Origin of the sequence: Mesorhizobium sp. B2-4-1, from assembly GCF_006442185.1 — a bacterium.
Classification (GTDB): domain Bacteria; phylum Pseudomonadota; class Alphaproteobacteria; order Rhizobiales; family Rhizobiaceae; genus Mesorhizobium.
The window spans coordinates 1-57,671 of the sequence record NZ_VFVN01000007.1; the positions used below are offsets into that span (position 1 = coordinate 1).

The window sequence follows — 57,671 nt, forward strand, 5'->3', positions numbered from 1 at the left end:
ATGGCGACGGCGACCACGTCACACAAAGCGCCGACATCTCCCAGACCATCGTCTTCGAGGATGATGGGCCGAAGGTCGTCGGAACCGCCTCGATCACGGCGAATGTCGACGAAGACGGGCTTGCCGGGCACAACCCAGATGCCGGCAGGCCGGGTGAGACGGGAGCGATCGGCCTTTCCGCGACCGTCACGGGCGCTGCCGGCGCGCTGACCGCGCTCGTCGACTTCGGCGCCGACGGCCCGGGCGCCCAGGCGTTTCATCTTGCCTCGACGGCCGTGCCGGCGGATTCCGGCCTTACGTCGCAGGGCGCGCATGTGCTCATCGTATCCGATGGGAGCACCTTGCATGGTTATGCCGAGGCAGGAAACGGCGCCGGCTTCTCGGCCGGCGACCGCGAGATCTTCCAGCTGACCGTGGGGGCCAACGGCTCCTACGTCTTCACGCTCAAGGATCAGATCGATCATCCGGCGCTGGACGGCCAGGCCGGAGACAATGGTGAAAACCAGCTGACGAGCCCGATCGATCTTTCCTCTTATATCGTCGCGACCGACGGTGACGGCGACTCCATCTCCCTTGGCGCCGGGACCTTCCTGATCCAGGTCCTCGACGACATTCCGGTGCAGACCAGCGCCACCGTCTCCGGCAATGTCGGCGAGGACGCGCTTTTGCTGGCGAACTCGAATGGTCATTCCGTCGGCAATCCCGACGGAGATGGCCTCGGCACGGTCGCGACCGGTTCGCTGAGCTCGCTGGTCTCCGCCGGGGCGGACGAACCCGGTTCCTTCTCGCTGATCCAGAACCCCGCTGGCTTGCCGGCGGCGACATCGAAGGGCGAGGCGATCGTCTACCACGTCGACGGCACGGTGCTGACCGGCTATGTCGAGAGCGGAACACCCGGCCTCGATGCGGGCGACCGCAAAGTCTTCACCCTCGATGTCCAGCCGAACGGCACCTACACCTTCACCTTGCTGGACCAGATCGACCACCTGCCGAACTCCCCCGCCAACGATGACAACCAGAAGCTGGTGCTCGACTTCACACATGCGCTCCAGTTCACCGACGCCGACGGCGACACGATCGCGATCACCGGCGAGACGACGACCACCACAGCCACGACAGGCCTGAGTCTGCATTCCGGCCATTACGGCACCTATACCGTGGGCGGCGTTACGTTCGACGGACTAACGTTCAATGGAGCCTTGGCTCACGATTTCAACAATGGCGCCGGGAGCGATTCCTTCAACGTTTCGGGTCAGGGCGTCGGCATCGGCGACAATCATATCCATGACAATGAGGGCTTCATCTTCTCGCGGCCCGGCACCGACGCGGTGAGCTTCACCATCAACGGCAACGGTTCGGGCACAATTTCCTGGGAAGCCTACAATGGCGCCGGCGTGCCGGTTTCCGGCAGCTCCGGTTTCCAGACAGGAACGACGACCGTGCCGGCCGACGGCTCCGTCGTCACGATCGACCCGGCGGGCACTTTCGACCATCTGGTGATCCGCTTCGATCTCGACAGCGGCGACAAGATTCGCGCCGAAAATTTCCTCTATACGTCGACCACCACCACCAGCGGCGGCGTCTTCACCATCGGCATCGAGGACGACATTCCGGTGGCGCTGAACGGCAGCGCCACTCTTCCAACCATTTACGAAGACACGCTGACCGGCCTGTCGAGCGGAAATTCGGAAGCCGGCAGCCAGCCAACCTCGATTACGTTTGGGGCATCAGCCTTCGTCCCACTGCTTTCGATCGGCGCTGATGACGACGCGACTTTCTCCTTCAACGTCGAAAAGAATGGAACTCAGGCGGGCGTGTCGTCGGGGGGATCGGCGGTTCATTTCGTTGTGGGTGTCGATGCCGTCGATGGCGTCGCGGCGGACGGTCGCACCGTGTTCACGATTGCGGATAACAACAACGGCACCTTTACGCTGACGCTGCTCGATCACCTCGACCATAGCCTCAATTCCGGCGACAGCGGAACGACGGCGATCGACATCGGCTCGCTCTTCAAGGCGACCGACTTCGACGGCGACAGCGTCAACCTGGCCGGCACGTTGAACATTGTGGTCGAAAATGACAGGCCAGTGATCGTTGCGGCGGAGACCACCGTGGCGGAAAGCACCGCAGCGGGTTCCACAAACGCATTCAACGCGGCCTCCGCGACCGGCTCGCTGGGAATCTCGTGGGGAGCCGACGACGCCAATCCCAACAGCGGCATTCACGACCGCTCGGTTGCCTTCAATCCGGCGTTGGCCGGCGTCCAGGCTGGCCTGACGTCCAACGGCGATGCCATCACCTACACTCTGTCCAGCAACGACACCGTGCTGACGGCGACCGCCACGCACAACTCGGTCATCCGCACCATCTTCACCGTGTCGATCAACGATCAGACGAACGGCAACTATTCGTTCAACCTGGAAGACAATATCGACCATCCGGCTGGGGCCGACCACAATGGCAAGGCCCTGTCCTTCGACTTCACCGCGACGGATTCGGATGGCGACAGCACGTCGTCCGCCTTCACCGTGCATGTCACCGACGACATTCCGGTCGTCACCAGCCCTGCGGGTACGGGCAATGTGCCGGAGAGCCTGCTGCCCCTGGTACAGCCGACATCAGGCAATCTCAATATCGACTGGAATGCGGACGACAAGGGATCGAGCCATCTCGAATTCGCGCGCGGTCCCGGCAACACTCTCATGGCGCCCGAAGAGCTGACCTCGGGCGGCGTTTCGCTGGAGTACACAGTCCGTCTTGCCGCCAATGGCGTCGATGAGGAACTCGTCGCCTTCAAGCAAGGCGACACCGTATCCAATCCCGTCTTCATGGTGACCCTGAACGGCATGGGCACCCCGACCTTTGTCTTCACCGTCTGGCAGCCGCTTGACCACGACCACACCGGCGGCAGCGACGCCTCGCTGCCGCTCGGCTTCACCATCAAGGCCGTCGACGGCGACGGCGACTCCGTCACCCAGAGCTTTACGGTCAATGTCGCGGACGACGTGCCGACGGCGTCGATGAACGCACAGGTTCAGCTTGATGACGACGCGCTGGCCGGCAATCCCGATGGCACCGGCGATGTCACTCCCGACACAGCCCACACATCCGGTATGCTTGGTCACACCTATGGCGCCGACGGCGCCGGTACGACGCTGCTCACCGGCGCGACGCTGCCGGTTGCGGGCGGGTTCTCGGTGACCTCGAACTCAGGAACCGACCTGATCATCAGCCAGGTGCAGAACAGCGTCGTCGTCGACGTGCTGAAGGTGCATCTGGCCGACACCACATCCGGCGCCTACACGGTCACGCAGCTTCATGCGATCGAGCACCCTGCCGGCGACGACGAGAACAATCTGCAGTTCGGCGTCAACTACACCGTCACCGACGGCGACCACGACACGGCCACCGGCACGCTGTCGATCGATGTCGATGACGACACGCCGACGGCAAGTGTGAGTGCCTCGCAAAACGTCGCCGAGGGCACAACGGTCACCGGCGTGCTGGACTTCGTCGCCGGCGCCGATGGTGCGACGGTGACGCAGATCAACGGCAAGACCCTGGTGTTCGGCGCCGATGGCTACTCACAGCCAATCGCCTTCGAGCACGGCACGATGGCGGTCATGGCGAATGGCAGCTACACATTCACCGCGCAAGGCGACGACGTCTATCTTACCGGAGGCACCGCAACCGGCACCTTCACCGTAAAGGATGGCGACGGCGACACGTCGACCGCCAACTTCGGCTTTGCGATAAACGACACCACCAACGACACGACGGTCAACCTTAGCGCCTCGACGGTGTCGGAAGGAGCGGTGGCCAACTACGTCTTCACGGCAACACTGTCGAACGCCTCCCAGGGCGTGACCACGATCACAACCGACCAGGGCGACATCACGATCGCGAACGGCCAGACCACCGGTACGCTGACGATTGCCTCGGGCAATGACGAGGACGTCTATCTCGACGCGTCGAGCCGGACCGCGACCATCATCAACACCAGCGGTGGCAATTTCGAGCATCTCGTGGTCGGCGCCGCAACGGCGACGGCGCAGGTCACCGACACCACAAACACGGTGACGGCGACGCTCACGTCCTCAACAATCCCGGTCTCGGAAAATGGCGGCTCGATCCTTTATACGGTGACGCTGACCGGCACTCCTGGTTCGGTCGCACCGACCGCACCACTGACCTTCACGCTGGCCAATGGCGAGACAGTGACAGTCGCCACCGGCGCTACAACAGGATCCGTGACCCACACCTACACGGACGCCCAGATCACCGACCAGGCGAATATTTCCAATTCGATCGCGTCGGTGCAGTCGGGGGGCAGCGAATACGAGCATCTGGTCACGGCGGGCTCGACCACCGTCGACGTCAACTACTTGACGACGCTTACCGGTCTGACGCTGCAAGCTTCGGGCGGGGATACGTTCGTCGATGAAAAGGGCCTGGATATCCGTAGCGGCGAACCTGCGGGATCTGGCGAAAACGACAACAATCCGGCTACCAATGTCGATCCGTCGGAAAGCAACACCGGCGCCTTCGGTTTCACATCGCCCGACGGCCTGGTCACGCTGACGATCGGGACCACAGCGCTGACCTTGGCAGAGTTACAGGCCGCCTCGCCCGGAGCGCCGGTGACCATCTTGGGCGGCCCGGCCTACGGATTGCTCCAGGTGACAAGCTTTGTCGGAGACGCGACCGGCGGCACGGTGACCTACAAGTTCACCTTGCTCGACAATGTCACTCATCCGAATACAACGGCGGATGCGACGCCCGGTGACCGTGGCCTCGAGGATCAGGTGTTTGCGAACTACGGTGTTGTCGTTACAGACACCGACGGCAGCAGCACCACCTCTTCGCTCGACATCGCGATACGCGATGATGGCCCAACGGCCCACAATGACACCGATTCCTTCGGCACGGGCATCATAGGCAGCTCGATCCTCGGCAATGTGACAGACGGCACCGGCACCAACGAAGGTCTGCACGGCACCGGTATCGACACCCTGGGTGCCGACGGCGCCAGGATCAGCGGCGTCACTGGCTCTGGTGGATCGGACACCGATGTGGCTGGCGGCGGCTTCGTCGTCAGCGGCCAATTTGGCACGCTGGCTCTGCAGGAGGACGGCAGCTACGTCTATACCCGTGTCTCCGGCCTGGCCGGCAGCGACGTGTTCACCTACACGCTGAAGGACGGCGACGGCGACACCTCGACCGCGACGCTGACCGTCGGGCTCGACAGCACCGGTCAGCCGACCGCCACCTCGTCAAGCATCGTGGTCGACGAGGACGATCTTGCCGCGGGCGTCCACAACACCAATAGCACGGGCGACGATACGACTTCGAACCCCGCGGACATATCGCTCGGCAGCTATGGACCGGACGGGCATGGCTCGCTCAGCTTCGACGTTGCCAATGGCGACACCGTCATGGACGGCGCTTTCACAGTGAAGCATGACGGCGTCGCGCTCCACTATTACTACGACACGGCCTCACACACCTTGTACGGCACGACCGACACGTCCGGCGCGACGGCCGCAGCCAACCACGCCGTCTTCAAGATCGAGGTCAACCAGACAGCGGCGACCTATAACTTCACGCTGCTGCAGGAGGTCGATCACCCGCAAGGCGGCGGCGAGAACGACATCAATCTTTCGCTTGGGTACACCATCACCGACTCCAACGGCGACCACGCCAACGGCACGGTCGCCATCAAGATCGACGACGATATGCCGGTGGCGAGGCCGGACACCGTGCAAGTAGACGAAGGCAGCAAGCCGACGCTCAATGCGATCCTCGTGCTCGATCTTTCGCTCAGCATGAACAGCGATCCGGATGGCGCGGGCGGTTTTACTACCCGGCTTGCACTCATGCAGGCGGCGGTCCAGAATTTCCTGAGCAGTTCGACAGTGATCTTCAACCAGATCACGATCTATTCATTCGGAGTAGGAGCCGAGCTCGTCGGCCAGTACACGATCGGTGAAAGCAACTACATCCAGAGTGCCATCAACACCGTAAACGGGTTCAATTCGAATAGTCTCTCGGCTGGCACGCAATATGACTCCGCCGCCAACCTGATCGACGGCAGAAGCAATAGTGCCGATCGCTACGCGAATTTGCCGCATCCCACGGCAGACGCCACCAACATCTACTTCCTGAGCGACGGCGACCCGCAATCGGGAGCGAGCCTGGATGCGAACGAGCAGAGCAGCTGGAGTAATTTCCTGGCCAGCAGCCATGTGAACCAGGTCTTCGCGCTTGGCTTCAGCGATATCGCCAATACAAATTTCCTGGCGCAGATCGCCTCGCGCCCAGGCGATATTGCCGAAGCGGTGACGGATCCGACCGAGCTCTCATCGACGCTGGCGGGTGCGCTGCCATCGTCCGCCTCGGGCAGCATTCTTGCCGATCATGGCCTTGGCGTCGACGCGTTTGGCGCCGACGGCGGCCACATCCAGTCGATTGCGATCGACGGTACGACCTATACGTTCAATGGAACGAACGCCATCAGCCTTTCCGGCGCATTACCCGGCGCGCATCTGCTTGCAAACGATGGCAAGTCGATCGAGGTGACCACGAGCGCCGGTGGCAAGCTGACATTCTATTTCGCCGACGAGGGTATCCATCATGCGGGCGACTACGACTACACCGCACCGGTGAACGTCAATGCGGACAAGATCGAGACATTCCACTATGTCCTGGTAGATGGCGACGGCGACACGGCCGGAGCGGATCTGCAGATAACGGTTCTGGATATCCCGAACGCCGCACCCGTCATCACCGCGCCCAATGGTGGCAACGATTACACCCTCAGCGTGCCGGAAAACACGACTGCGGTGACTGACATCAACGCGACCGACGCCAATGGCGACGCGCTGACCTATTCGCTCCTCGGCACCGCAGGCACGGATTTCGCCAAGTTCTCGATCAATGCATCGACCGGCGTGCTCACCTTCCTCTCGGCACCAAACTTCGAGGCGCCGACAGACAACGACAGCAACAATTCCTACGTCGTCAACGTTCAGGTTTCGGATGGCCACGGCGGCACGGACACGCAGCAGATCACGGTAAACGTCACTGACGTTGTGGAGATTACAACTGGCAACGATTTCGTCCGAACCAATTTCGACGGCGTTCAGTTCACTGTGCCTGAATGGGCTTTCCTGCACAATGATACAGGGGCAACCGACATCTCGGCAGTCTCAAACGTCATCGGCCTTACGGTGAACAATTCGTCGAACACGATAAGCATCGATGACGGAAACAATGCCGATGGTGGAACTTTTGATTACACGGCGACGAACGGCACTGGAACAGACACCGCAAGCGTGCAAGTCTTTAACCGCAACGGCGGCGGCGACATAGCGGGGACAGCTGCGAACGAAATCCTTGTCGGCGACGGCAATGGCGATATTTTCGACGGAGCTGGCGGTGTCGACATAATATTGGCTGGTGGCGGCAACGACATGATCGTGGCCGATCAGAGCGACTATGTGATCGACGGCGAAGGCGGAACAGACACCCTGCGGGTCAGTGCAAACTTCACCAGTGCGTCTGACGCGCAGATCGTCAACGTGGAAAATGTGACGTTGACAACTGCGGCGATCCTCGATCTGTCCAACCAGACAGAGAGCTTCAAGATCATCGGCTCTTCGGGCGTTGATACTATCGTCGGCGGTGCAGGTGCAGACACCATCAACGCCGGCGGCAGCAACGACATCCTCACGGGCAATGGCGGGGCGGATCAGTTCCGACTGGCGACGAATACGGGAATGGATACCATTACCGACTTCCAAGCTGGAATCGACAAGATTGGCTTCCTCGAAGGCACAGGACCCGGTGCTGTCAACTTCGGCATCTCAGGAACAGCGACCGGACAACCCCTTACCAACAGTGATGGCAATTTTACCGCCCGATCGAGCATCGGTGCTATCAACACTACCGACGACAATCAGCTGGTGCTGATTACCTCTTCGACTGGCCAGACATCAACTCAAATCGCTGCCGCAACTGCCGCTGCTACAAACACCTATGTGGCTGTTTTCAATTCGACCCTTGGCGTCGGACAGATTTGGCATGACACAGACTGGAGCAACACTGGGAGCCGAGTTCTTGTAGCGACGTTGAATGGTGTTACCGCTACGCAGATGGCAGGCCTGCAGGCCTCTGACTTCGTCGCCTACAACAGCGTCACCGACCCCATCATCCTCGACCTCAACCACGACGGCTTTGCCTTCTCCGACCTCAGCCATGGCGTCCAGTTCGACATCAATGGCGATGGGGCGAAGGATCAGGTCGCCTGGAACACATCTCATGACGGCATGCTGGCGGTGGATCTCAACCATGACGGCAAGATCGACGACGGCACCGAGCTGTTCACGCCGAGCTTCGGCGGCGGCAAGTTCGCCAGCGGGGCGGCGGCACTCGCCTCGCTCGATGGCAATCATGACGGCGTCATCGATCACAATGACGCCGCCTTCGACAGCCTGCTGATCTGGAAGGACGCCAATACCAACGGCGCCAGCGATGCCGGGGAATTGTCGCACCTCGCGGATAACGGTATCGTCTCGATCAGCACGGCGGCCAGCCCCGCCGTGGGCGAAATCGACGGGCAGACCGTGACAGGCAACGGCACGTTCCAGATGGCCGACGGCACCACCGGCAACTATGTCGAGGTCGAACTCGACACCTCGCTCGGTGCCCCCGCACAGCCGACCGTCGCCTCCGACGGCACGAAGACCTTCGCCATCGGCTCTCTCGAGGTGACCGACCTGATCGCCGACTTCCATGACGGGGCCAAGGGCGACCAGATCGATCTTACGGCATTGCTGAAGGGCCTGGCCGGCGTCACCGATCTCGAAGCCGGCGGCTTCGTGGAGATCGCGCAGTCCTCCGCCAATGCGGCGAACGCCGAGGTCAAGGTCGACACCAATGGCGGCGGCGACAACTATCACACGGTGGCGGTGCTGGAGAACTATACGTTCCACAGTGCCGCCGAAGCGGTCAAAATACTCTATGACGACAGCCATGGTACCAAGCAGGACGTAGCCTAAGGGGCGAAAGGAACGGGGTAAGCAACATGAACAGAATCTTGCGGGTGGCTTTCGGGGCCGGGCTGCTGTCGATCTTGTCGACGGGCCTCAATGCCGCCGACATCATCGAAGGACCCACGGGCGATTATTGCGGTGTCGTCGGCACCTCCAACCTGGTGCTGAACGACAACATCGTCGATCTCAGGGATCAGGTGGTGAAGCTGATGGACGAGTCGGTCGCCGTCGCCAACAGCTCGGAGTGGATCAATTCGTCCCGGCCGGTTTTCGTCTGGGCCTCGGAAGCCAAGGTCGCCTGCGGCATGGCTTACGGCTATCTCAAGACGAACTACAAGGACGAGGACACGCTCAACAAATGCGAGTGTTTCCACGATCGCATGGTCGAGTACATGCACTGACCGGATAGGCAACCTGCGCCTGTTGGCCACCATGGCAGCGGACGGATCAACTCCTGAAGGCGATCGCCGTGGCCGGCATTGGCCAAGTCGTCACGCTGGCTTGCGCCGACCGGCTGGAGCAGCCTCCCATGGCACAACGTCGTCCGGCTCGGCGCAGCCGATCCATTGTGACGCAACCGCAGTGTGGCATGCGACAGACATTCAAGGCGTTCGCGAGCTATCAGCCGACCGCGCCGTTGCCGATGGCGACGTTCGGCGTTTCCGCGTTTTCGTCGGACCGCGATACCTTCTCAGGGCAAGCGCGACGGATCGGGGCGCTGAGGGCTCGGCTCTTCGGCGGCTGAAGAAAAACAGGACGGCACGACCAGTTCGCCGTAACATGCGTCGGAGACCAGACCGGGAATAATAAACCGGCGGTGAACAGGGTGGGACAATCATGGAAGCTGGCCGACGGGTCCGTGGGCTGAAGATTTGGGCAACCGCCTTCGCGCTCGCTGCGGTATTGTCGGGCTGCCAGTCGAAGGGGGGCGTTACCGAAGCGCTCGATCCGGCGGCGATTGCCGCGCCTGCCGGGCAGGATGGCGCCGAGGGCGCCGGCCCGGCCCAGGCAACCCAGTCGCTGGGTACCGGTTCGACGAAAATTACCATGCTGCTGCCGTTATCCGCCCCGGGAACGGCGGGGGAAAATGGCCGCAAGATGCTCGATGGCGCCAAGCTCGCGATGACCGATATCGGCAATGGGTTGCTTACGCTGACCGTGGAGGACACCAAGGGCGACAACGCACAGGCCGGCAAATTGGCGCTGCAGGCCCTGACGACCGGCACGAAAGTCGTCATCGGCCCGACCGAACTGCCGGCAGCGCAGCATATCGCCACATTGTCGGGATCGAAGCGGCCGCCCGTATTGGCGCTTGCCGACAATTTCGCGGGCGGCGCCGGTGTTTATGCCGTGCGCCTCAGCGAAGCGGACAGTGCGGCGGCGGGTGCCGCGGGCATCGCCGCGAAAGGCGGAAAAAAATTCGTATTGTTTGTCGCGGGTGGCTCGAACGCCAGCACGGTCGAGAAGCGGGTCGCCAACAGTCTCAGCATCTATGGCGCGACGCTCGCCGTCACTGTTCCATATTCGGCCGGCGACAGCGCCGCCAAGGCGGTCGACGAAATGGCCTCGCTCGTGGACACTCCCGACGCGGTCATCATTGCCAGCGGGGAGGCCAGCCCCTCGCCTATACTTGCCGCCCTCAAATCAAAGGGCATTGCGAGCAAAGCGACCTCCGTCGTCGGAACCAGCCGTTGGCTGGAGCATCCCATGGACCCATCTTTCGAGGGAGCCTATATCGCAACGCTCGATCCGGGCGAAACCGGGCCGATCGCCGACCGCTTCAGGACGACATACAATTATCCGGCCGACGTCAACGTAGCCTACGCTTATGATATGGTTGCGCTGACGGCAGGGATTGCCAGCGCGGTCGGACCTGACGGCTTCAGCAAACAGGTGCTCGAAAATCCGAGCGGATTTCGCGGATCGACCGGCCTGTTCCGCTTTCGCGCCGATGGATCCAGCCAAAGATCGATGCCATTCTACCGGATAGAAAAGGGTGCGCTCAAACTGGTTGCCAAATCGACCTCGGGGTTCTGACCGCCCGCTAACGAACGCTGTGCTGGCCCGCCTGGTCATTACGGTCGGAGGCCTCGAGCTGCTGTTCGGGATTGCCCTGATCATGCATGCCGGAGCCTTGCTTGCGACCGACAGGCCTGCCCTTGGGACTCGTGTCGAGAATGCCGGGCAACCAGCCCGGTCGCAGACGACTGTTCTCGACGGATGGCGAGAAGCGCGCAGGGTTGCCGAGGGCATTGTCGCGCTGCCGTCGATTGACCTGCCCGAGATCGAGCGGATCGAAGCCCGGCCGCCGCTCGGCGACCTCGGCCTCGCCGTGCCCCCTAAAACGCCCATGCCAGATGACTGGCGCGAAACCCTGCTCTTCCGGCCAATGGCAACGTCATCGGCGACTTTCGAATCCATGGGACGCAAAGTGGCCGTCAGTGGTGTGGCCAGCATAGAACCGGAAGCCACCTGCTCGTTTCACGATGTCGCTTGGTCCTGCGGCCAGCGCGCACGCGCCGCCTTCAACTCCTGGCTGCGTGGGCGCGCGCTGAAGTGCTTCATGCCGCCGGAGATCGAACGTTTTGCCATTGCCGCGCCGTGTAGCCTTGGCAAGCAGGATGTCGGCGCCTGGCTTGTGTCCAACGGCTGGGCGATCGCGCTGCCCACCGGCATCTATGGCAAGGCGCAAGCAGTCGCCGAGGACGCGGAGGTGGGAGTTTTCGGCCCGCCGCGATAGGCGAAATCGATTCACGATTCGCACATCGATCAAATTGTATGGTTTGCCGCAACTGAAATTGCGCATGCCGGCGCTATGCTCGCCGATCTGACAGGAGATTGGTAATGGCACAAGCCGAAACGACCGCCACCGAGCCGGTATGGAAGGGTGTCGCGTGGCTCGCCTTCCTGGGGACCGTTGGCAGCCTTGCCCTCTCCGTGGGCCTCAATTACCTGCTGTTGTTCAGCGATGTCTTGACGCCGTTCGCGCGCAGCATGGTCACTGCGGTGCTGCTGCCTCTGATCATCGGTCTGCCGCTTTTCGTATTGATCGGCTTGAAGCAGGCCCAGATCCGCGGCTACCGGCGGGAGCTCAACAGGGCCGAGACCTATGACAGGGTGACAGGCTGCCTGAACGGCCCGGTTTTCACCTCGATGGTCGAGCGGCGCGCGGCCAGGCCGTCAGCGCCAGGGCCGCGCTCGGGCGCCTTCCTGGTGATTCATGCCGAACACCTTCGCTCCATAAATCTTCGCTTCGGCCCAGATTGGGGCGATGAGGCCTTGCGGCTCGTCGCATCGGCCATTCAGTCTTCGGTCCGCAAGGAGGATATGGTAGGTCGCATAGGAACATCGATGTTCGGAGTCTTTCTTCCAGGTACGACCGAAGCGGAGGCCGCGGAAATTGGCGAGCGCATTCGGGCAAGCGTCGCGCGGGTCTATTTCGCGCCCAAGGGGACCGAGGACGTTCTGGCGATCAGCCTGGGAAGCACCGTGTTTGAAACCGAGCTTGGATTCGAGGACATGTTTCGCTCAGCGGAAGCGCAATTATCCGCCCGCGCACCCGCCGAAACGCGCCCTACAGGTCTCCAATAGCCCGGTGTAACGTGACCGAAGCCAATACCTGGCGGCAAATCGACGTTTGGACACATTCCTAAAGCTCAGCGAGCAGGGCCGCTCGACAGGCACAAGCATTTGATCGATCTCGTTGCCGGAAACCTCATCGGCGCGGAAAGAGAACCTCGCCCATTCCAAGCACCGCGTTGTCACCGCCATATTTATGTGGTGCGCTCCCCAGCAGCGGCCGTTTCAAAATGCCTTCTGCGATCAGATGACGATCGATGATGATGGCAAAAACGCTCTCCGGCGCGCCACACTCGACGAAGCTCGGCGACAGATGTCCTGGCGCGCGATCAAGAAGGATCGAACCGCGACGCATCAGGTAGCCGGGCATTTCACCGATGCCACCGGCTACCACCAGCGTGCCCGCGATCATGCGGCTGCCGGCATAGTCGCCCGAGCCTTTCAGCACCGAGATCAGACCGCGCCGCATCCGGTCTGCGGCGAAGGCGCCCGCCCTGCCCCTGACGATCAGCACGCCGCCATTCATGCCGGCCAGTTCGCCGACGAGCGGAGCGCCAAGGTGATCGCCGGCATTACCTGTTATCTCCAGCCTGCCGCCGCGCATGCCAGAGCCGGCGTGCGGCCCCGCATTGCCTTCGATCGTCAGCTTGCCGCCGCGCATGGCGCGCCCGGCCTGCGCGCCAGTATTGCCGATCACGCGAACCGATCCACCTCCCATGCCTTGCGCCACCCGGTCGAGGCGCGCGCTTCCACCTTCGAAGACGATGCTTAGCGGATCGCTGCCGGCGAGGCGAAAAATGTCGGCCACCTTCGATCCGTGCTTCGACATGCCGATTCGGATTTTTTCGATATCCCGTCTTTCGCTCCCAGCAAGCCGCTCCGGCGTCAGCGGCGACAGGTCGAGGCGCTCAGGCGGTTCGGCAACAAGAGTGAAGGTCAGCGCCTTCATGGCAACATATCCTTCAGCGAATAGATGAACTTACCGAGCTTGCCGCCGTAATTGCCGGCGCCGATGCGAACCGCGCCTTTCTTCGGTCCGATCTGGATGACGGCCTTGATGCCGGCCTTCATCGCCGCGGCAACGGCATCATTGGTCTCACCATCAATGACGATTTCCAGGACGGCGTTGATGTCGGGGCCGAGCTCACTCGCAACCACACCGCGCAGTGTCGGCGCGTAGGCTTCGTTGGCCGAGGCGATCATGCCCTTGTATTTGCCACCTATCTTGGAACCCGAACGGGCGATGCCGCCCGGGAACGGCACGATGGCACCGGGCACCATTCCGATCGCGGCGACCGCGGCCTCGGCCGCGACCAATGCGTTGGCGCTGCTGTCGGCCATGACAAAGAAATTGCCGCCGCCGACGGCTTCCTTCGTCAGTCCGGTTGTTGCCTCGCAGAGGAATTCACCATCCATGACGGGAATGCGCCAGAAATGCCTGTCGCCGATCTTCTTGGAGATTTGCCAGCCGTCGCCGAAATAACGCAGTGCCGAACCGAGCTTGAGCTTAGCGCTGCCCTCCAGCCCGGCAAAGCAGGCGGAGCCCGGCGAAGTCAAAACACACTGCCCGACGCGATTGAGCAGTTGCTTCTGCAATTCATCGGTTCCCATCGCGAAGATCATCACGCGGCAGCCGGGCCGGCCATCCGGGGTGGCTGACGGCGGCAGGTCGGCATCGATTGCCGCTTCGCAGCCGCAACCGATTACCGAGGTGGCGAAGCCGGTCATCGTGATCGCCGCCTGCCGTGCCCATTTCCGGTTCGGCGCGGTGATGATGATGGCGGTTGCCCGCATCCCAAAGGCTTCGGCAAAAGTATCGTCGATCGTTACGCCATTTACGCTCACGTTCGGCATGGCACCTCGCCGAATGGCTGTTCACGCGCAATAGCGGAATCCGGGAAATTGAACCAATCCAAGGACAGGCCGTAGCGCTGCTGGTGATAGTCCTCCAGACGCCGCACCATCGCCTTGTCCACAGGTGGATTAAGCCTGAGGGCCTTGCCCCAGCGGTAATGCATGATCTCCCCGTCCTGCACGACGAGATCGCCATCCTTGAAAACATAAGCCGCCTGTCCGAGCATTTTCGCGATACTTTCGTTCCTGCGATAGACAGCGATGTCGGCGATCGCGCCGACGCCGAGATGGCCTCGATCCGTCAACCCGAGCAGCCTGGCCGGCGCTGCACGCGTCATGATGGCGATTTCCTCGAACGTGTATTCGCGGTCGATTGCGGACAGGGTAGAGAGCGCTAACGCGGATCGTGAAAGTCCAGCGGCCATTTCGGTGCGTGCTTCCCGCCTCATCAGCAGCTCGAACAGAGCCGGATAAGCGGTAAAGGGTGCACCGTTGGGGTGATCGGTGGTGAAGAACACACGCCAGGGATCGTCGATCAGGAGAAAAAGCTCGAGCCCGATCGCCCACTGCATCGTGCCATAAAAGTCCTTGCCATAGCTGTAGGGCACGATGCCGCCGCCATTGCCATCCCCGTCATGAATGACGGACTTTTTCGGATGCGCGCTGCCCCGCGCCGAGAACTGCCGCATGACGTCGGAGGAGACCGTGACCGTCTGACCGAACATCACCTGACCGATATCGATGGTGACTTCCGGAGTCGTGTTGACAAGCTCGGCAAGCCGCGCGGCGGCGGAGGAAAATCTGCGCTTTCCTTCCGTGCCATAGCCATAGAACTGGAGGTGGGCGAGGTGCATCGGCAGCCCATCCGCCGCCGCAATCGTCGCGGCCGCCGTGTCCGCAGATCCGGGAATGCCCAGATTGTTGCAATGGACATGCAAAGGATGCGGCAGGCCAAGATTGTCGACGGCGGCCTGCAGCGTCTTGACGATGTTGCGCGAGCTGACGCCGTAGGAAGGCACCACATCGTCCAGCGCGAACGTGCGTGCGTTTTCCTTGAAGGCGGCCGCTGCACCGGCGTTGATCACCTTGACCCCGAGCGCTCGCGTCGAGGCGACCGTCCAGGCGACATAGTCCTCGATCATTTGAGGTGTGGCGGCGTCACGGATCATTGACAGCAGGAAGTCGTCGTTGCCGAGAATGGCGAGCGTCGCCTTGTCGATGATCGGGATGTCGGCCAGCTCGAGATGGGTGTGGAGTGCAGATCCCGGCGACATCGCCGGTTCGACGACCGTCGTGAAGCCCATCTTGGCGTAGAGACAGCCGGTCTGGAAGGTCGACCAGCCGGCATTGGAGAGCGGCGTGGTCGCCGGTCGGGCCTGATGGGCGGCATGCTGTTCGGGCAAGAGAAGCCGCGCGGTATTCACGTTACCGCCGCCAATGTGGGAGTGGATGTCGATGGCGCCCGCCATCACGATGCAGCCGGCGGCTTCGATGGTCCGGTCGGCCACCCCCTCAGCCGGCGCCGCGACGATCTTGCCGTCCTTGATCCACAGGTCGCCCTTGCCGAGACGGCTGTTGACGGGGTCGACGATGTCGCCGTTGGCAATTTTCGTCAGCATGGCAATGCCTCGGCGAAAACCCGACTGGCGACCAGGCGAATGATCGTCGCGGCGGAGGGCAATTTCGAAGCAGCGCGGGTATCAGTCGACTTCAGCGAGCCGGTACGGCTGGAATAGACAACCGCATCGTGATCGACTCCAGCTTCGCCAATGGCGATGGTGACCGCGGCGCCTGTGACCGGCTCTTCCGTTTTAGCCAGCGCAATCAGTGCCATGCGTCCCCTTTTTCTCGGGAGTTGGGCAACCGTGGCGGAGATCCGCAGGTGCAGGTCGGCTTCGCCGGCGGCGATCATGCGCGCCACATCGTAACGCCAGGGATCGAATTCCGGGAAGCCCCGCGCAAAGCCCGTGCGCAATGGAAAACCTGTCATCCAGGTCGAGGCGAGCACGCTTCCCCACCCGTTTTCGCTCGCGGGCAGATGAAGACCAGATGCACGTGATTTGCGATTGAGATCGGCGATCAGCCCCTGCAGCATCTCCAACGCCAACCCATCGGTCGCATGGCCTGAAAACAGGAACACGGGAAAATGCGCAGCCGCCAGAGCCTTGGCGAAATCGTTGAAGTTCGACACCGGTCGCGATGTTTGCCGCCCCTTGTACTGCGCCCTCAGCGCCGCCAGCGTGGCGCCGAGGCTAGCCTGGCCACAGGAAAGGAGCGTTGCCTTGCGCCCGTTTTTCAACGGCGGCGCGGACACCCCGTTCGATCCCACCAGGAAGAACTCGCGCTCAATCCCGGTCGAGAGATCGGGCCTGGTCGAGAGATCGGGAACCGTGCCAGCGAGTTCGGTAACAAGATCATGATGGGTTTGTGCGAGTTCGCCCACGATCACCACGATATCGGCACGCCGGCGCGTCTCCCCAGGGGCGACGGTCATCGCGCCCCTGTCGGTAAAAAGCATGGTCTCTCGGGCAAGTGCCGCGCCGTCGGTGTGATCGTATGCCGCGCCAAGCCGCTCGGCCAGCGCGATCGCCGCCCTCGTGCCGTGTATGTCCGTATCAAAGCTGAAAACCGGGCACCGGCTTGACGATAACAGCGACGCGGCATGCGCAGCCGCGCGCTCGACCAGCGCTTCCCGGTTGCCTATCCAAGCAACCGCCATTCGCTACACTACTTTCTGGTGCCGGCCCGATCCTAGACGAAACTGGATTGGCCGTGAACCCCGCTTGCCAGCAGATTAACGAATGTTTTCATACGCTATCAACAAACTCCGACCGCGCTTAATCATATTTGATGTAAGCGAAGCGTTGATCGGTCGCCGGAGTTCCCTCCAGCGCTCCGCCTTCCTTGGCCGGCTGCCACTGGACAACGTCCTCGATCTTTCTCGCCAACTCGAAGTCCTTGTCGGTGATACCCTTCGCCGCGTGATTCATCAGGCGTACCTCGACCCAGGCATAGGAAGCGGTGATATCGGGATGGTGCCACGCCGCCTCGGCGAGATGGCCAACCGTGTTGATGACCATCAGCGTCGACTTCCAGCTGTGGGTCTTGTATTTGCGCCGGATCCAGCCGTTTTCGTAGCGCCATTTCGGCAGCTCCTTCTCAAGCCGGTCGGCAATCTCGGCATCCGAATAGACCTTCTCCTTGACCGTTTCGCTCATCTCGACCTCCCCTAATTGCTCGGTCCGTCAACACGACAGGCCAAGCAGAAACATGAATGCACTCTCTTTGGCTTGCTCCCTCGACGAAAACAGTTATCATCGTGTCGGGCACCTAAACTTCCATGATGCATCCATGATGCACCCATCGGGGGGCAGATGTCGAATTTTGTTACCGTACGAGTGCCCGCTCGCCTTCACCTTGGCTTCCTCGATCTCAATGGCGATGCCGGACGTCGCTTTGGCAGCGTTGGGCTTCCGTTGAGTGAACCCGAAACCGTTGTCACCCTGTCGCGGTCCGGCGAGACCATAGTCGAAGGTTCCGAGAGCGTTCGCGCCGGTGAGCACTTGTCGACGCTCTGCAGGCATCTCGGCATTCGCGGCCAGCACCATTTGGTGATCGAACAGTCGATCCCGAGTCACGCCGGCCTTGGGTCCGGCACGCAGATCGCCCTTGCCGTCGCCTCTGCATTGCGAACGCTCCACAACCTGCCTCTCGATGTCGCCGGCGACGCGACCCTGCTCGAACGGGGCGGCCGATCTGGAATCGGCATCGCAAGTTTCGAAGACGGCGGCGTGATTGTCGACGCGGGCAAGGACGAGCGTGCCGGACCGCCTCCGGTCGTGGCGCGGCTGCCGTTTCCCGAAGAATGGCGCGTCATCCTCATCCTCGACCATGCCGGGCATGGACTGCATGGCGAGGCCGAGGTCGCGGCATTCCGTTCACTGCCACCCTTCCCGACGGCGGGCAGCGGCGAGATCTGCCGGAGGGTACTGATGGGTATCATGCCGGCCTTGGTCGAGCGCGATCTTGCGGCATTCGGCGCTGCCGTCACCGCGATACAGATGCTGATCGGCAGCCATTTCGCTCCGGCGCAGGGCGGTGTGTTCACCTCAAAGCGGGTCGAGATGGTCGCTCACCGTCTCAATAAAGCGGGCGCCGTCGGGATCGGCCAGAGTTCCTGGGGACCCACAGGGTTTGCCTTCGCGCCGTCGCATGACGCCGCGCTCAAATTCGTCGGCGCGGTTCAGAAGACAGCCGTTGAAGACGGCCTTCAGATCAAGATCGTCAAAGGCAGGAACTCCGGCGCGAAGATCAGTTCGACCGGACTCGGTCTCGTCGGCAGCTGACGCTTCAGATTCCAAGCAGAAAGGCGAGAAATGGCCCGCAAACATATCCTGCATATGCTGACGCCGTTGAAGCACATGAGCCCGTTCGACGTGAACATGGCGCTCGACGCTGGCTTCGACAGCGTGGTCCCCTATGTCGATGTCGATCTTGGTGAGGTGACAGGCCTGGTTCAGGACGCGATCTTTTCGCGCCCGCCGGATGCGGGTGTCGATACCGGCATCTTTATCGCCGGGAAGGATGCTTCGTTGGCGCTCGACATGTTCGATGCCGCGAAGAAGGCGATGGTGCCGCCTTTCCAGGTTTCGGTATTTGCCGACCCGGCCGGCTCGTTCACCACGGCCGCGGCGATGGTGGCCAAGGTCGAGAAGGCGTTGGAGAAGAAATTCGAGCGCGGGCTGAAGGACACGAGGGTGGCTGTTTTCGGCGCCACCGGCGTGGTTGGCTTCTGCACCGCCGTCATCGCGGCAAGGGAGGGCGCCCGCGTCACGCTTGTCGGCCATGACGGCATCGAAAGGGTGAAGCAGATCGCTGCCGAGATCAAAAGCCGATTCAAGATCGGTGTCGATGCGGCTGACGGATCGACCGATGCCCGGAAAGCCGATCTGGTCGAAGCAAGTGAGGTCATACTGGCTTGTGCGAAAGCCGGCGTCCAGGTGGTTTCAAAGGCCCAGTTGAGAGGAAGCGGCTTGCTTATCGCCGCCGACGTCAACGCGGTCCCGCCCGCAGGCATCGAAGGATTGGCCGTCAATGCCAATGGCGACCCGCTAGAAGCGGCAAAGGTCGTCGGGATTGGCCCGCTTGCCATCGGCAACGTCAAATATAAGGTCGAGTCTGGCCTTTTCAAAAGAATGATCGAATCCGAAAAAACGATCGCGCTCGATTTCCAGGAAGCGTTTTCCCTTGCACGCGAGATTGCCAAATAGCGCCAGATCTCTGCTGATCGCGGCGATTTCAGGCCGGGCATTGGCCATGGCTGCGCGGCGTGCGGGCTATCGTCCGTTGGTCGCTGATTTCTTCTGCGATACCGATACGGTTGCGCTGGCAGAACGAACGACCAAGCTGCCGGGCAACCTACAGGACGGCATCGACGGCGAGCGCATCATCGAGACGCTTCGGGACCTGGTCGGCGAAGACCAGCCGGTCGCCGTCGTCCTGGGCTCGGGTTTTGAGCGGATGACGGAGACTGTCGACGCCGTCGCTCGCCATTTTCCGCTTGCCGGCAATCGCGGCGCGGCGATCAGCAGGATCAAGGACCCGCAACTGCTGGCCGCGGATTGTGCCGAACTCGGCATCCCACATCCGGAATTCCGGTGGGATCGACCGCCTGAGCCAGACAGTTGGGTGGCCAAGACCGTGGGCGGCGCCGGGGGTGGGCATATCAGACAGGCGGCCGGAGAAAGCCAGACCACCGGCCGCTATTTCCAGCGTTTCGTCGCCGGACGCAGCGTCTCGGCCCTCTTCGTCGGCGACGGCCAGGCCGCGCGCATCGTCGGCTTCAGCCAACAATGGACTTCTCCCGTCTCCACGGCGCCCTACCGCTATGGCGGGGCCGTGCGGCTGAGACGCTTCGACCGCAGGCAGGCGGCGGTCATCGGCGGCTGGCTTTCAGCCCTGACGCGCCGTGCCGGCCTGGTTGGATTGTGCAGCGCCGATCTCATTCGCGGATCGGATGGCTACAAGCTCATCGAGATCAATCCGCGGCCAGGCGCCACGCTGGACATTTTTGACGAGGCCGACGCGCCGCTGATCGAAGCACATCTGCGAGCTGCAACCGGCGGAACTTACCGTTTGCCACGCTTCGTCGATTCGATGGCTTCAATGGTGACCTACGCCGCGACGCCAATCGCGCGGTTTCCGTCGATTGCGTGGCCCGAATGGACCGCTGACCATCAGTCGCCCGGCACTCCTCTGATTGCCGGCGACCCCGTCTGCACCGTCTTCGCGCGCGGTCCGAACGCCGATTTGACCAGGCGGCTCATCAAGGGGCAAGCCCGCCGGTTGCAACTCCAATGGGAAGGAGACCGGACATGAAAGACGGTTCGGCATTCCTGAACGACAATGCACAGCGCATCGCTGACGGCATGATCAGCGACGCCGAACGGCTGCGGATCGCCGCTTCCAAGGGAACCTTGGGCGAGCTCCTTATCGATGTCGGCGCCAAGGCGCCCGGCAGCATCGAGGCCGGGCTGCGCATGGCGGAGGCGGCGATGGGCGGTCTCGGCAGCGTTTCGGTGTTCATGGACCGCACGGAGCGGAAATGGCCGTTCACCGTCGAGGTGCGCTCGTCGCAGCCCGTACTGGCCTGCCTAGGCAGTCAATATGCGGGCTGGAACCTGTCTGCCCAGGACTATTTCGCCATGGGATCGGGACCGGCGCGGGCACTCGCCCGCGTCGAACCCCTGTTCGACGCGCTTTCCTATCGAGACACCGCATCGTCCGCCGTGCTTATCCTGGAGACTGCCAAACCGCCTCCCCCAGCAATCGTCGAGAAAGTGAGCAAGGCAACCGGACTGGCAACCGACAAGCTCACCTTCCTCTACGCGCCGACGCAAAGCCTTGCCGGCAGCCTGCAGATCGTTGCGCGCGCGCTCGAGGTTGCCCTGCACAAGGCCAACGATCTCAAATTTCCGCTGGAGAACGTTGTCGACGGCATCGGAGCGGCGCCAATCCCCGCCCCCCACCCGGATTTCCTGACCGCCATGGGCAGAACGAACGATGCCATCATCTATGGCGGCAGCGTCCAGCTCTTCGTAAAAGGGTCGGCAAAAGAGGCCAGCAACCTCGCGGAGAAACTTCCGAGCCGCGCCTCACGGGACTACGGTCAACCCTTTGCCGAGATCTTCAAGCGGTTCAAGGGGGATTTCTATGCCATCGATCCACTGTTGTTCAGCCCGGCCGAAGTGATCGTGACGGCGATCGAAACCGGCGACACGTTTCGCGCTGGCCGGCGTGATCCAAAGATGCTCGAACGGAGCCTCGGTTAGCATGGCGGCACAAAGAGACCCGTCCGTCATCCGCCACATCCGAGGCACCACATGATCCCTCGCATCCTGATCGTCAGCGACAATTCGGACACCGGCTCAAGTGGCCTCGCGGCAAGGCTTGGTCGACGGGGCGCTATTGTTGCAACCGTGCCGCTGGCGGCGATCGCGTTCGACACCGGCAGCCCGGGCGGACTTTCGATCCCCGGTTTCGGCGGTGCGCTGCCCGATGCCGTGCTCGTCCGTTCGATCGCCGCCGGATCGTTCGAAGCGATCACCCGGCGCCTCGGGGTACTGCACGCGCTGAGCCGGCTGTCGGTTCCCGTGTGGAATTCGGCGCAGGCGGTCGAACGCTGCGTCGACAAGTCGATGACGACTTTCCTCTTGAAAAATGCTGGCCTGCCAACGCCACCGACATTCGCCGTCGAAGGACTTGCCGCCGCCAAGGAGATCGCGGCGCAGGAGCTTCGGGAGGGACCGCTGGTGCTGAAACCATTGTTCGGGGCGCAAGGCCGCGGGATAAGGCTGATCCGTACGCTCTCCGACCTTCCCGCCGCAGACGAGGTGAACAGCGTCTACTATCTCCAGCATTATATGTCGCGCGCCGGCCCGCCCTTCCGGGATTTCCGCGTTTTTGTCTGCGCCGGCGAAACAGTCGCGATGATGAGCCGCAGCAGCGACGACTGGATCACGAACGTCAACCGGGGTGGCGTGCCGGAGCCGGTTTCGGGACCTGGCAAGGCTGAGCTGGCATCGCTGGCTGTCGCCGCGTCAGCCGCCGTCGGCGCGGATTTCGCCGGCGTGGACATCGTGCGAGCCGACGATGGCAGCTTGTTCGTACTCGAGGTGAACAGCATGCCCGCCTGGTCAGGACTGCAATCGGTGGTCGCTGTGAACATCGCCGAAGCGATCGCCGATGCCCTGCTGAAATTCCTGGCCGACCGCACCGAAGCGACCGCCGCGCCGCGGCCCTTCCGTTTCACCGCGCCGGCGAATTCGTAACGGAGCGGCAGGATGGCGTTATCGCGTGAACGCCTCCGGGCTAGCTACAAGGATGCCTGCCGGATGGAGATCGAAGCTCTGAAGCCGGGCAACGTCCACCTGTTCGCCGACGGACACGGCATGTCCGCCGCCCAGTTCATGATGAGTGCCGAGGTTTCGTCCGAGCCGCTGACCGATCCTCGCCTCTCGGTCGGGCAGCGCATGCTGGAGGCGGTGCGTGCGACACGCCTGGCGGTAGCAACCAACACCAATCTCGGCATCGTCCTCCTGGCGGGGCCTCTGATAGGCGCCGCCGAAATGAGGAGTGGCAGCTTGCAGGACAATCTCGACTCGCTGCTGCGCGCGTTGAGCATGGACGATACCAGGGCAGTGTTCGAGGCGATCGCCATGGCAGCGCCAGGCGGCCTGGGAGATGCCGCGAATGATGTGCGGCAGGAGCCGAAGGTTCATCTCTTGGAAGCAATGCGGGAGGCTGCCGACCGCGATATGATCGCCCGCCAGTATGACACCTGTTTCGGCGACGTGTTCGGGGTAGGGCTGGCCGCGCTGGTAGGGGCGCTAGCTCGCGGAGAAAGCGGCATGTGGCCGACCGTGTTCGCCTATATGGCGTTTCTCGCAGGCTTCCCCGACAGTCACGTGGTGCGCAATCACGGAATTGAAGTCGCAAATCAGGCACGACAAGACGCTCTTGCCGTTCAGGCGGCGCTCCATGCCAACGGCGACGAGCCGTCACGCATTCGCCTGCTCATGGAGTTCGACCGCCGGCTGAAGGCGGACAAAGTCAACCCCGGCACCTCGGCCGATCTGACCGTGGCTACTCTTTTAGTCCACACTCTAGGCACTCGCTTGCATAATCGCGGCGTTGGTGCTTGACTTCCAAAAGCGGGAGCTGTGCTTCCGCGGCTATCTAGCCAACCGGTCCGGGCAATCCGGGCGCTGCCAACAAGGATAGCTGTCCATCGAGCGCCTGCTCGGTTGCAGCGTCCGTGGACATCATAATTGTGTCTTGGAGGAAATTGGCATGGCAAAAATCTCGAAGGTAATGGTCGGTGAATCGCTGGTCGGGGACGGCAACGAAGTCGCGCATGTCGACCTGCTCATCGGGCCGCGAGGGAGCGCAGTCGAAACGGCATTTTGCAACGCGCTCACCAACAACAAGGACGGTTTTACCTCGCTTTTGGCGGTGATCGCGCCCAATCTTCAATGCAAGCCCAATACGGTGATGTTCAACAAGGTCACGATCAAGGGCGCCAAGCAGGCTGTACAGATGTTCGGCCCGGCGCAGCACGCCGTTGCAAAGGCAGTGCAGGACAGCGTCGCGGACGGGACAATTCCGGCAAACGAAGCGGACGACGTGTTCATTTGCGTTGGCGTATTCATCCATTGGGACGCGGCCGACGACGCCAAGATCCAGAAATACAACTACGAGGCGACAAAGGAGGCCATCCAGCGCGCTATCGCAGGAACCCCGACCGCCGCCGAAGCCACCGCTCAGCGCGACAACGTCAAGCATCCGTTCGCGGCCTAGACAAGAGACAGCCCCGCACAGGAAAAGCCATCTTCCGAAACGGATGGTCTGTTGCGCCGGCTGAAAAGGGTTCTGGGCTTTTGAAGCGACACTCCCGAAGGGCGCCCGCCTTTCGGGGGTGAGGAGCAACTGTGATCAGGCGCCGAGCGACGCCAGGTGACCAGGTGTGAGCGTGGCGTTGTGCAGTGAGGTTGCGACCAGCGCTGCGGCGATGCCCATCGCTGACAATGCGTGGATATCGTTGTCATCGCGGACGCCGCCGGCCGCGATGACCGCGCGACTTCCCGCCTTGGCCTTGACCTCCTCCAGCCGCCTGAAATCCGGGCCGGCGGCCGCACCGACTTTGGCCAGCGTCATGACGATCACCTTTTGCGGCCAAAGCTCGGGCTCAGCGAGAAGAGAACGCGGTCCGCAAAAATCATCGCCAAAGAAGTCAAGGGACAGGATGAGATCGGGATGATCGCGAAAATGCCGGAGCAGCACATCGTCCTGCTGCGATTCGGAGCCCAACACGGGGCACACCGAACGTTCAGCAAGCGCCGCCAAAAGCGTTTTCCTGTCTGCTGCGCCGGCATCGACCCAGAGCTCAGGCGGCTGCGTCATCGCCCTCAGCCGGGCAAGTGCGTCACTGTTTGGAGTACCGCCTCCAATGGCGTCCAGATCTGCGATGTAGAAGGTCGAAAAGGGATAAAGCGTGCGCAACCCTTCGGCGACGGCGAGGACATCGGAACTTCGGCTGAGCGGCGTAACGATCGGCCGGTAGCGATCGCGTTTTCCTTGCTGGGCGCGAACCACCTCGCCGCCTTTCAAGTCGAGAACCGGAATGATGCGCAACGCTTTTCTCGCCAACCAACTGCTGTCATGAAAGCTTGAAGTGTGGAAAAAAGAAAGAGCATCATTGCGGGCTTCGACATTGGCGGCGCGCATCTGAAGGTGACGCGCGCGCAAGGCGGCCGCATCGTCGGCGCGGTAACGATCGCCACGCCGCTTTGGCAAGGGTTGCACAGCCTGACCTCGGCTCTCGACGAAACAGCCCCGATCTATGCGGAAGCCGATCTCAACGCGTTCACCATGACGGGCGAACTATCGGACATCTTTGCGTCCCGCGATATCGGCGTGACAACGCTGCTGGGTCAGATTTCCAATCGTTTTCCCACAGGCGAAAAGCTGATCTATGCCGGATCATCCGGCTTTGTCGAGGTCGAGCAGGCAGCGCGGCTGAGCACTGATGTCGCCTCCGCCAACTGGCACGCGACAGCCTCTTTGGTGGCAAAACTGGCCGGCGATGCCCTGTTTGTCGATATGGGCTCCACCACCACCGACATTATCGCCATAAAGGACGGCGCCGTCGTCAATGAGGGCTACACCGATGCCCGACGGCTTCTGACTGGTGAATTGGTCTATACCGGTTTCACCAGGACATTCCTGTTCGGTGTAGCCTCGTCTGCTCCGGTCCATCGAAGGCTGACGCCATTGATGAACGAGTATTTCGCCTCGATCGCCGACGCGCACCGGATCCTGGGCGTGCTCGATGAGGAGGACGACATGCACCCTTCCGCCGACGGCAAGGAAAAGACCGTCCACGGCTCAATCGCGCGACTGGCGCGCATGGTCGGGCGCGACGCCGCTGAACTTTCGCCGCCGGAATGGGGTGAAGTCGCACGCTGGTTCAGCGAGCAGCAATTGCGGAAAATCCACGACGCAGCATCCCTGGTTGCCTGGGGTCTTGCTCAAGATGTTCCGATCGTCGGCGCCGGAACGGGCCGCTGGCAGATCAGGCGGCTGGCCGAGCGCATGGAACGTCGCTTTGTCGATTTCGCCGACATCGTCCCCGCCCATAACGCTGTTCGCGGCGAGGCCAGCCGCGCCGCACCAGCATCGGCGGTGGCGCTGCTGGCTGGATATCGATCGCAAGCAGCGTAGCGGCGCTCGCGTCGTCACGCTCACGCGTCCTCGCTGCTGGACCCTTTGACGGCCAGGTGATCGCTGACACGCTGCATCAGCCAACCCCAGGCTTCCCGTTCGTCGGCGCCGGCTGTCTTTTCGATAGAGATCGAAAGATACGCGATCTCGGCCTCGATCTTGTCGCGGGGTAGCATGCCGAGCCGGCTGACCAGGATGGCCAGTTCCAGAACAGCCGCCTTGGCACGGTTAAGGCCGGTGAAAGGCGCATGCATTTCCTCTCGAACCACGCGGCAGAAATGGCGAGGGCGCACGCCATCATCGTCAACGCTCTCGACTTCGAGAACTGAATGCGCCAGCGCAGTCGCCAACCGGGGAACCAGAAAATCTTCAACGGGAACGGTCGGCCAGTCCTTGCGCCCGGTCAGGCATCCAGCGAAGACGCGCACGTCGTCGGTGTAGTTGGCGATGGCGAACGGCACCGCCGCCAGATTGTCGAGCGTAACCGAGGGACGAAACGGTGCGATGACCCAGCCGTCTTTTTCGGAGATTATGCCGATCGGCGCGATATGGACCTTTCCTGTCTTGTCGACAGTGGTGATGATTGTCTCGCGAATGTAAGGCACCTAGCCCTCCTTCTTCGCGCGAAGCGTTTCGCCCGGTTCGGCAAGACGGGTACGGTCGGTTTCGGGAGCCGGTGCGGCAACGCCCCATGCGAGCGGCTCGTCCTGAACATAGCGCTTGCCGAGGCGCCACGCGATCTCGGCCTTCGTCAGTTCCGAGCCCAGATAAAAAGCATGCGCACCATCGGTCTCCACGCCAAGTCCGGCGAAGAATTCGAACGCATCCGTGGCAACCGCGTGCCCTTTGCCGTTGAAAATATGAATGCCGTCCTCCGCTGCCGCGATACGGTAGTTGGCGTCGCGCACCTCGGCCGCCAATCCAGCGATATCATCGGTCGAGGCCGTGAAGGGCTTGCGATCGTGGATCTGCAGCAAGCCTGGGTGATAGCTACGCGGCAGTGCACCGTCATTGCGGGCGGCGAACATGATGCGACGGGCAATGTCGTGCTCCTCGATCGTCCGCACCGTGTGAGGGCTGACATGTACGGCTAGCACGTTTCGAATCCCGAGTTCCGAGCAGAGCCCCGTTAGAACGGCCGTAACGCCGGAACTGTCGGCGTCGGTAAGTTCGGTGAGATTGCCGGTGCCCATCAGCAATTCGATCTTCGGCCAGCGGCGGCGCGCCTCGATGAAGCGGCCGAGCGATTGGGCGAAGCCGGAGTGGATCGGATCCAACACGGGATCGGCGATAAAGGAAATGCCAGCCCTTTGCGCCGCATCGATGGCGCGGCCAAGCGAATCCAGATCGCCGGGGGCGGACGGGATCAACACTGCCGTAGCCCCATGGCCGAACACTAACGGCAGCGTGTTCTCGTCGAGGCTGAGAAGATAGTCCGCACCGGCGCGTGCACCGATCGACAGTTCGTCCGCGCTGGCCGAATCGACGCTGACCTGAAATCCTTGTGCCTTGAGCTCGCGCACAGCCTCCGACAGCAACGGAAATGGCGTTTCAGGCAGGCAGCCAAGATCGATGACATCGGCGCCGGCCGCAGCTAGCGTCCCCGCCCGCAGCGTGAGCGCTTCGATCGACAGCATTGGCGCATCGACGATCTCGGCGAAGATGCGCATATCGTGACGCGTAAGATCCGGCGGCTCGCCGACACGGCCGAGAAAGGCCGGCAGGTCCGCGATCTCGTCAGGACCGCGCGCAAAGGGCACGCCGAAATGGTTCGACAATTGCTCGATATCGCCGCGATAGCGCCCTGGCAGGATAAAGCGGTCAACGGCGTTGGGCGCGATGAGACGCCGCTTTATGATGTCTTCGGTCATCAGTGCGGCGACCTTGACACCTATGTCGACCACCTCCCACGAAAACTCCGTCTCGCCCAGACCGGATAGCAGCTTTTCCAACCGTGCCCTGGCCAGATGTCCCGTGAGAAAGACCAGCCGCTCAGCCATGGCCGGACAGCTCGGCCCGGCGTTGCTGAACCGCCGCGTTGAGGTCCGTGAGCGACTCGACGACCTGGGTTCGTTCGAACCCCTTCAGCCGCTCGGTGTTTTCCAGGTCAATCCTGCGCGGATAGACTTTGACCAGGCCATGCGGCGCCATGGTTTCGAGTTCGGGTGCGGTGTCGCAGGCAAAGACGATGATCGGCACGCGGCACTTTCCGGCTTGCGCAAAGACGTTGGTGGCAAGCGTATCGGATATACCCCAGACGCATTTGGCAACCGTGTTGGACGAGGCAGGCGCCACCACGACCGTGTGGTAGACGCCGTGGTAAAATTCGCCGACGGGAATGGCGCTCGCCGTCTTGTCGTGCAGCACGCGCGTCGTCTCCGGAAAATCGAGTTTGAGCTTGTACATGCGCAGCACTTCATTGGCGGCTTTCGACACGAAGACATCGCAATGTTCGAGTTGGCGAACAAGTGCGAAGCTCTCCGTGAAAAAATGCCCGGACCCCGTCAAAACCCACGCCCAGCGCGGCACGTGCAGCTTCACCATCGGCTATCCTGCCTTCTTTGCCGAGCGGGTCGAAGCCATAATCCCGATGCCGGGCAGCTTGCCCGATGCGAGTAGCGCGCCCGCCTCGGCGGCATCCTTCGGACCGGCGAGACGGAAATCGATGCCGTCGGGCAGCATGGCGGCAAAGCCTGGGTCGACAATGCCCCTGGCCTTCAGGCTGTCAGGGGTATCGTTGTCGAAGAATGCATCGGTCTGCTTGATAAGCAACAGCGCGTTCGCGCCAAGCTTCCCGCCAAGCCAGGCAGCCAGGGAATCGGAGGTAATGTCCCAAGAGGCCGGAAGGTCCGGTGCCGGCAACGCAAGTGACGACGGCAGCCACACCGGAACCTTGCCTTCGTCCAATGCTCGCACAATCTCCTCCAGCGATCGTGCCGGCGTCAGTCTTTCGTCCCGATCGAGGATGATTTGGCCGAACTGCTCCATGGCGAGGATCGCCATGGCATGTGCGGCGGTGTCGGAAAAATCCATGCGGGTCTGCGTCTCGCGCACCTGATCGGCAAACAGGCCGCCGCCGGGCACGATGACGATCGGTAACCTGGAACCCGCCAGCGCCGCGATCCAGCTCGTCATTTCCGCCGCATGGGCAGTGCTGCCGCCAAGCTTGACGACGGCCCGCCCGAGGACGTCGGAGCCTTGCTGGCGCGGCCGGGAAACACTGCCTCTGTCTTTCCGGCCGGCAGAGCCGGAGGCGACACCGCGTCTTGCCGATTGGCGCTTGCGTTCGATCTCGACGCCGACACCGCCAGGCCCGAGCTCGAGTTTTTCCACCCTTACCGTGACGCGCACGACGCGCTGGCTCTCCAGAACGTGCGCCGCCACTTGCTCGGCCAAAGCCTCGCTGAGCTGAATGTGCCCCCGCGCGACGATGGTGCGAATGCCATCCATGATGATGTCATAGGAGAACACATGGCGCATGTCCTCGGGATGGTCGGTGACTTGCAGCACGTCGGCGATCACATCAAAGCGCACCTTTTGAGTATGACCATGCTCGAAGCTGTAGGCACCGATCTGGACCGGCAGAACAAAATCCCGCACGAAAATCCTGTCCGTGCCCAGTGTCGGATCGGTGCCCGGCGAATAGCCTCTCGCTGCCAACAGGCGATAGTCGATGCTCGATTTACCGCCCGTCCCAGGCTCTGCCGGGACCAATTCGCGAATCTGCGAGACCGCCTCGGCGCTGATTGAACCCGCGCGGTCGGCATGGCCACACAGCGCGCCGCGAAAGCCGAGGAAATCGGGAGCGAAAGGCAATAGACGTGGAATATCCGGGGCTTCGAGCGATCCGCTCAGGCCAACCATCAGACCGAGCGACTTGGCTCGATCGACGAATCCCGGAATCCGCTCCGGTGGCAAATGGTCGAGCAGCCGGCCCTTTCCCTTCTGCGCGGTATCAACCATCACGCCGTGGAAGCGGTGCCTGCCGAATACCGGCAGGAGCTCGAAGTCCGGCGCCAGATCGGCAAAGAGCACAGCGATCAACTTCGTTCGCGCGGCCAGCGGTTCGAGCGCCTCCGCGCAGGCAGGGATGTGAGCCGATGGGAAAAACCCGATCTTGACATAATCGACGCCGGTCGCCGCGATCTCTTCAGCCTTGGCGCGGATCGTTTCGGGTTCCATCGGCAGGTCGCCGCAGACCGCGCTGACCGGAGCCCGACCAGCGATGAACGAAATCGTTCGGCGGATGGTTTCCGTGGGTACCGCGCCCAACGCTCCCGCCTTCGGATCCTTCAGATCGACGATGTCGGCGCCGCTCGAAAGAACGATCTCCGCCTCTTCGATGCCGGTGACGCTGGCCAGCATTCTGGTCATTTGAACAGTTTCTCCAGTTTGGAGGACAAGATCTTTTGTCCTTCGTCCGCTTGATTCTCGCGCACGTCGCGGATGACATAGATGCGAACGACCTCGAAATCGAAGATGGCAATCTTTTCAGCCGCCATGGCATGTTTGTCAAAAAGACACCGAGCCAGGGCAGACGCGAAAAGTCGTCCGATAGGGTTTGATAAATTTTGCGGGTCGGCTAAGTTGACCATGGGCACCTGGACTTGGCGCTGCTCCGACACCCGTCGGACCTCAGCGCAAGAATGGGTAATTACTATCGATGACGAGCGCGGTGCCGGGCACTCTCGCCGCCTTTTTGTGCTTTTTTTCCCTGACCGTCAACGCTCCGGGCGCGATAGCCCAGGAAGCGGCGGCGAAGCCGGAAAAAAAGGTCACTGAAATCAAGATAGGGTATTTGCGGGCCTACGCGCCGCAATTGACGCTTTCCATGCTCGACCTGCCGCCGCGTGATGAAGGTGTCGCCGGCGCCACTGTGGCAATCGGCGATAACAACACCACCGGAAAATTCACCGACCAGAAATTCAGCCTCGACGTGACCGAGATCAAACCCGAAGCCGACGCGGTTCAGGCATTCGAGGACCTGATCGCCAAAGGTGACCACTATGTCGTCGCAGACCTCTCGGCCAAACAATTGCTGTCGATCGCCGATATAGCCCGCGACAAGGGCGTGCTGATCTTCAACATCGGTGCCACCGACGATAGCCTGCGCGAGGAGGACTGCCGCATCAATGTTTTTCATATCGCGCCGACGCGCAGCATGCTTGCCGATGCGCTGGCGCAGTATCTCATGGTGAAGAAGTGGCCGAATTGGGTGCTGCTCTACGGCTCGCATGAGCAGGACCATCTCTACGCCGACGCGTTGCGCCGCGCGGCAACCCGTTTCGGCGGCCAGATCGTCGCCGAGAAGGAATTCAAGGACACCGGCACGGCCAGGCGTACCGACACCGGCGCCACGCAGATACAGCAGCAGATTTCCGTATTCACGCAGGATCTGCCGGAGCACGACATTGTGCTTGTCGCCGACGAAAGCCAGGTGTTTGGCACCTACGTGCCCTACCGCACCTGGACGCCGCGGCTGGTCGCCGGCACGGCCGGGCTTGTTGCATCGTCGTGGCATCCCGCCAGCGAGCAATGGGGCGGCATCCAGATGCAGAGCCGCTTCCTGAAGACGACGGGCCGGCGGATGCTTTCCAAGGACATGTCGGCGTGGACAGCAGTGCGTGCCGTCGGCGAAGCCACCACGCGCACCAAAGGCGACGATGCCAAAAAGATCAATGACTACATCCGGTCGGGCGATTTCTCGGTTGCCGCCTTCAAGGGACAGAAGCTCACCTTCCGCAAATGGAACCTCCAGCTTCGCCAGCCGATCCTGCTTGGCGACACCAAGTCGGTCGTTTCGACATCACCGCAGGAGGGCTATCTCCACCAATTCTCCGAACTCGATACGCTTGGTATCGATCAGCCGGAAACGAAATGCGTTCTCAAGTAGGGCCAAAGGGGAGGAATTTGCGTGCAGACACGAGCTTGTGCATTCGCCATTCTCGCGGCCGGCCTCACGGCCAGCCCGGCATCGGCCTATACGGCCTACGTTTCCAACGAGAAGGACAACACGATGACGGTCGTCGACACGGCCACCATGCAAGTGGTGAAGACCGTCGAGGTCGGCCAGAGGCCACGCGGCATCACCATCTCGCATGACGGCAAATTCGTTTATCTTTGCGCCAGTGATGACGACACGGTCGAAATCATCGACACCGCGACGCTGCAGATCGTCGGCACGCTGCCATCTGGCCCCGATCCCGAATTGTTCGTGCTCTCGCCTGACGGCAAGACGCTCTATGTCGCCAATGAGGACGACAACCTCGTCACCGCCATCGACGTCGAGAGCAAGCAGGTCATGGCCGAGATTCCAGTCGGCGTGGAACCGGAAGGCATGGGTATCAGCCCTGATGGCAAGACCATGGTCAACACCTCGGAAACCACCAGCATGGCGCATTTCATCGACACTGGCACCCACGATGTAACCGATAACGTACTGGTCGACACGCGCCCGCGCTTTGCCGAATTCAAGCCGGACGGCTCGCAGGTCTGGGTCAGCGCCGAGGTCGGCGGCACCGTCAGCGTCATCGATAACGCCAAACGCGAAGTGGTGAAGAAGATCCAGTTCGCGATTCAGGGATTGCGGGCTGAGACCATCCAGCCGGTAGGCATCGCCATCAGCGCCGACGGCAAGAAAGCCTATGTCGCGCTCGGCCCGGCGAACCATGTCGCCGTGGTCAATACCGACACCTACGAGGTCGAGAAATACATCCTCGTCGGCCAACGCGTCTGGCACCTGGCCTTCACACCCGACCAGAAAACGCTGATCACCACGAATGGCAACTCCAACGACATCACGTTCATCGATACGGCGACCGACGAGCCGGTCCAATCGCTCACCGTAGGCCAGCAGCCTTGGGGTGTGGCCATTTCGCCCAAATAGCAGACATTGATCATGGGGAGGATCGCGACATGAAATTTCGCCATAGGTTTATCTTCGCCGCGCTCGCCGGGTTTGTGCTTGCTCCGATCGGCGCAAGCGCGGATGACGCAACGCCAAAACCCTCGCGTGCCAGCAAGAACCTGCCGGAATTGATTATCGGCTCGGCCGATTCCACCTATGCCGTCAATCAGAAGGATTTCGAACTGATCGCCGGCCAAGGCTATCGGTGGAAGATCACCTCCAAGGGCGGTTTCGAATACAAGTTCGTGACCGACCTGTTCCGCAATGTGTGGATGGACCAGATCGTCATCGACGATCTGGAGGTGCATATGGACGGCGGACCGGCCTGGCTGGAATTCGACGACGCGGGAACAATCCAGGTGCAATTCCACACAGTTCGCCCGGGCGAATATACCTGGTCGGTTCCCGACCTCGCCGACAAGGGCCTGAAGGGCAAGATCACGATCAAGTGAGACCAAAGGCAATGAGGCGCGCTAGATAGCAGTGCGTCCTGCCAACGCGTCCTGAAGGAGCGATCCGGGCATGCAGCATGTGAGAACAAGCGGACCGGGAGACGAGGCGGCGGCGCTCGACGTCAGTGCCGTCAGCCACTCCTATGGACCGAAGCGGGCACTCAAAGAGGTCTCGTTCTCGATCTTGCCGGCGACGTTCACCGTCCTGCTCGGCCTCAACGGGGCCGGCAAGACAACACTGTTCTCCCTGATCAGCCACCTCTATGACACGCGTCACGGCTCGATCCGCATCTTCGGCCACGACATCCGCAGCGCTTCGGGCGAAGCTCTCAGACGGGTCGGCATCGTGTTCCAGGCGCGCACGCTCGACCTCGATCTCAGCGTCTATCAGAATCTTTCCTACCATGCCTCGCTGCATGGCATTGGCGGACGCGAAGCCCGGCAGCGCATCGCCGCGCTGCTTGACACAGTCGACATGCAGGGCCGCCAGCATGACAAGGCACGCAGCCTCTCCGGCGGTCAGATGCGGCGCATCGAGATCGCCCGGGCGCTGCTTCACCGACCTTCCCTGCTCCTGCTTGACGAAGCGACCGTCGGCCTCGACATCGAGTCGCGTGCTGGCATCCTCGCCACCATCCGCAAGCTCGTCGAAACCGATGGTATCGGCGTGCTCTGGGCCACGCATCTGATCGATGAAGTCGACGATACCGATCATGTCGTCGTGCTGCGGCGGGGTGACCTGGTCGCCAGGGGCAAGGTGTCGGATGTCGTCCAGGCAAATGGAGGAAATTCCATTCGCGATGCCTTTTCGAAGCTCAGCCGCATCGACGCGGCAGGCATGGCGGAGACATCGTCATGAGCGCTCCTGCGATGCCCGGAAAAGTTGTCGGCATCAAACCGGTAGGGTCTGAACCATTCGGCCTCCGCCACTATCTCATTTGCCTGAAAGGCATCGTCCTGCGCGAGTGCCTGCGCTTCCTGCACCAACGCGAACGGTTCATTTCCTCACTGGTGCGGCCGCTCGTCTGGCTGTTCATCTTCGCCGCCGGCTTCCGCCAGGTGCTCGGCGTGTCGATCATCCCTCCTTACAAGACCTATGTGCTCTACGAGGTCTACATCACTCCGGGTCTGTGCGGCATGATCCTGCTGTTTTCCGGCATGCAGTCTTCACTGTCGATGGTCTACGACCGCGAGATGGGCAACATGCGCATCCTGCTGGTCAGCCCATTTCCGCGCTGGTTCCTGCTGGTGTCGAAGATGTTGGCCGGCGTGGCCGTATCGATCGTGCAAGTCTACGCATTTCTGATCGTCGCCTGGTTGTGGGGCGTCAGGGCGCCGCCGCTCGGCTATCTCTACGTGCTGCCGGCACTGTTTCTGTCGGGCATGATGCTTTGCGCGCTCGGCATGCTTTTGTCGTCCATGATCAAGCAACTCGAAAACTTCGCCGGCATCATGAACTTCGTCATCTTTCCAGGCTATTTCGCGTCGCCGGCGCTGTATCCTTTGTGGCGTATCCAGGAGGCAAGCCCCCTGCTCTACAAGATCTGCCTCGCCAATCCGTTCACCTATGCCGTCGAACTGATCCGCTTCGCCTTCTATGGGCAGATCGACTGGCTGTCGCTGGGCGTCGTCGCCGGTTGCACGCTGTTGTTTCTGGGCGGCGCCATCATTGCATACGATCCTTCGCGCGGCCTGATGACCCGCAAACAGGACACGGGAGGAAACGGCTGATGGCGCGAATGAGACTTGTCCACACCCTGGTTCTGATCGCCATGCTTGTCCCGATGGACGCCAGGGCGGCAAACACCGATCCCGACTGGCCTTGCATGCAGCGCAAGGTGCCGCAGCTCTCGCTCGGCCAGATCTGGAATGGGCCGGAGCTTCCCCCGGCGGCGAAGGATTGGTCGAAGGATTCGGGCGTCTCCGCGCTGGTCGAGGCGGTGGCGGCCCGACGGACGCCGATTGCCGAAGCCCAGAAGGAGATCAAGGACTTCGTGGCTTCTCTGCCGGCGGAGCAGGTCGCACCAAAGATGGCGATGCTGGTGCAGGGAATGTTCGATCACATGGACGCCGAGCGTTCGCACGTGATTTCCGGCATTTCCCGCTATGCCCACAAACAGCTCGAAATGGCGGCTGAATTGCGCAAGGAAGCATCCGACGTCGACGCCCTACGTGCCAAAGCCGACGCCGATCCGGACGAAGTCGAACGGCGAACCGACCAGTTGAATTTCGCGACGCGCATTTTCAACGAACGTGTCCAGTCGCTGACCTATGTCTGCGACGTGCCGACGATAATCGAGCAGCGGCTCTATCAATTGTCCAGGACCGTCTCGGAAACGCTCGGTCGGAAGAAGTAGACCTTCAGTCGACCTTGCGACGGATTTCACGTCTCTTGGCCGGCGACACGTCCGGCGTCTCGCTCCGGTCGATTCCGAACGCCATCCGTCGGTCATCCCGCTCAGGAATCGGGATAAAGCTTACCGAACAGGGGCAGATACATCGCGCCCTTGCGCATCAGGAAGTCGTTGAACGTAGCCATGGCCGGCGAGATTGCGTGATCGGTTCGTATCACCGAGAACCACTGTCGGCGGATCGGCATGCCGACAACGTCGAGGATGACGAGCCGGCCAGCTTCGGTTTCCGCGGCGATCGTGTGGGCAGAAATGAAGGCGATGCCCAGACCAGCCATCACCGCCTGCTTGATCGTTTCGTTCGAGCCCATCTCGACGCCGAGTTCATCGATGCGGCCAGGCACGTCGCTCAGGAATATTTCCAGCGAGATGCGGGTTCCGGAGCCGGGCTCGCGAATAAGGAAATGCTCCTCGGCAATGCGCTCCTTGGAGATATCGCGTGCCGCCGCCAGCGGGTGTTCGGGCGGCGCGATGATGACCAGCGGGTGATCGCCGAAGACCGAAGCACGCACCGGGACCTCTTTCGCCGGGCGCCCCATCAGCGCGATGTCGATGTCGTGATTCTTGAGGTTGTCGATTGTCTGGGCACGATTGCCGATGGCAAGCCGCATGTCGATGTCGGGATGTTCCTTCATGAACGCAGCCATCAACCGCGGCGCGAAATACTTGGCGGTGGAAACGACGCCGAGCCTCAAGCTACCCGTACGAACGCCCTTGATGGCGTCGATCTTGTCTTCGAGCAGACCGAGATGCTCCTCGATAGCTTGCGCTGCCTCAACGACGGCCAAACCTGCGGCAGTGGGACGCATGCCGTCCGACGTCCGGTCGAACAGAGCCAGTTGGAATTCTTCCTCCATTTGCCGCAACTGAATTGTCAGTGCTGAAGGAGACAGACCTAACGCCTTGGCCGCACTCACAATTTTTCCGTGCCTGATGATGGCCTGGATGGTCTTGAAATGCTTGAGCGTGAGGTTTCTCATGTCTCATACTAAATTATTTTTAGTACCAACGTAAAGTTATTGAATTTTACTTATCAAGTGTCGTTTGTTTTCATTCCCCCGATCCAGCCGATCCGAGGAGACGCGGCTGGATCGGGAGGTTACGATGCCAGCGGCAACGCTCGACGCTTTTCTGAACTCCTATCTCGGCCAGCCGGACGAACTTCGCTCCGCGGTCGTAACGACTGTCCGTCAGCTGACACAGGCCGCCAGCAAGATCCGCAATACCATCAATCAAGGTGTGCTCGGCGCCGCCTTTGCCGGGACCCGTGGCGCCAACGCCGACGGCGATGTCCAGAAGGATCTCGACGTCTTCTCCGACGACATCTTCCTCGACGCCATGCGCCACGCTCCGGTCGCGCTCTACGCTTCCGAGGAGCTGGAGCAACCGGTCCTGCTCGACGGGCAAGCACCACTCGCCATTGCCATCGACCCGCTCGACGGCTCTTCCAACATCGACACCAACGTCTCGATCGGAACGATCTTCTCGCTCCTGCCCGCAACTGGCGCGCCGGATGCCGATCCGGCCGCCTCTTTTTTGCAGGCGGGCGTGAATCAGCTAGGCGCCGGTTTCTTCATCTATGGGCCGCAGTTGGCGCTCGTCCTGTCGCTCGGCAGCGGTACGCATATCTTCGTCCTGTCGGCCAGGCTCGGCACCTTCGTCCAGGCATACGAGAGCCGGATCATTCCGCAACGCACCCAGGAGTTCGCCATCAACGCCGCCAACTACCGGCACTGGGACGAGGCCGTGCGGCTCTATGTCGACGACTGCCTGGAGGGCACCGAAGGACCGCGAGAGAAGGATTTCAACATGCGCTGGATCGCCTCCCTGGTCGCCGACTGCTACCGCATATTGATGCGCGGCGGCGTGTTTCTCTACCCCGGCGACCGGCGCAAGGGCTACGGTCAGGGACGGCTGCGCCTGGTCTACGAGGCCAACCCGATTGCCTATCTCATAGAACAGGCTGCCGGTGCGGCCACCGATACGATCAACCGCATCCTGGACATCGAACCCGACAGCCTGCACCAGCGCGTGCCGATGGTCTTCGGGTCGGCGCGGGAGGTCGCGCGCGTCACCCGCTACCACACCGAGCCGAGCAACATCGGCGAACGAGCGCCGCTGTTCAGCCGCCGTGGCCTCTTCAGAGCCTGAGCAGCACCATGTCAGCCAAGCACCCCATCATCACCATCACCGGCTCGTCGGGCGCCGGCACCACTTCGGTCAAGCGTATCTTCGAGCTGATCTTCCGGCGCGAGAACATCGAGGCCGCGTTCATCGAAGGCGACGCATTCCACCGCTACGACCGCGCCGCGATGAAGGCAAAGGTGGCCGAAGAGGAGAAGGCCGGCAATCCGAACTTCACCCATTTCCATGCCGCGGCCAACGAACTCGGGATTCTCGAAGAGGTGTTCGCGGAATACGGCCGCCGGGGATCCGGAAGAACCCGCACCTACATCCATGACGAGGAAGAGGAAAAGCAGTACGGCACGCCACCGGGAAGCTTTACCGAATGGCGCGAGTTCGGTCCCAGCGACCTGCTCTTCTACGAGGGGCTGCACGGCTGTGTCGTCACCGACACGATCAATTTGGCGAAGCATGCGGATCTCAAGATCGGCGTCGTGCCGGTCATCAATCTCGAATGGATCCAGAAGATCCATCGCGACCGTTCGACACGCGGCTATTCCACCGAGGCGGTGATGGACGTGATCCTGCGCCGGATGCCCGACTATGTCCGCTACATTGTCCCGCAATTCTCGCAGACCGCCATCAATTTCCAGCGCGTGCCGATCGTCGATACGTCCAACCCCTTCATCGCGCGCTGGATTCCGACGCCTGACGAATCGATGCTGGTTATCCGCTTCGCCAATCCGCGCGGCATCGATTTTCCATATCTGCTGTCGATGATCCACGACTCGTTCATGTCGCGGCCAAATTCCATCGTGGTGCCAGGCAACAAGCTCGACCTTGCCATGCAGCTGATCCTGACGCCGCTCATCCTGCAATTGATCGAACGCAAGAGCCGTGTGTCGTGAGGAGGACGCCATGACCAGCCAAACAGCACTAAAGCCTGCCGCCGCCGCCGTCGTCTCGGAGCTCGACATGGCGAACGCCATTCGCGTGCTGGCGATGGACAGCGTCCAAAAAGCGAATTCGGGACACCCCGGCATGCCGATGGGCATGGCCGATGTCGCAACGGTGCTGTTCAACCGCTTCATCAATATCGATCCTTCCAGGCCGGGCTGGCCCGACCGTGACCGTTTCGTGCTTTCAGCCGGCCATGGCTCGATGCTGCAATACGCGCTGCACTATCTGCTCGGCTATGAAGACATGCAGATCGAGGAGTTGCAGCGGTTTCGGCAACTGGGCAGCCGCACGGCCGGACATCCCGAATATGGCCACGCGCTTGGTGTCGAGACCACCACCGGCCCGCTCGGACAAGGCATTTCCACGGCGGTCGGAATGGCGCTGGCGGAGCGCATGCTTGCTGCCCGCTACGGTGCCGATCTGGTCAACCATCATACCTATGTGATTGCAGGCGACGGCTGCCTGCAGGAAGGCATCAGCCACGAGGCGATCGACCTCGCCGGCCACCTGAAGCTTTCCCGCCTGATCGTGTTCTGGGACGACAATGCGATCTCCATTGACGGGCCAACCTCCCTGTCCACGTCGATGGACCAGCCGGCGCGCTTCAAAGCCGCCGGCTGGGATGTCCAAACGGTCTCCGGCCACGACATGGAAGCTGTCGCCGCGGCTATCGAGGCGGCGCGGCAGTCGGATCGACCGTCGCTGATTGCCTGCCGCACTGTAATCGGCAAGGGCGCCCCCAATCTCGGCGGTTCGGAGAAGACGCATGGCGCGCCGCTGGGCGAAGCAGAGATCGCCGCGACCCGCGAGAACATCGGCTGGACCTTCGCGCCGTTCGAGGTGCCGGACGACGTGCTTTTCGCCTGGCGCGAAATTGCCGGCCGCGGCGAAGCGATGCGGGGTGCGTGGGAGCAGCGGCTTGCCGCCTCGCCGCAGCGAGAGGCCCTCGAGAACGCGGTCGCCGCCAGACTGCCCGACGCGGTCTTCGAAGCGCTCGATGCCTTTCGCCGAGAGCATGTCGAGAAGGCAACCAAGGTGGCAACGCGAAAAGCTTCCGAAATGGCGCTGGAGGTCATCAACGGCGCCACGGAATTGACCGTCGGCGGCTCGGCCGATCTGACGCACTCGAATCTGACGATCACCAAGGGCATGAACCGCATTGCGCCGAGCGATTATGCCGGCCGCTATATTCACTACGGCATTCGTGAACACGGCATGGCCGCCGCCATGAACGGCATCGCATTGCATGGAGGCTTCGTGCCCTATGGCGGTACGTTCCTCTGCTTCGCGGACTATGCGCGTGGTGCGATACGGCTCTCCTCGCTCATGGGCCAGCGCGTCATCTACGTGATGACGCATGATTCCATCGGCCTCGGCGAGGATGGCCCAACGCATCAGCCGGTCGAGCACCTGGCGATGCTGCGTGCCACGCCGAACCTCAATGTCTTTCGCCCAGCGGATATCATCGAAACGGCGGAATGCTGGGAACTTGCGCTGAAGAGCAGGGATCGGCCGAGCGTGCTGGTGCTGTCGCGCCAGAACCTGCCGATGCTGCGTGAGGCGCACAGCGACGCGAACCGCTCCAGCCAGGGCGCATACATCCTGCGCGAGCCAGCCAGGCACCGTGCCGTCACCCTGATCGCAACCGGCTCGGAGGTCGAGATCGCGGTTGCCGCCGCCGAAAGGCTGGAGACCGAGCATGGCGTCGCCGCCGCGGTCGTCTCGATGCCATGCTGGGAGCTTTTCGAGGAGCAGGAAAGCGCCACCCGCAAGGCCGTTCTCGGCTCCGCGCCGCGCGTCGCGGTCGAAGCGGCGGCCCGGCTGGGCTGGGACCGCTGGGTCGGCGAGACGGGCGCTGTCGTCGGCATGGCCGGTTTCGGCGCCAGCGCCCCTGCCCCCGATCTGTACCGGCATTTCAACATAACGTCCGAAGCGGTTGCTGCGGCGGCGCTGAAGCTCATCATCTAGGAGGACCCACAATGGCCCGCATCACCCTTCGCCAGCTTCTCGACCATGCCGCCGAGCACGGCTACGGCGTCCCTGCATTCAACATCAACAACATGGAACAGGGCCTCGCAATCATGGAAGCGGCCAAAGCCTGCGACGCGCCTGTCATCATCCAGGCCTCACGTGGGGCCCGGTCCTACGCCAACGACGTCATGCTGGCCAAAATGATGGAGGCATTGACTGAAATGCATCCGACCATTCCGCTGTGCATCCATCAGGACCACGGCAACGACGAGGCCACCTGCCTTTCCGCGATCCGCCACGGCTTCACCTCGGTGATGATGGACGGATCCCTGATGGCAGATGCCAAGACGCCGGCAAGCTATGCCTACAACGTCGCCGTAACCGAACGAGTCACACGCATGGCGCATTGGGTCGGGGCTTCCGTCGAAGGCGAACTGGGCGTGCTCGGATCGCTGGAAACCGGCCAGGGCGAGGCCGAGGATGGCCACGGCGCCGAGGGCGCGCTCTCCCACGACCAACTCTTGACCGATCCCGATCAGGCGGTCGACTTCGTGGCCACAACCCAGGTGGACGCGCTGGCGATCGCCTGCGGCACCTCGCACGGCGCTTACAAATTTACCCGCAAGCCGGACGGCGACATACTGGCCATGCAGGTGATCGAGGCGATCCACGAGAAGCTACCCAACACGCATCTGGTCATGCATGGCTCTTCCTCCGTGCCACAGGAACTGCAGGACATCATCAACAAATATGGCGGCGAGATGCCCCAGACCTTTGGCGTCCCGGTGGAGGAAATCGAGCGCGGCATCCGCTACGGCGTGCGCAAGGTCAACATCGACACCGATTGCCGCATGGCCATGGCCGGGCAGTTCCGCCGCGTCGCGACGGAGAATCCGCGCGAGTTCGATCCCCGAAAATTCCTGAAGCCCGCCATGGATGCCTTGCACGATCTTTGCCGAGACCGCTTCGAGCGTTTCGGCACGGCGTCCAACGCCTCGAAGATCAAGGTCATCGCCATGGACGAGATGGCCAAACGCTATGCCGCGGGAAAACTCGCGCCCCATATCGCAACCGCGAAAGCCGCCTGAGCAACAAACAGGAGACCTGTCATGAACAAGATCGATATGCTGCCAGCGGGTACGCTCAAGGAAGGCAAGGAACGCTACAAGTCAGGGGTCATCCCTTACAAGAAGATGGGCTACTGGGAGCCGGACTACAGGCCCAAGGAGACCGATCTGATCGCGATGTTCCGGATCACGCCGCAACCCGGCGTCGACCACGAGGAGGCAGCGGCCGCCATCGCCGGTGAATCCTCAACCGCGACTTGGACCGTGGTGTGGACCGACAGGCTGACAGCCTGCGAGCTCTACCGCGCCAAGGCGTTCAGATCCGAGCCGGTTCCAAACACCGGTCCCGGCACCAAGACCGAGCAACAGTACTTCGCCTACATCGCCTACGACCTCGACCTGTTCGAGCCGGGCTCGATCGCCAACCTGACCGCATCGATCATCGGCAACGTGTTCGGCTTCAAGGCGGTCAAGGCGCTGCGACTGGAAGACATGCGTATCCCGGTCGCGTATCTCAAAACCTTCCAGGGACCCGCAACCGGCATCGTGGTGGAGCGTGAGCGGCTCGACAAGTTTGGCCGTCCGCTGCTCGGCGCGACGACGAAGCCGAAGCTCGGCCTGTCAGGCCGCAACTATGGCCGCGTCGTTTACGAGGCCCTGAAGGGCGGCCTCGACTTCGTCAAGGACGACGAGAACATCAACTCGCAGCCCTTCATGCACTGGCGCGACCGCTTCCTCTACTGCATGGAGGCGGTGAACAAGGCTTCAGCTGCCACTGGCGAGGTCAAGGGCCACTATCTCAACGTCACCGCCGGCACGATGGAGGAGATGTACGAGCGCGCCGAATTCGCCAAACAGCTTGGCTCCTGCATCATCATGATCGATCTCGTCATCGGCTACACGGCGATCCAGTCGATGGCCAAGTGGGCACGCCGAAACGACATGATCCTGCACCTGCACCGCGCCGGCAATTCGACCTATTCGCGCCAGAAGAACCACGGCATGAATTTTCGCGTCATCTGCAAATGGATGCGCATGGCCGGCGTCGACCATATCCACGCCGGCACTGTGGTCGGCAAGCTGGAAGGCGACCCGCTCATGATCAAGGGGTTTTATGACACGCTGCGCGAGGAGCGCACGCCGCAGAATCTCGAGACCGGGCTGTTCTTCGATCAGGACTGGGCCTCGCTCAACAAGGTGATGCCCGTCGCCTCGGGCGGTATCCATGCCGGCCAGATGCACCAGTTGATCCATTATCTCGGCGAGGACGTCATCTTGCAGTTCGGTGGCGGCACGATCGGCCATCCCGACGGCATCCAGGCAGGCGCGACGGCCAATCGCGTTGCATTGGAAGCGATGATCCTGGCCCGCAACGAGGGACGCGATTATTTGCGCGAAGGAACCAAAATCCTCGAACAGGCGGCCAAATGGTGCACCCCGCTGAAGGCTGCCCTGGAGACCTGGAAGGATGTCACCTTCAACTATGAATCGACCGACACGGCCGACTTCGTGCCAACCGCAACGCCCAGCTTCTAGAAGAAAGGAACCGTCGCCATGATGACCAATCCGGGAAACAAGGTCACGCAGGGACAGTTCTCGTTCCTGCCCGACCTGACCGATGAGCAGATTTCGGCGCAGATCAAATATGCGCTGAAGAACCACTGGGCCGTCAGCGTCGAGTACACGGACGATCCGCATCCGCGAAACACCTATTGGGAAATGTACGGCAACCCGATGTTCGATTTGAGAGACCCGGCGGGCATCCTGCTCGAAGTCAACGCTTGCCGGAAAGCCTGTCCGAACATGTATGTCCGGGTAACCGCCTTCGATTCGACCAAGGGATGGGAAGCGCCGCGCATGTCGTTCATCGTCAACCGGCCGCCCAGCGAACCCGGGTTCCGGCTGCTGCGCCAGGAGCGTGACGGCCGCAGCCAGGGTTATTCGATCGTGCCTTATGCGACCGACAGGCCCGAGGGCGAGCGGAGCTAGCTGAGCCATGCTGGACACGATAGCAAAGGGCGCTGGCGCGCAGGACGAATCGGTTGATCTGCAGGCCGAGTTCGAAGCGTCCAACATCGACGAGGTGATGGACAAGCTCGATCGCGAACTCATTGGCCTGAAGCCAATCAAGAACCGCATCCGCGAGATCGCGGCTCTTCTCCTGGTCGACCGGCTTCGCCGCAAGTTCGGACTGACCTCGGGCGCACCGACGCTGCATATGAACTTTACGGGAAACCCCGGCACGGGCAAGACCACCGTGGCGCTGAGGATGGCCGAAATCCTGCATCGACTCGGCTATGTCCGCGAAGGCCACCTGGTCGCGGTGACGCGCGACGATCTCGTCGGCCAGTATGTGGGCCACACCGCACCCAAGACGCGCGACGTGATCAAGCGTGCCATGGGCGGCGTGCTTTTCATCGACGAGGCCTATTACCTCTACAAGCCCGAGAACGAACGCGACTACGGCCAGGAATCGATCGAGATCCTGCTGCAATGCATGGAAAATAATCGTGACGACCTGGTCGTGATCCTTGCCGGCTACAAGAACAAGATGGATCGTTTCTTCGACAGCAATCCCGGCATGCGGTCGCGCATCGCCCACCACCTCGATTTTCCCGACTACGGCGTCAGTGAGCTGAAATCGATCGCCGGGATCATGCTGGCGGAGCAGAATTATCGCCTCAGCGAGGCGGCCGCCCAGGCCCTCGAAGAGTATCTTCCGATCCGAATGAGGCTGCCGCATTTCTCCAACGCGCGCTCGGTGCGCAATGGGCTGGACCGGGCGCGGCTTCGCCAGGCCAATCGGCTTTTCGCATCGCGAAGCCGTGCCCTGACCAAGGCAGACCTTATTACCATCGAGGAATCCGATATCCGCGGCAGCCGCGTATTCGCGGAAGGGAAGCTCGAAGGCGAACCGGAGACGAAGACGCGCTGAGGGCGAAGCCGGCTGGCGGGCGGCGACCCGACACGGAAGACAGAAATTGGAGACGACGACCATGGTCACCAGGACAATCATCGCGCCCTCCGTGCTTTCCGCGGATTTCTCGCGGCTCGGCGACGAGGTCGAAGCTGTCGTTCAGGCGGGCGCCGACTGGATCCATCTCGACGTGATGGACGGGCATTTCGTGCCCAACATCACCTTCGGTCCGCCGGTCATCAAGGCGATCCGTGGTCGAACGGACAAGATCTTCGACTGCCATCTGATGATCGCGCCGGCCGACCCCTATCTGGCCGCCTTCGCCGATGCCGGTTGCGACATCATCACGGTGCATGCCGAGACTGGACCGCATCTCGACCGCTCATTGCAGGCGATCAGGAATCTTGGCAAGAAGGCCGGGGTGTCGCTCAATCCGTCGACGCCGGAGAGTGTCATCGAGTATGTGCTCGACCGGCTCGATCTGGTGCTGCTGATGACGGTCAATCCAGGCTTCGGCGGCCAGGCTTTCATTTCAGCGGTCGTCGAGAAAGTCAGACGGATCAAGGCTTTGGTTGGCCATCGCCCGATTGACATCGAGATCGACGGCGGAGTCACGGCCGAGACCGCCCCGCTGGTCACCGCGGCTGGCGCCAACGTACTGGTCGCCGGTTCGGCTGTATTCAAGGGATGCACCGAGGCAGCCTATCGTGCCAATATCGGCGCCATCAGACAGGCGGCCGATGGCGCGATCCGGAAAGCCGCGTAAACCGTTGTCGGGGAGACGAACATGGCTGCGGTCCCACCTGTATGCGATTTCGGCTGGCCCGCCATCGATGCCGTTTTGCCCGGCGTCGACGGCACGTCGCATTCCATCTTCGGTCACGCCGGCCCGAATGGCCTGGTCGTGGCCTTCATCTGCAATCACTGCCCTTATGTGAAGGCCGTGATCTCTCGCATCGTGCGCGACGCCAATGACCTCAAGGCCGAAGGTATCGGCTTCGTCGCCATCAACTCCAACGATGCCGACACCTACCCGGACGATTCCTTCGACCACATGAAGCGCTTCGCCGTGACGAACGGCTTCAGCTTCCCTTACATGCACGACGAGGCCCAGACTGTAGCGCGCGACTACTCAGCGGTGTGCACTCCCGATTTCTTCGGTTTCAACAGCGAACTGAGACTGCAATACCGCGGCCGGCTGGACGCGTCGCGACGCGAATCTGGACCGCTCGGGCTGCGACGCGATCTGTTCGAGGCGATGAAGCAGGTTGCTCGAACCGGGGATGGTCCGTTCGACCAAATCGCCTCGATCGGCTGCTCGATCAAGTGGAAGGATGCTGCATGAATGTCGGCGCGGGTAGGTCGCTTCGACCGCCGAAGGCGATCCTGTTCGACCTCGACGGCACACTGGTCGATTCGGCGCCTGATATAACGGCCGCCGTCAACGAGTTGCTGGCCAGCCGCGATCTGCCGCCGTTGCGCCTGGACCAGGTCAAGGCCATGATCGGTGGCGGCGTCAGGAAATTGGTCGAGCGGGCCTTCGCGGCGTCGGGAGCGCCGCTCGTCGGCAACGCGCTCGATGAGGCCAACCGCGTCATGGCGCCGATCTACAGCCGACATCTGACCGGCCTGACAAGACTGATGCCTGGCGTCAGGGAGGTTCTCACACACTTCTACGCGAAGGGAATGGCCATGGGCGTGGCGACCAACAAACCGCAGTTGGCGACTCGCGAGATCCTGCTGCATTTCGGACTGACGGAATATTTCCGTGCGATCATTGGCGGAGACGCGGTGACATGCCTGAAACCCGCGCCCGATGCTCTGCTGCTGGCGCTCGCCCAGCTTGGAGTCGACCCCTGTGACGCGCTGCTGGTCGGAGACAGTGGCGCCGACGCAGGCGCCGCACGCGCCGCCGGCATGCCCGTCATTCTGCTGCGCGGCGGATACACCCATTTTCCGGTTGAAGAGCTTGGCGCCGACCAGGTTTGCGACAGCCTTTTCGACCTGCCTGCGGCGATGCAGGGGCTGCAAGCCGGTGCTTGATCGGGGCGAACGCCGGCCGGACGCAAGTTCGAACGGCCGGCGGCGCCGCTATTTAGAGAATTGCTTCAAATAGGCGATGACGTTGGCGATGTCTTGGTCCTGCTTGAGGCCGACGAACGCCATCTTCGTTCCTTTGACCATGGCCTTGGGATCGCGAAGGTAAGTCGTCAGCGTGGGTTCGTCCCATTTGACGCCGGACTTGCCTGCCGCGACCATCGCTTGGGAGTAACTGAACCCCGGGTGTGTGCCAGCCGTCCGGCCGATGACGCCGTTCAACGACGGGCCGACCTTGTTCTTGTCCTGGTCGGCGACATGGCAGACCTTGCATTTGGCGAAGACCTTCTCACCCGCCGCGGCATCCTGTGCCTGGGATTGGCTTGTGATGAAGGACACAGCAAACACGACTGCGAAAAATGCGATTGCGCGCATGGCATTTCCTCATGGATCGTCTGGGTGCCCTGGACGATTTTGCGCATGCCGATCTTTCATCCATTGGCATGCACCTTACGCGGTGGGGTGGAGTATCCGCTTTCCCTTTGTGAAGCGGCGCCGCGCGAATCGAAAAGCTAGTTGGCGTGGGGTGAAAGTCAATCGTATAAAGGTATAGAGGCTTGGGTACCCAGGGTACCGGTATTCGTCTTTGTTGACGGCTATCGGGCGAATGCGTAGCTTCAAGACATCCGGTTTCTCCACTGGCACCTCGGGAATCCGGCAACTGGCGATTTTGTCCAGGCTCCTCATTGGGCCGGACCAGTCGAGACAGGCGTCCCGGAGCGCAAGAGGTGCTAAATGGATATGGTCGATCTCATATTAACGGTGTGCCTCAGCACCAATCCGGGCAATTGCCGAGACGAACACCTCTATTTCGAGAGCCGCGGCTCTCTGCTCCAATGCATGTTCCTTGCACCCAGCGAGATCGCGAAATGGTCTCAGGAACACCCGGCCCTCAAGGTCATGCGCTGGAAATGCGCCTTTCCGAGCAAGGAACGAGCGATCTGATTGACGTCCTGGAGCCCGGGGAGGAGGTGTCATGATGATTTCACGGCGCAACACGCTGCGTCTGGCGGTTCTCGGCACGGTCGCTGCTCTTGCCGCAAGGCCTGTCTTTGCAGCAGCCAGGATTCGCGTTGGTGTCCTGAAGTTTGGAACCGTGAGTTGGGAACTCGACACGTTGAGGCAACACAAATTCGATGTGGCGAACGGGATCGATCTGGAGATCATCGATTTCGCCGGGGAGGACGCGACCAACGTCGCCTTGCTGGCCGGTGCGATCGACATGATCGTCTCCGACTGGTTGTGGGTCTCGCGCCAACGGTCGGAAGGCGGCGACCTCACATTAGCCCCCTATTCGACCGCCGTGGGGGCGATCATGGTGAAGGAGGGGTCGCCGATCCGGACGGTCGCCGACCTCAAGCACAGGAAGATCGGCGTCGCCGGCGGCCCGCTCGACAAGAGCTGGCTCCTGATACAGGCTCTGACCAGACGCGACTACGGGGTCGACCTGTTGGCAACCAGCGACATCATCTTTGGCGCGCCACCGCTGATTTCGGAAAAGGCCATGCAGGGCGAACTCGATGCGGTGCTGAATTTCTGGCATTTTTGCGCCCGTCTCGAGGCCAACGGCTTTCGTCGATTGATGGGCGTGAACGATGCGGCGCGTGCGCTCGGCGCCTTGGGACCTGTGTCGGCACTCGGTTACGTCTTCCACGACCAATGGGCGAACGAGAACCCGGAGGCCGCCAGGGGCTTCGTCAGGGCCTCCGCGCAAGCCAAGGACCTGCTGGCCAGATCCGACGAGGAGTGGCTGCGCCTGGCGCCGATCATTCGCGCGGAAGGCAAAGAACTGGAAAAACTGCGCGACCGCTACCGCCAAGGCATCCCCAGGCGGGCGGTCGCCGAGGAAGCGGCCGACGCCGGCAAGCTCTATCACGTGCTGGCGGCGATCGGTGGCGCGAAGCTGGTCGGCAGCGCGCCCGAGATGGCGCCCGGCACATTCTGGCAGGACCGCACGGAATGACCGCACCGGAAACCAGCAACGGCACGCGAGGTGCCCCGACGAGCATGTCCGGGCGATCCAGCTTGGCGACAACGCTGATGCCCGCGCTGACCGTGGCGGTTTCCTTGCTCGGGCTTTGCCTGCTGTGGAGCCTTGCGGCGAGTGTCTGGCGGAGCCGTGCCCTCCCGGGGCCGGGACAGGTCTGGCAGGTGCTCCTCAGGGAGGCTGCGAGCGGCGACCTCTTCTATCATCTCGGCGCGACCCTCGGCCGGGTCGCCGCGGCCTATATCGTCGCGATGATCATAGGATCGGTCATCGGCGTTCTGCTCGGCAGCTATCGTCGCGCCGACCGCTTTTTTAACCCATGGGTAATTCTATTCCTCAACATCCCGGCGCTGGTCGTCATCGTCCTCGGCTATATCTGGTTCGGACTTAACGAGGCCGCGGCGATCGGCGCGGTGGCGGTGAACAAAATCCCGAATGTCGTAGTGACGATGCGTGAGGGCGCCAGGGCGCTTGATCCGAGCTACGCCGAAATGGCCACTGTCTATCGCTTCGGTCCTCTCGATCGCATCCGCCACATCCTGCTGCCGCAATTGCAACCCTATCTTGCCGCCGCGTCACGATCCGGCATCGCCCTCATCTGGAAGATCGTCCTGGTCGTCGAACTGCTCGGCCGGTCGAACGGCGTCGGCTTCCAGATCCATCTCTATTTCCAGCTCTTCGACGTCGCCGCCATTCTTGCCTACACACTGGCTTTCGTGGCGGTGATGCTCGTCATCGAACTTCTTCTGGTGCAACCCGTTGAACGACATGCAACCCGTTGGCGCCGTCGTCCCGCTTAGGGTCGATATCGCTGAAAAGACTTTCAGGTCCGCGCAAGGCGTCTCGATCACGGCGCTTCAGGACCTTTCCTTCGAGGTCCGGCAAGGCGAATTCGCCTGCTTGCTGGGACCGTCGGGCTGCGGCAAAACCACGACGCTGCGTATCCTGCTTGGGTTGGACAAGGATTTTTCCGGATCCTTCCAGTTGCCGCAAGGAGGCTCCAACCGCATTGCGGCCGTGTTCCAGGAGCCGATCTTGCTGCCGTGGCGAACGGTGGAGCAGAATGTCAGGCTGGCCTTGCCGAAAAGCTTGAGAACGAAGAACCTCGACGGTCTGTTTGAAACTCTCGGCCTCGCCGGCATGCGCTCGCTCTATCCTGCGGAACTGTCGCTCGGCCTTGCGCGCAGGGCAGCACTTGCCAGGGCCTTCGCTACCGAGCCGGCGATGCTTGTCCTGGACGAACCGTTTGTCTCGCTCGACCACCAGACCGCCGAGCGGCTTCGTCACCTGCTTCTGTCGGTGTGGTCGGCACGGCCTACGACCGCCTTAATGATAACGCACGATCTGCGCGAGGCGCTGATGCTGTCGGATCGCATCATCGTGCTCGCGCCGCGACCAGCACATGTGCTGGGCGTGTTCGACGTGCGGTTGCCTCGGCAACATCGCAATTCACAGGTGATGAGCGACCTTCTGCGGTCGTTCCGGCAAAGGTTCCCGGGCGTCACCTGAACGCCCTGATGGCGAATGCATATCGGAGGACCCCATGTCGATTGATCGGCTACGACGCAGGGTTGTGAGTGGGTTTGCCTGCACCGCCGTCAGTGCTGCCTTGCTGCCGTGCTGCCTCGGACGAGCCGCCTTGGCCGCGGCCGGCGGCCTGCGGTTCTCGGTCCGCCAAATCGCCGACGGCGTCTTCGCCTTTCAGGGCGTGGATGAATTGATGACTACAACCAACGACGGTGCGATCTGCAATCTGGGGGTCGTCGTCGGCACCGATGCAGTTGCCGTCGTCGACAGTGGCGGCAGCCTGATCGAGGCGCACGCCTTGCTCGCCGCGATCGGAAAGATAACCGCAAAACCGGTTCGCTTCCTGATCAACACCCACATGCATCCCGACCACATTTTCGGCAATGCGGCATTCCGGGAGATCGGCGCGACCATTGTTGGCCATCGCAATCTGCCGCGTGCCCTCGAGGCGCGTGGCGCGTTCTATCTGCACAATTATCGCGAACAGGTCGGCGAGGCGCTTATGAAGGGAGTCGAGATCGTTTCGCCGGCGATGCTGATTGACGATCGCCTGGAACTCGACCTCGGCGGGCGCATGCTCGAACTGCGGGCATGGAAGGCTGCGCACACCGATAACGACCTGACCGTCTTCGACCCCGAGACCAGCACGCTCTTTGCCGGCGATCTCGTGTTCATGGGCTCCTTGCCGACGCTCGACGGATCGCTGCTTGGCTGGCTCCGCCAGATGGATGCGCTCGCCGCGATCGGCGCCGCGCGCGTCGTTCCGGGTCATGGTCCGGTACCGGCCGACTGGCCGCAGGCGCTGGCAGGAGAACGGCGCTATTTCGAGATTCTGGCGCGCGATATCCGCAACGCGATCGTCGACGGGACGCCGCTCCGAGAGGCCGTCAAAACCGCCGCCGGAAGCGAACGGGGCAAATGGCACCTGTTCGACGACTACAATGAGCGCAACGCAACAGCTGCTTTTGCTGAACTCGAATGGGAATAGACCACACCGACATGCGCCAGAGATCATGAAGTGGGGCGATTTGCCAACGCGTCGTCAAAGGCATATTCTAAACGCCAGCCTGGGCACCACCTCTGTTGCATTGGTGGAGGCATCGAAATGCAAAATCACGCTTACGCGAGCAGGCAGTTCGCCTTGTCGCTTGCATCGTTCTTGGCCGCAATCATCTTGACCATCGGTACGCTGTTCGGCGTCTCCTCAGCCGCCAACGCACAGCAAACAACGGCTTCTTCGGAGAAGATCTGGGAAGACTTGAAAGGCGACGTGTTCGGCGACCGGGCTATTCTGGTCGACACCGGCGTCGTCAGGATCGAAGCGCCAAAGCGGGCGCAAGATGCGGCCATCGTGCCTGTCGACATCTATGTCGACCCCGCCAAGGCGCCGGACGGCATCAAATCCGTGACCTTGATCATCGACGCCAATCCTGCGCCGGTGGCGGCAACGTTCCAGATCGGCAAGGACGCCGGGGTGACACATCTGTCGACACGCGTGCGCGTCAACGATTATTCCTATTTGCGTGCCATAGCGGAGACTCAAGGCGGCCAACTCCACATGGCTCAGACCTTCGTCAAGGCGTCAGGCGGCTGCTCCGCCCCTGCGGTCAAGAACCAGGACGAGGCCATGGCGACGATGGGGCAGATGAAGTTGCGCCAGTTCCCACCCCAAGAGACGATGAGCAAGGCAGAGGAGTTGCAGTTGATGATCCGCCACCCGAACAATTCGGGCCTGCAGCGGGATCCACTGACCCAGTATTTCATTCCCGCGCATTTTGTTCAGAAGCTGTCGATCTCGCAGGCCGGCCGGCCGATCCTCTCGATGGAAGGTGGAATATCGATTTCGGAAGACCCTAATTTCCGATTCGATTTCACGGCGCACGGCAATGGTGAAATCCAGGTCGAAGCGATCGACACGGATGGCAAGGTATTCCGCAATCAATGGCCGCTGGAGAAAACGGGGCTCTGAAGTCTCGAATACGGTATGCCGCGCTGCCACCGCGATGGGCACGCTTGATCTTTAAAAGCAACGCACGTCGGCTTCCGACTGCGCGCGCTTCAGTTCGGTACGGGCTGCCTTCGCCGGTGCGCTTTCGCGAAACAGTCCTGCGTTTTCCCCCGTCGTCAAAGACATGCTCTTGAAGGTCTCGGCCGTCTCATAGTGGTCGTAGGGAAGGATAGAGGCTATGACGTCGATCGAGCAGGAACAGCTTTCCAGCGCCTGACGCGTCTGGCCGTTCGTTCGCATGCAGCCGAGCACGTAGTCGACAACCGTTACCGTGGGATAATCTCCCGCAGCACCCGCCGGGTTTGCGATGGCCAGCGTCGCGGTGAAGAGCAGCGGCAAGGTCGAAAATCCAACATATCTGATCATGAGGAACCTCCGGTTGGTCCGGGTTCGATGCGCCCGGACGGGATCGGCGTGCCAGTTGGCAACGCGCCGTAAAGCCAGTCAAGCACCCATGAGTTCCGTATACGACCAAAGGAGGAAAGGGCTGTCCACGAGCGATAGCTGCGGATGACGACTTGATCACCGGCTCCGCGCCCAGGCTCCTACGACCGCTTCGCATCTCGCTCAATACCGGGCAACGGCGAGACTTTTTACACGCCATACAAGATGGGCGCCGATAAACATTATCAAATAACCTTGTTGTATATTAAAATCAAAAGATCGACCGTAAGACTATCTTAATACCGTTCTCGGTCTCCACGGAGGCGTAAAACACTTCATATTAGTCTCGTAGTTCTGTTCATTTCTGTATATTGCAGTGCATCATTTAGAATATTGCGGTGCAACAATGCACTAGGCCTTTTTTGCTTGCCTAGCCTTTTGGGATGACATAGCCTTTCCCTGTTTCCGGCTTCAAGGGCGTCACCGTCATTAGGGAGCGGCGACAGTCTTTCGTAGGCCAAAGTGAGGTGGGCAGTAACGGTGCCCTCTGCACATCTGGCTTAGGTCGTGACACGCTGCCGGAAATATTTCCCCCCCGTGAATCGCTTGGGCGAGCCCTTGTGGGCCTGACAGTCGATTCATCACTGTGAACCCCGGGAGGAATTCGGATGCGTGTACTTACGAAAGCTACGTATATTCTAACCACTGCGGCGTTTCTGTCGCTCGGCGCGGCCTATACGGCGTCGGCCAACGAGGATCTTGCAAAGCTCGCTTCGGATGCGAAGAACTGGGCGATGCAGACGGGTGACTACGCCAACACCCGCTATTCCAAACTCAACCAGATTACTGCGGATAATGTGAAGAACCTGCAGGTCAAATGGACCTTTTCCACCGGCGTGTTGCGCGGGCATGAGGGTGGACCGCTGATCATCGGCGATGTGATGTATGTCCATACGCCCTTCCCAAACAATGTCTTTGCGCTCGACCTCAAGAATGACGGGAAGATCCTCTGGAAATACGAGCCCAAGCAGGATCCGAATGTCATTCCAATCATGTGTTGCGATACGGTCAATCGCGGTGTTGCCTATGGTGACGGCAAGATCATTCTCAATCAGGCCGACACCACGGTCGTCGCCCTCGATGCAAAGACCGGCAAGGTCGTCTGGTCGGTCAAGAATGGCGACATGACCGACGGCGGCAAAGGCGAATCCGGCACGGCTGCCCCCGTCGTGGTCAAGGATAAGGTACTCATCGGCGTGTCCGGCGCCGAATTCGGCGTTCGCGGCTGGCTGGCCGCCTACAATCTGAAAGACGGCAAACTTGCCTGGAAAGCCTATTCGGAAGGTCCCGACGCCGACACCCTGATCGATCCCGAGAAAACCACCCAGCTGGGCAAGCCGGTAGGCAAGGATTCCGGCACCAACACCTGGGAAGGCGAGCAATGGAAGACAGGCGGCGGCACGACATGGGGATGGTATTCCTATGATCCCAAGCTGAACCTGGTCTACTACGGCACCGGCAATCCCTCGACATGGAACCCGGTCCAACGGCCTGGCGACAACCGCTGGTCAATGACGATCATGGCCCGCGATGCCGATACCGGTGTTGCCAAATGGCTCTACCAGATGACCCCGCATGACGAATGGGACTATGACGGCATCAACGAGATGATCCTCGTCGATGGCATGGAGGTCAATGGCGCCAAACACGACGTGCTGGTGCATTTCGATCGTAATGGTTTCGCCTACACCATGGATCGCGCCACCGGCGAGCTTCTCGTCGCCAAGAAATACGATCCAGCGGTGAACTGGGCGACGGAAGTCGTCATGGACCCAAAGAGCGAACAGTATGGTCGCCCGCAGGTCGTGGCGAAATATTCGACCCAGCAGAACGGCGAAGACACCAACTCGACGGGTATTTGCCCGGCGGCGCTTGGAACGAAGGATCAGCAGCCGGCTGCCTATTCGCCGAAAACCGGCCTGTTCTATGTTCCGACCAACCATGTCTGCATGGACTATGAGCCGTACAAGGTAAGCTACACCGCCGGTCAGCCTTATGTTGGCGCCACAGTGTCGATGTACCCGGCACCTGGCGGCGACGGCAGCATGGGCAACTTCATTGCCTGGGATGCGGCCAAGGGCGAGATCGTCTGGTCGAAGCCTGAGAAGTTCTCCGTGTGGTCGGGCGCGTTGGCGACAGATGGCGACGTCGTCTTCTACGGCACGCTCGAAGGCTACATCAAGGCGGTCGATAAGGACGGCAAGGAACTTTACAAGTTCAAGACCCCGTCCGGCATCATCGGCAACATCACCACGTACGAGCATGACGGCAAGCAGTACATTGCCGTTCTGTCCGGCGTCGGTGGGTGGGCAGGTATCGGTCTGGCAGGCGGTCTGCTTTCGCCTGACAACGCTGCTGCCTGGCATGGCGCCGTCGATCAGGGCCGTGCGCAAGGCGATCAGTCCGCGGTCGTTGGTACCGCTGGTCTGGGTGCCGTCGGCGGCTACGCGGCACTTGCCGACTATACGACGCTGGGCGGTCAGCTCACCGTCTTCGGTCTCCCGGACTGACGGGCGGGGAACCTTAAGCACGCCTCAGGTCTTGTTGGACCGGAGGTTTGAAAAACGAGAGCCCGGATCATCCGAAACCATGGCCGGGCTCTCGATGCGGTTGCACCCCCGACACACCGATCAATGCCGGCCACGGCAGCAAAACCGTGTCCACGGCAAATGAAGGAAGCGTTTGAATGTCCGTTCGCATTGTAATTTCGGCTTTCGTCCTGGCTCTGCTGCCTCTGGCAAGCTCAGGCGTGGCGTGGGCCGAGGACAGCATGGAAAAAGCCAAGGCGGTGAAGCAAGAAGGCGGCAAGTATTTGGATGCGGATGGAAATCCGACCTACAAGATCGAGAACGGAACCGTCGACTGGTACACGTTCAGCGGCTACCGCCGGTATCACTCCGATTGCCATGTCTGTCACGGACAGGATGCGACAGGTTCGAGCTACGCGCCGGCCCTGGTCAACAGCTTGAAAACCATGGACTACGCCACGTTCCTCTCGATCGTCGCCGAGGGCCGCAAGAATGTCGGCGGCGGCAAGGAAAACGTCATGCCTGCCTTTGGCGACAACACCTGCGCGCGCGCGCCGATGGTGCGGCGCCACGCGGCAGGCCGCCCAAGCACGAAGACAAGCCGCAGGCGGCGAAGGATGCCGAAGCATCCTGCATGGGCGGATGACATGAACGGCTGCGGTGCATTGAAGCTGCGCGTCGTTCTGCCGATTCTCGGCGCACTGGCCTTGTTGCCATCGAACGCGCAGGCGCAAGGCGCCGGCCTCGGCGCGGCGGGAGAACTGGTCGATCCCGACATTCTGCGCGTCTGCGCCGATCCTTCGAATATGCCCTTCACCGACAAGAGCGGCGAAGGCTTCGAAAACAAACTCGCCGAACTGGTAGCCGCGAAAACCGGACGGAAGTCCGTCACCTATACCTGGTTTCCACTTGTCACCGGCTTCGTTCGCAACACGCTGGGAGCGAACCGATGCGACATCATCATGGGTTATGCCCAAGGCGATGAACTGGTGCAGAACACCAACGCCTATTATCGCTCCACATATGTGCTGGTCTACCCGAAGGGCAACGATATGGAGGGCGTCGAAACGATCGAGGATCCCAAACTCACGGGCAAGACGATCGGGGTTGTCGAGCGCACGCCGCCAACCGCCAACATGGCCGCCAACAAGCTTCTGCGGACCGCCAAGATCTATCCGCTTGCGGTGGATACGCGTGTCACCCCCTCCATGGGGGAGGTCATGATCAAGGACATGCTGGCCCACAAGATCGACGCGGCGGTCCTGTGGGGACCGATGGCAGGCTACTATGCCAAGCAACTTGGAGCCGATGTGGCGATTGTTCCGCTGGTAAAGGAAAAAACCGGCTCGCGCATGTCCTACCGCATCACCATGGGCGTACGTCCGTCCGACCAGGAATGGAAGCGGACGCTCAACCGGGTGATCAGGGAAAACCAGGCGGAGATCAATAGGCTCCTGCTGAGTTACAACGTGCCGCTGATCGACGAACACGACAATCCGATCACCCAATGAAGGGAAAGGAGGCTGTTTTTTTGCTGGTCGCTGCGAGCCTTATGGGTCTGGCCGAACCGACGCGGGCTGGCGAGATCGCCGAACCCAGGGGGTATCGGATGGACGACTATCGGGCGCCGGTGCCGCCGACGCTGCAAGGCGCCAGGGTGGTGACGACGGCGGAAGCTGAAGCGCTGTGGCGAGCGAAGAAAGCAGTCTTCTTCGACGTGATGCCGAACACGCCCAAGCCGACCAATTTGCCGGCAGGAACGATATGGAGAGATAAGGTTAGAAAGGACATTCCAGGCAGTACATGGCTGGCCAACGTGGGATACGGCGCTATTCCGCAAGAGACCGCCAGCTATTTTCGCCAAGGCCTCGAAGCCAAGGCCGGCACGGACAAATCGCGAGCGATTCTGTTCTATTGCATGACGAATTGCTGGATGTCCTGGAATGCCGCCAAACGGGCGATCGAGTGGGGCTACAGTTCGGTAATCTGGTATCCTCTCGGGGC

53 protein-coding genes and 1 pseudogene (1 of these 54 running past the window's edge) are annotated in these 57,671 nt (G+C 61.6%); 40 read left to right on the forward strand and 14 right to left on the reverse strand.

Annotated features, from left to right (window positions below; genetic code table 11):
* Positions 1-92 precede the first annotated feature (92 nt).
* The 6 genes from FJ949_RS18500 to FJ949_RS18525 all read left to right on the forward strand — a co-directional run bounded on the left by FJ949_RS18500 (position 93) and on the right by FJ949_RS18525 (position 12,644).
* A complete protein-coding gene (locus tag FJ949_RS18500; RefSeq protein WP_246680019.1) occupies positions 93-9,059 on the forward strand; it encodes a DUF5801 repeats-in-toxin domain-containing protein in 8,967 nt (2,988 codons plus the stop codon).
* A gap of 26 nt (positions 9,060-9,085) precedes the next feature.
* Positions 9,086-9,454, forward strand: a complete 369-nt coding sequence (locus FJ949_RS18505; protein WP_140498145.1) for a hypothetical protein — start codon at positions 9,086-9,088, stop codon at positions 9,452-9,454.
* 68 nt (positions 9,455-9,522) lie between these two features.
* Positions 9,523-9,798 (forward strand): hypothetical protein, encoded by a 276-nt coding sequence (locus FJ949_RS18510; RefSeq protein WP_140498147.1) that lies wholly within the window; start codon positions 9,523-9,525, stop codon positions 9,796-9,798.
* Positions 9,799-9,890: 92 nt separating this feature from the next.
* Positions 9,891-11,090 carry an ABC transporter substrate-binding protein gene (locus FJ949_RS18515; protein WP_140498149.1) on the forward strand — a complete coding sequence of 400 codons (1,200 nt, stop codon included), beginning with the start codon at positions 9,891-9,893 and terminating at the stop codon, positions 11,088-11,090.
* A 19-nt stretch (positions 11,091-11,109) separates the two neighbouring features.
* A complete protein-coding gene (locus FJ949_RS18520; RefSeq protein WP_140498151.1) occupies positions 11,110-11,793 on the forward strand; it encodes a thermonuclease family protein in 684 nt (227 codons plus the stop codon).
* Positions 11,794-11,897: 104 nt separating this feature from the next.
* Positions 11,898-12,644, forward strand: a complete 747-nt coding sequence (locus FJ949_RS18525; RefSeq protein ID WP_140498153.1) for a GGDEF domain-containing protein — start codon at positions 11,898-11,900, stop codon at positions 12,642-12,644.
* Between the two features lie 124 nt (positions 12,645-12,768).
* Here the strand turns inward: FJ949_RS18525 and FJ949_RS18530 are convergent, their stop codons facing one another.
* The 5 genes from FJ949_RS18530 to FJ949_RS18550 form a co-directional block, all read right to left on the reverse strand.
* Positions 12,769-13,581 (reverse strand): formylmethanofuran dehydrogenase subunit C, encoded by an 813-nt coding sequence (locus FJ949_RS18530; protein WP_140498155.1) that lies wholly within the window; start codon positions 13,579-13,581, stop codon positions 12,769-12,771.
* The gene (fhcD, locus tag FJ949_RS18535; protein WP_140498157.1) at positions 13,578-14,486 is read right to left on the reverse strand and encodes a formylmethanofuran--tetrahydromethanopterin N-formyltransferase; all 909 of its coding nucleotides are present in this window, start codon (positions 14,484-14,486) and stop codon (positions 13,578-13,580) included. Before fhcD ends, FJ949_RS18530 begins: the two co-directional genes overlap by 4 nt.
* On the reverse strand, positions 14,474-16,105 hold the full coding sequence (locus FJ949_RS18540) for a formylmethanofuran dehydrogenase subunit A (protein WP_140498159.1): 1,632 nt from the start codon (positions 16,103-16,105) through the stop codon (positions 14,474-14,476). Before FJ949_RS18540 ends, fhcD begins: the two co-directional genes overlap by 13 nt.
* The gene (locus FJ949_RS18545; protein ID WP_140498161.1) at positions 16,099-17,205 is read right to left on the reverse strand and encodes a tungsten formylmethanofuran dehydrogenase; all 1,107 of its coding nucleotides are present in this window, start codon (positions 17,203-17,205) and stop codon (positions 16,099-16,101) included. Before FJ949_RS18545 ends, FJ949_RS18540 begins: the two co-directional genes overlap by 7 nt.
* A 118-nt stretch (positions 17,206-17,323) precedes the next feature.
* On the reverse strand, positions 17,324-17,704 hold the full coding sequence (locus FJ949_RS18550) for a 4a-hydroxytetrahydrobiopterin dehydratase (protein ID WP_140498164.1): 381 nt from the start codon (positions 17,702-17,704) through the stop codon (positions 17,324-17,326).
* 156 nt (positions 17,705-17,860) lie between these two features.
* Here FJ949_RS18550 and FJ949_RS18555 point away from each other — a divergent pair, with 156 nt between their 5' ends.
* From FJ949_RS18555 to fae, 7 genes are all read left to right on the forward strand, one after another.
* On the forward strand, positions 17,861-18,832 hold the full coding sequence (locus FJ949_RS18555; RefSeq protein ID WP_140498166.1) for a beta-ribofuranosylaminobenzene 5'-phosphate synthase family protein: 972 nt from the start codon (positions 17,861-17,863) through the stop codon (positions 18,830-18,832).
* A 30-nt stretch (positions 18,833-18,862) separates the two neighbouring features.
* Positions 18,863-19,756 carry an NAD(P)-dependent methylenetetrahydromethanopterin dehydrogenase gene (locus tag FJ949_RS18560; RefSeq protein ID WP_140498168.1) on the forward strand — a complete coding sequence of 298 codons (894 nt, stop codon included), beginning with the start codon at positions 18,863-18,865 and terminating at the stop codon, positions 19,754-19,756.
* A gap of 46 nt (positions 19,757-19,802) precedes the next feature.
* A complete protein-coding gene (locus FJ949_RS18565; RefSeq protein ID WP_224519076.1) occupies positions 19,803-20,864 on the forward strand; it encodes an ATP-grasp domain-containing protein in 1,062 nt (353 codons plus the stop codon).
* Positions 20,861-21,817 (forward strand): methenyltetrahydromethanopterin cyclohydrolase, encoded by a 957-nt coding sequence (gene mch, locus FJ949_RS18570; RefSeq protein ID WP_140498170.1) that lies wholly within the window; start codon positions 20,861-20,863, stop codon positions 21,815-21,817. The genes FJ949_RS18565 and mch overlap by 4 nt, the downstream gene beginning before the upstream one ends.
* Positions 21,818-21,868: 51 nt before the next feature.
* Positions 21,869-22,816 (forward strand): RimK family alpha-L-glutamate ligase, encoded by a 948-nt coding sequence (locus FJ949_RS18575; RefSeq protein ID WP_140498172.1) that lies wholly within the window; start codon positions 21,869-21,871, stop codon positions 22,814-22,816.
* 12 nt (positions 22,817-22,828) lie between these two features.
* A complete protein-coding gene (locus FJ949_RS18580) occupies positions 22,829-23,689 on the forward strand; it encodes a triphosphoribosyl-dephospho-CoA synthase (protein ID WP_140498174.1) in 861 nt (286 codons plus the stop codon).
* Positions 23,690-23,837: 148 nt separating this feature from the next.
* Positions 23,838-24,344, forward strand: a complete 507-nt coding sequence (fae, locus tag FJ949_RS18585) for a formaldehyde-activating enzyme (RefSeq protein ID WP_140498176.1) — start codon at positions 23,838-23,840, stop codon at positions 24,342-24,344.
* 135 nt (positions 24,345-24,479) lie between these two features.
* Here fae and FJ949_RS18590 read toward each other — a convergent pair whose 3' ends face one another.
* The gene (locus tag FJ949_RS18590) at positions 24,480-25,271 is read right to left on the reverse strand and encodes a HisA/HisF-related TIM barrel protein (RefSeq protein ID WP_140498178.1); all 792 of its coding nucleotides are present in this window, start codon (positions 25,269-25,271) and stop codon (positions 24,480-24,482) included.
* On the opposite strand from FJ949_RS18590, the gene FJ949_RS18595 reads away from it, so the two are divergent.
* Complete coding sequence (locus tag FJ949_RS18595) at positions 25,221-26,267, forward strand: hydantoinase/oxoprolinase family protein (RefSeq protein WP_140498180.1); 1,047 nt, start codon at positions 25,221-25,223, stop codon at positions 26,265-26,267. The genes FJ949_RS18590 and FJ949_RS18595 overlap by 51 nt on opposite strands.
* A 20-nt stretch (positions 26,268-26,287) precedes the next feature.
* Here the strand turns inward: FJ949_RS18595 and FJ949_RS18600 are convergent, their stop codons facing one another.
* From FJ949_RS18600 to FJ949_RS18620, 5 genes are read right to left on the reverse strand one after another with little or no spacing between them, the layout of a single operon-like run.
* Complete coding sequence (locus FJ949_RS18600; protein ID WP_140498182.1) at positions 26,288-26,872, reverse strand: DUF447 domain-containing protein; 585 nt, start codon at positions 26,870-26,872, stop codon at positions 26,288-26,290.
* Positions 26,873-28,267 (reverse strand): DUF6513 domain-containing protein, encoded by a 1,395-nt coding sequence (locus FJ949_RS18605; protein WP_140498184.1) that lies wholly within the window; start codon positions 28,265-28,267, stop codon positions 26,873-26,875. It lies immediately after the preceding gene.
* Positions 28,260-28,811, reverse strand: a complete 552-nt coding sequence (locus FJ949_RS18610; protein WP_140498186.1) for a flavoprotein — start codon at positions 28,809-28,811, stop codon at positions 28,260-28,262. The genes FJ949_RS18605 and FJ949_RS18610 overlap by 8 nt, the downstream gene beginning before the upstream one ends.
* 3 nt (positions 28,812-28,814) lie before the next feature.
* Complete coding sequence (locus FJ949_RS30700; protein ID WP_140498188.1) at positions 28,815-30,641, reverse strand: (5-formylfuran-3-yl)methyl phosphate synthase; 1,827 nt, start codon at positions 30,639-30,641, stop codon at positions 28,815-28,817.
* Complete coding sequence (locus FJ949_RS18620; RefSeq protein WP_140498190.1) at positions 30,638-30,892, reverse strand: hypothetical protein; 255 nt, start codon at positions 30,890-30,892, stop codon at positions 30,638-30,640. Before FJ949_RS18620 ends, FJ949_RS30700 begins: the two co-directional genes overlap by 4 nt.
* 38 nt (positions 30,893-30,930) lie before the next feature.
* Here FJ949_RS18620 and FJ949_RS18625 point away from each other — a divergent pair, with 38 nt between their 5' ends.
* From FJ949_RS18625 to FJ949_RS18650, 6 genes are all read left to right on the forward strand, one after another.
* Positions 30,931-32,160, forward strand: coding sequence for an ABC transporter substrate-binding protein (locus tag FJ949_RS18625; protein ID WP_140498192.1), 1,230 nt, complete (start codon positions 30,931-30,933; stop codon positions 32,158-32,160).
* A 21-nt stretch (positions 32,161-32,181) separates the two neighbouring features.
* A complete protein-coding gene (locus FJ949_RS18630) occupies positions 32,182-33,153 on the forward strand; it encodes a YVTN family beta-propeller repeat protein (RefSeq protein ID WP_140498194.1) in 972 nt (323 codons plus the stop codon).
* 29 nt (positions 33,154-33,182) lie between these two features.
* Positions 33,183-33,626 carry a hypothetical protein gene (locus tag FJ949_RS18635; protein WP_140498197.1) on the forward strand — a complete coding sequence of 148 codons (444 nt, stop codon included), beginning with the start codon at positions 33,183-33,185 and terminating at the stop codon, positions 33,624-33,626.
* Between the two features lie 70 nt (positions 33,627-33,696).
* Positions 33,697-34,485 carry an ATP-binding cassette domain-containing protein gene (locus FJ949_RS18640; protein ID WP_140498199.1) on the forward strand — a complete coding sequence of 263 codons (789 nt, stop codon included), beginning with the start codon at positions 33,697-33,699 and terminating at the stop codon, positions 34,483-34,485.
* A gap of 11 nt (positions 34,486-34,496) precedes the next feature.
* The gene (locus FJ949_RS18645; RefSeq protein ID WP_181167723.1) at positions 34,497-35,357 is read left to right on the forward strand and encodes an ABC transporter permease; all 861 of its coding nucleotides are present in this window, start codon (positions 34,497-34,499) and stop codon (positions 35,355-35,357) included.
* Positions 35,357-35,983 (forward strand): hypothetical protein, encoded by a 627-nt coding sequence (locus FJ949_RS18650; protein WP_140498203.1) that lies wholly within the window; start codon positions 35,357-35,359, stop codon positions 35,981-35,983. Before FJ949_RS18645 ends, FJ949_RS18650 begins: the two co-directional genes overlap by 1 nt.
* A gap of 101 nt (positions 35,984-36,084) precedes the next feature.
* Here FJ949_RS18650 and FJ949_RS18655 read toward each other — a convergent pair whose 3' ends face one another.
* Positions 36,085-37,017: a LysR family transcriptional regulator gene (locus tag FJ949_RS18655; RefSeq protein ID WP_140498205.1), complete on the reverse strand. Its 933-nt coding sequence runs from the start codon at positions 37,015-37,017 to the stop codon at positions 36,085-36,087.
* Positions 37,018-37,141: 124 nt separating this feature from the next.
* On the opposite strand from FJ949_RS18655, the gene FJ949_RS18660 reads away from it, so the two are divergent.
* The 10 genes from FJ949_RS18660 (at position 37,142) to gph (ending at position 47,119) form a co-directional block, all read left to right on the forward strand.
* The gene (locus FJ949_RS18660; protein ID WP_140498207.1) at positions 37,142-38,188 is read left to right on the forward strand and encodes a class 1 fructose-bisphosphatase; all 1,047 of its coding nucleotides are present in this window, start codon (positions 37,142-37,144) and stop codon (positions 38,186-38,188) included.
* 8 nt (positions 38,189-38,196) lie between these two features.
* Positions 38,197-39,069: a phosphoribulokinase gene (locus FJ949_RS18665; protein ID WP_140498210.1), complete on the forward strand. Its 873-nt coding sequence runs from the start codon at positions 38,197-38,199 to the stop codon at positions 39,067-39,069.
* A 10-nt stretch (positions 39,070-39,079) separates the two neighbouring features.
* Positions 39,080-41,089, forward strand: coding sequence for a transketolase (gene tkt, locus FJ949_RS18670; RefSeq protein ID WP_140498212.1), 2,010 nt, complete (start codon positions 39,080-39,082; stop codon positions 41,087-41,089).
* An 11-nt stretch (positions 41,090-41,100) separates the two neighbouring features.
* Entirely contained in the window at positions 41,101-42,180 is a 1,080-nt protein-coding gene (gene fba / locus FJ949_RS18675; RefSeq protein ID WP_140498214.1) for a class II fructose-bisphosphate aldolase, read from the forward strand.
* A 21-nt stretch (positions 42,181-42,201) separates the two neighbouring features.
* Positions 42,202-43,695 (forward strand): ribulose-bisphosphate carboxylase large subunit, encoded by a 1,494-nt coding sequence (locus FJ949_RS18680; RefSeq protein ID WP_140498217.1) that lies wholly within the window; start codon positions 42,202-42,204, stop codon positions 43,693-43,695.
* 18 nt (positions 43,696-43,713) lie between these two features.
* Positions 43,714-44,148 carry a ribulose bisphosphate carboxylase small subunit gene (locus FJ949_RS18685; RefSeq protein WP_140498220.1) on the forward strand — a complete coding sequence of 145 codons (435 nt, stop codon included), beginning with the start codon at positions 43,714-43,716 and terminating at the stop codon, positions 44,146-44,148.
* Between the two features lie 7 nt (positions 44,149-44,155).
* Positions 44,156-45,094 (forward strand): CbbX protein, encoded by a 939-nt coding sequence (cbbX, locus tag FJ949_RS18690; protein ID WP_140498222.1) that lies wholly within the window; start codon positions 44,156-44,158, stop codon positions 45,092-45,094.
* A gap of 61 nt (positions 45,095-45,155) precedes the next feature.
* The gene (rpe, locus tag FJ949_RS18695) at positions 45,156-45,842 is read left to right on the forward strand and encodes a ribulose-phosphate 3-epimerase (protein ID WP_140498224.1); all 687 of its coding nucleotides are present in this window, start codon (positions 45,156-45,158) and stop codon (positions 45,840-45,842) included.
* Positions 45,843-45,863: 21 nt separating this feature from the next.
* Positions 45,864-46,421, forward strand: a complete 558-nt coding sequence (locus tag FJ949_RS18700; RefSeq protein WP_140498226.1) for a thioredoxin family protein — start codon at positions 45,864-45,866, stop codon at positions 46,419-46,421.
* On the forward strand, positions 46,418-47,119 hold the full coding sequence (gene gph / locus FJ949_RS18705; RefSeq protein ID WP_140498228.1) for a phosphoglycolate phosphatase: 702 nt from the start codon (positions 46,418-46,420) through the stop codon (positions 47,117-47,119). Before FJ949_RS18700 ends, gph begins: the two co-directional genes overlap by 4 nt.
* Before the next feature lie 48 nt (positions 47,120-47,167).
* Here the strand turns inward: gph and FJ949_RS18710 are convergent, their stop codons facing one another.
* On the reverse strand, positions 47,168-47,548 hold the full coding sequence (locus FJ949_RS18710) for a cytochrome c family protein (protein WP_140498230.1): 381 nt from the start codon (positions 47,546-47,548) through the stop codon (positions 47,168-47,170).
* Between the two features lie 360 nt (positions 47,549-47,908).
* Between FJ949_RS18710 and FJ949_RS18715 the strand changes: the two genes are divergently transcribed.
* From FJ949_RS18715 to FJ949_RS18740, 6 genes are all read left to right on the forward strand, one after another.
* Positions 47,909-48,118: a hypothetical protein gene (locus tag FJ949_RS18715; protein WP_140498232.1), complete on the forward strand. Its 210-nt coding sequence runs from the start codon at positions 47,909-47,911 to the stop codon at positions 48,116-48,118.
* 31 nt (positions 48,119-48,149) lie between these two features.
* Complete coding sequence (locus FJ949_RS18720; RefSeq protein ID WP_140498234.1) at positions 48,150-49,136, forward strand: ABC transporter substrate-binding protein; 987 nt, start codon at positions 48,150-48,152, stop codon at positions 49,134-49,136.
* 77 nt (positions 49,137-49,213) lie between these two features.
* Positions 49,214-49,960: an ABC transporter permease gene (locus FJ949_RS18725; protein ID WP_224519073.1), complete on the forward strand. Its 747-nt coding sequence runs from the start codon at positions 49,214-49,216 to the stop codon at positions 49,958-49,960.
* On the forward strand, positions 49,929-50,669 hold the full coding sequence (locus FJ949_RS18730; RefSeq protein ID WP_140498534.1) for an ATP-binding cassette domain-containing protein: 741 nt from the start codon (positions 49,929-49,931) through the stop codon (positions 50,667-50,669). Before FJ949_RS18725 ends, FJ949_RS18730 begins: the two co-directional genes overlap by 32 nt.
* Positions 50,670-50,703: 34 nt before the next feature.
* On the forward strand, positions 50,704-51,675 hold the full coding sequence (locus tag FJ949_RS18735) for a quinoprotein relay system zinc metallohydrolase 2 (protein ID WP_140498237.1): 972 nt from the start codon (positions 50,704-50,706) through the stop codon (positions 51,673-51,675).
* A 117-nt stretch (positions 51,676-51,792) separates the two neighbouring features.
* A complete protein-coding gene (locus FJ949_RS18740) occupies positions 51,793-52,656 on the forward strand; it encodes a quinoprotein dehydrogenase-associated SoxYZ-like carrier (protein ID WP_140498239.1) in 864 nt (287 codons plus the stop codon).
* 51 nt (positions 52,657-52,707) lie between these two features.
* Here the strand turns inward: FJ949_RS18740 and FJ949_RS18745 are convergent, their stop codons facing one another.
* On the reverse strand, positions 52,708-53,061 hold the full coding sequence (locus FJ949_RS18745; protein ID WP_140498241.1) for a hypothetical protein: 354 nt from the start codon (positions 53,059-53,061) through the stop codon (positions 52,708-52,710).
* A 686-nt stretch (positions 53,062-53,747) separates the two neighbouring features.
* On the opposite strand from FJ949_RS18745, the gene FJ949_RS18750 reads away from it, so the two are divergent.
* From FJ949_RS18750 to FJ949_RS18765, 4 genes and pseudogenes are all read left to right on the forward strand, one after another.
* Positions 53,748-55,649, forward strand: a complete 1,902-nt coding sequence (locus tag FJ949_RS18750; protein ID WP_140498243.1) for a methanol/ethanol family PQQ-dependent dehydrogenase — start codon at positions 53,748-53,750, stop codon at positions 55,647-55,649.
* 176 nt (positions 55,650-55,825) lie between these two features.
* Positions 55,826-56,313: pseudogene (locus FJ949_RS18755) on the forward strand (c-type cytochrome, methanol metabolism-related).
* Between the two features lies 1 nt (position 56,314).
* Positions 56,315-57,178, forward strand: coding sequence for a substrate-binding domain-containing protein (locus FJ949_RS18760; RefSeq protein WP_181172109.1), 864 nt, complete (start codon positions 56,315-56,317; stop codon positions 57,176-57,178).
* On the forward strand, positions 57,175-57,671 hold the 5' portion of the coding sequence (locus tag FJ949_RS18765; protein WP_140498247.1) for a PQQ-dependent catabolism-associated CXXCW motif protein. It continues 64 nt past the right edge of the window; the window shows 497 of its 561 coding nt (coding positions 1-497); the start codon lies at positions 57,175-57,177; its stop codon lies beyond the right edge, outside the window. The genes FJ949_RS18760 and FJ949_RS18765 overlap by 4 nt, the downstream gene beginning before the upstream one ends.

Bases quoted from the DNA above. Each gene is read 5' to 3' on its own strand.
- FJ949_RS18505 (WP_140498145.1), top strand. From the start codon at position 9,086: ATGAACAGAATCTTGCGGGTGGCTTTCGGGGCCGGGCTGCTGTCGATC.
- FJ949_RS18515 (WP_140498149.1), top strand. From the start codon at position 9,891: ATGGAAGCTGGCCGACGGGTCCGTGGGCTGAAGATTTGGGCAACCGCC.
- FJ949_RS18525 (WP_140498153.1), top strand. From the start codon at position 11,898: ATGGCACAAGCCGAAACGACCGCCACCGAGCCGGTATGGAAGGGTGTC.
- FJ949_RS18530 (WP_140498155.1), bottom strand. From the start codon at position 13,581: ATGAAGGCGCTGACCTTCACTCTTGTTGCCGAACCGCCTGAGCGCCTC.
- fhcD (WP_140498157.1), bottom strand. From the start codon at position 14,486: ATGCCGAACGTGAGCGTAAATGGCGTAACGATCGACGATACTTTTGCC.
- FJ949_RS18540 (WP_140498159.1), bottom strand. From the start codon at position 16,105: ATGCTGACGAAAATTGCCAACGGCGACATCGTCGACCCCGTCAACAGC.
- FJ949_RS18545 (WP_140498161.1), bottom strand. From the start codon at position 17,205: ATGGCGGTTGCTTGGATAGGCAACCGGGAAGCGCTGGTCGAGCGCGCG.
- FJ949_RS18550 (WP_140498164.1), bottom strand. From the start codon at position 17,704: ATGAGCGAAACGGTCAAGGAGAAGGTCTATTCGGATGCCGAGATTGCC.
- FJ949_RS18555 (WP_140498166.1), top strand. From the start codon at position 17,861: ATGTCGAATTTTGTTACCGTACGAGTGCCCGCTCGCCTTCACCTTGGC.
- FJ949_RS18560 (WP_140498168.1), top strand. From the start codon at position 18,863: ATGGCCCGCAAACATATCCTGCATATGCTGACGCCGTTGAAGCACATG.
- FJ949_RS18565 (WP_224519076.1), top strand. From the start codon at position 19,803: ATGGCTGCGCGGCGTGCGGGCTATCGTCCGTTGGTCGCTGATTTCTTC.
- mch (WP_140498170.1), top strand. From the start codon at position 20,861: ATGAAAGACGGTTCGGCATTCCTGAACGACAATGCACAGCGCATCGCT.
- FJ949_RS18575 (WP_140498172.1), top strand. From the start codon at position 21,869: ATGATCCCTCGCATCCTGATCGTCAGCGACAATTCGGACACCGGCTCA.
- FJ949_RS18580 (WP_140498174.1), top strand. From the start codon at position 22,829: ATGGCGTTATCGCGTGAACGCCTCCGGGCTAGCTACAAGGATGCCTGC.
- fae (WP_140498176.1), top strand. From the start codon at position 23,838: ATGGCAAAAATCTCGAAGGTAATGGTCGGTGAATCGCTGGTCGGGGAC.
- FJ949_RS18590 (WP_140498178.1), bottom strand. From the start codon at position 25,271: ATGCGCGCCGCCAATGTCGAAGCCCGCAATGATGCTCTTTCTTTTTTC.
- FJ949_RS18605 (WP_140498184.1), bottom strand. From the start codon at position 28,267: ATGGCTGAGCGGCTGGTCTTTCTCACGGGACATCTGGCCAGGGCACGG.
- FJ949_RS18610 (WP_140498186.1), bottom strand. From the start codon at position 28,811: ATGGTGAAGCTGCACGTGCCGCGCTGGGCGTGGGTTTTGACGGGGTCC.
- FJ949_RS30700 (WP_140498188.1), bottom strand. From the start codon at position 30,641: ATGACCAGAATGCTGGCCAGCGTCACCGGCATCGAAGAGGCGGAGATC.
- FJ949_RS18625 (WP_140498192.1), top strand. From the start codon at position 30,931: ATGACGAGCGCGGTGCCGGGCACTCTCGCCGCCTTTTTGTGCTTTTTT.
- FJ949_RS18635 (WP_140498197.1), top strand. From the start codon at position 33,183: ATGAAATTTCGCCATAGGTTTATCTTCGCCGCGCTCGCCGGGTTTGTG.
- FJ949_RS18640 (WP_140498199.1), top strand. From the start codon at position 33,697: ATGCAGCATGTGAGAACAAGCGGACCGGGAGACGAGGCGGCGGCGCTC.
- FJ949_RS18645 (WP_181167723.1), top strand. From the start codon at position 34,497: ATGCCCGGAAAAGTTGTCGGCATCAAACCGGTAGGGTCTGAACCATTC.
- FJ949_RS18650 (WP_140498203.1), top strand. From the start codon at position 35,357: ATGGCGCGAATGAGACTTGTCCACACCCTGGTTCTGATCGCCATGCTT.
- FJ949_RS18655 (WP_140498205.1), bottom strand. From the start codon at position 37,017: ATGAGAAACCTCACGCTCAAGCATTTCAAGACCATCCAGGCCATCATC.
- FJ949_RS18660 (WP_140498207.1), top strand. From the start codon at position 37,142: ATGCCAGCGGCAACGCTCGACGCTTTTCTGAACTCCTATCTCGGCCAG.
- FJ949_RS18665 (WP_140498210.1), top strand. From the start codon at position 38,197: ATGTCAGCCAAGCACCCCATCATCACCATCACCGGCTCGTCGGGCGCC.
- tkt (WP_140498212.1), top strand. From the start codon at position 39,080: ATGACCAGCCAAACAGCACTAAAGCCTGCCGCCGCCGCCGTCGTCTCG.
- fba (WP_140498214.1), top strand. From the start codon at position 41,101: ATGGCCCGCATCACCCTTCGCCAGCTTCTCGACCATGCCGCCGAGCAC.
- FJ949_RS18680 (WP_140498217.1), top strand. From the start codon at position 42,202: ATGAACAAGATCGATATGCTGCCAGCGGGTACGCTCAAGGAAGGCAAG.
- FJ949_RS18685 (WP_140498220.1), top strand. From the start codon at position 43,714: ATGATGACCAATCCGGGAAACAAGGTCACGCAGGGACAGTTCTCGTTC.
- cbbX (WP_140498222.1), top strand. From the start codon at position 44,156: ATGCTGGACACGATAGCAAAGGGCGCTGGCGCGCAGGACGAATCGGTT.
- rpe (WP_140498224.1), top strand. From the start codon at position 45,156: ATGGTCACCAGGACAATCATCGCGCCCTCCGTGCTTTCCGCGGATTTC.
- FJ949_RS18700 (WP_140498226.1), top strand. From the start codon at position 45,864: ATGGCTGCGGTCCCACCTGTATGCGATTTCGGCTGGCCCGCCATCGAT.
- gph (WP_140498228.1), top strand. From the start codon at position 46,418: ATGAATGTCGGCGCGGGTAGGTCGCTTCGACCGCCGAAGGCGATCCTG.
- FJ949_RS18710 (WP_140498230.1), bottom strand. From the start codon at position 47,548: ATGCGCGCAATCGCATTTTTCGCAGTCGTGTTTGCTGTGTCCTTCATC.
- FJ949_RS18715 (WP_140498232.1), top strand. From the start codon at position 47,909: ATGGATATGGTCGATCTCATATTAACGGTGTGCCTCAGCACCAATCCG.
- FJ949_RS18720 (WP_140498234.1), top strand. From the start codon at position 48,150: ATGATGATTTCACGGCGCAACACGCTGCGTCTGGCGGTTCTCGGCACG.
- FJ949_RS18725 (WP_224519073.1), top strand. From the start codon at position 49,214: ATGCCCGCGCTGACCGTGGCGGTTTCCTTGCTCGGGCTTTGCCTGCTG.
- FJ949_RS18730 (WP_140498534.1), top strand. From the start codon at position 49,929: ATGCAACCCGTTGGCGCCGTCGTCCCGCTTAGGGTCGATATCGCTGAA.
- FJ949_RS18735 (WP_140498237.1), top strand. From the start codon at position 50,704: ATGTCGATTGATCGGCTACGACGCAGGGTTGTGAGTGGGTTTGCCTGC.
- FJ949_RS18740 (WP_140498239.1), top strand. From the start codon at position 51,793: ATGCAAAATCACGCTTACGCGAGCAGGCAGTTCGCCTTGTCGCTTGCA.
- FJ949_RS18745 (WP_140498241.1), bottom strand. From the start codon at position 53,061: ATGATCAGATATGTTGGATTTTCGACCTTGCCGCTGCTCTTCACCGCG.
- FJ949_RS18750 (WP_140498243.1), top strand. From the start codon at position 53,748: ATGCGTGTACTTACGAAAGCTACGTATATTCTAACCACTGCGGCGTTT.
- FJ949_RS18760 (WP_181172109.1), top strand. From the start codon at position 56,315: ATGAACGGCTGCGGTGCATTGAAGCTGCGCGTCGTTCTGCCGATTCTC.